At 65.9% G+C, this 56,222-nt stretch carries 53 protein-coding genes and 2 tRNA genes (1 of these 55 only partly in view); 34 read left to right on the top strand and 21 right to left on the bottom strand.

All coding sequences use genetic code 11. The annotated features are described in order from the left end of the window. The 5 genes from BMX92_RS07455 to BMX92_RS07435 all read left to right on the top strand — a co-directional run. Window positions 1–118, top strand: partial view of a mechanosensitive ion channel family protein gene (locus BMX92_RS07455; protein ID WP_093014300.1) — the final stretch only. 1,043 nt of this gene lie to the left of the window's left edge; the window shows 118 of its 1,161 coding nt (coding positions 1,044–1,161); its start codon lies beyond the left edge, outside the window; its stop codon occupies window positions 116–118. Window positions 119–204: 86 nt separating this feature from the next. Beyond that, window positions 205–1,050 carry a sulfurtransferase gene (locus BMX92_RS07450; RefSeq protein ID WP_093014297.1) on the top strand — a complete coding sequence of 282 codons (846 nt, stop codon included), beginning with the start codon at window positions 205–207 and terminating at the stop codon, window positions 1,048–1,050. Beyond that, window positions 1,047–2,267 (top strand): cystathionine beta-lyase, encoded by a 1,221-nt coding sequence (gene metC, locus BMX92_RS07445; RefSeq protein ID WP_093014839.1) that lies wholly within the window; start codon window positions 1,047–1,049, stop codon window positions 2,265–2,267. The genes BMX92_RS07450 and metC overlap by 4 nt, the downstream gene beginning before the upstream one ends. Window positions 2,268–2,271: 4 nt before the next feature. Next, window positions 2,272–3,525, top strand: coding sequence for a mechanosensitive ion channel family protein (locus BMX92_RS07440; RefSeq protein ID WP_093014836.1), 1,254 nt, complete (start codon window positions 2,272–2,274; stop codon window positions 3,523–3,525). Between the two features lie 258 nt (window positions 3,526–3,783). Continuing rightward, window positions 3,784–4,536, top strand: a complete 753-nt coding sequence (locus BMX92_RS07435) for a TorF family putative porin (protein WP_093014294.1) — start codon at window positions 3,784–3,786, stop codon at window positions 4,534–4,536. 129 nt (window positions 4,537–4,665) lie between these two features. On the opposite strand, the gene BMX92_RS07430 is transcribed toward BMX92_RS07435, so the two are convergent. The 7 genes from BMX92_RS07430 to BMX92_RS07400 all read right to left on the bottom strand — a co-directional run bounded on the left by BMX92_RS07430 (window position 4,666) and on the right by BMX92_RS07400 (window position 12,951). After that, on the bottom strand, window positions 4,666–6,249 hold the full coding sequence (locus tag BMX92_RS07430) for a Na+/H+ antiporter (RefSeq protein WP_093014292.1): 1,584 nt from the start codon (window positions 6,247–6,249) through the stop codon (window positions 4,666–4,668). Between the two features lie 63 nt (window positions 6,250–6,312). Continuing rightward, complete coding sequence (locus tag BMX92_RS07425) at window positions 6,313–8,544, bottom strand: hybrid sensor histidine kinase/response regulator (protein WP_093014289.1); 2,232 nt, start codon at window positions 8,542–8,544, stop codon at window positions 6,313–6,315. After that, window positions 8,541–9,683 (bottom strand): FIST N-terminal domain-containing protein, encoded by a 1,143-nt coding sequence (locus tag BMX92_RS07420; RefSeq protein WP_093014286.1) that lies wholly within the window; start codon window positions 9,681–9,683, stop codon window positions 8,541–8,543. The genes BMX92_RS07425 and BMX92_RS07420 overlap by 4 nt, the downstream gene beginning before the upstream one ends. Window positions 9,684–9,764: 81 nt before the next feature. After that, complete coding sequence (locus tag BMX92_RS07415; protein WP_093014283.1) at window positions 9,765–10,169, bottom strand: DUF779 domain-containing protein; 405 nt, start codon at window positions 10,167–10,169, stop codon at window positions 9,765–9,767. Window positions 10,170–10,286: 117 nt separating this feature from the next. Further along, on the bottom strand, window positions 10,287–11,807 hold the full coding sequence (gene adh, locus BMX92_RS07410; protein WP_093014280.1) for an aldehyde dehydrogenase: 1,521 nt from the start codon (window positions 11,805–11,807) through the stop codon (window positions 10,287–10,289). Between the two features lie 65 nt (window positions 11,808–11,872). Beyond that, window positions 11,873–12,331, bottom strand: coding sequence for a pseudoazurin (locus tag BMX92_RS07405; RefSeq protein WP_177184958.1), 459 nt, complete (start codon window positions 12,329–12,331; stop codon window positions 11,873–11,875). Window positions 12,332–12,408: 77 nt separating this feature from the next. Further along, the gene (locus tag BMX92_RS07400) at window positions 12,409–12,951 is read right to left on the bottom strand and encodes a rhodanese-like domain-containing protein (RefSeq protein WP_093014277.1); all 543 of its coding nucleotides are present in this window, start codon (window positions 12,949–12,951) and stop codon (window positions 12,409–12,411) included. Between the two features lie 79 nt (window positions 12,952–13,030). Here BMX92_RS07400 and BMX92_RS07395 point away from each other — a divergent pair, with 79 nt between their 5' ends. Next, window positions 13,031–13,840 carry a quinoprotein dehydrogenase-associated SoxYZ-like carrier gene (locus tag BMX92_RS07395; RefSeq protein WP_371262291.1) on the top strand — a complete coding sequence of 270 codons (810 nt, stop codon included), beginning with the start codon at window positions 13,031–13,033 and terminating at the stop codon, window positions 13,838–13,840. Next, window positions 13,837–14,781, top strand: coding sequence for a quinoprotein relay system zinc metallohydrolase 1 (locus tag BMX92_RS07390; protein ID WP_093014271.1), 945 nt, complete (start codon window positions 13,837–13,839; stop codon window positions 14,779–14,781). Before BMX92_RS07395 ends, BMX92_RS07390 begins: the two co-directional genes overlap by 4 nt. Before the next feature lie 4 nt (window positions 14,782–14,785). On the opposite strand, the gene BMX92_RS07385 is transcribed toward BMX92_RS07390, so the two are convergent. The 5 genes from BMX92_RS07385 to paoA form a co-directional block, all read right to left on the bottom strand. Then, window positions 14,786–15,076, bottom strand: a complete 291-nt coding sequence (locus tag BMX92_RS07385; RefSeq protein WP_093014268.1) for a DUF1330 domain-containing protein — start codon at window positions 15,074–15,076, stop codon at window positions 14,786–14,788. Between the two features lie 24 nt (window positions 15,077–15,100). Next, window positions 15,101–17,413 (bottom strand): TonB-dependent receptor, encoded by a 2,313-nt coding sequence (locus tag BMX92_RS07380; protein ID WP_177184957.1) that lies wholly within the window; start codon window positions 17,411–17,413, stop codon window positions 15,101–15,103. 81 nt (window positions 17,414–17,494) lie between these two features. Beyond that, window positions 17,495–19,699 (bottom strand): aldehyde oxidoreductase molybdenum-binding subunit PaoC, encoded by a 2,205-nt coding sequence (gene paoC / locus BMX92_RS07375; RefSeq protein ID WP_093014265.1) that lies wholly within the window; start codon window positions 19,697–19,699, stop codon window positions 17,495–17,497. Continuing rightward, the gene (locus BMX92_RS07370) at window positions 19,696–20,652 is read right to left on the bottom strand and encodes an FAD binding domain-containing protein (RefSeq protein WP_093014262.1); all 957 of its coding nucleotides are present in this window, start codon (window positions 20,650–20,652) and stop codon (window positions 19,696–19,698) included. The genes paoC and BMX92_RS07370 overlap by 4 nt, the downstream gene beginning before the upstream one ends. Next, window positions 20,649–21,296 carry an aldehyde dehydrogenase iron-sulfur subunit PaoA gene (paoA, locus tag BMX92_RS07365; protein ID WP_093014827.1) on the bottom strand — a complete coding sequence of 216 codons (648 nt, stop codon included), beginning with the start codon at window positions 21,294–21,296 and terminating at the stop codon, window positions 20,649–20,651. The genes BMX92_RS07370 and paoA overlap by 4 nt, the downstream gene beginning before the upstream one ends. A 356-nt stretch (window positions 21,297–21,652) precedes the next feature. Between paoA and BMX92_RS07355 the strand changes: the two genes are divergently transcribed. From BMX92_RS07355 to BMX92_RS07340, 4 genes are all read left to right on the top strand, one after another. Beyond that, window positions 21,653–21,727, top strand: a tRNA-Gly gene (locus BMX92_RS07355). A 52-nt stretch (window positions 21,728–21,779) separates the two neighbouring features. Next, a tRNA-Gly gene (locus tag BMX92_RS07350) sits at window positions 21,780–21,854 on the top strand. Between the two features lie 511 nt (window positions 21,855–22,365). Further along, complete coding sequence (locus BMX92_RS07345; protein ID WP_093014256.1) at window positions 22,366–22,689, top strand: type II toxin-antitoxin system MqsR family toxin; 324 nt, start codon at window positions 22,366–22,368, stop codon at window positions 22,687–22,689. Continuing rightward, window positions 22,682–23,083 (top strand): type II TA system antitoxin MqsA family protein, encoded by a 402-nt coding sequence (locus tag BMX92_RS07340; protein ID WP_093014253.1) that lies wholly within the window; start codon window positions 22,682–22,684, stop codon window positions 23,081–23,083. Before BMX92_RS07345 ends, BMX92_RS07340 begins: the two co-directional genes overlap by 8 nt. 89 nt (window positions 23,084–23,172) lie before the next feature. On the opposite strand, the gene BMX92_RS07335 is transcribed toward BMX92_RS07340, so the two are convergent. Beyond that, entirely contained in the window at window positions 23,173–23,475 is a 303-nt protein-coding gene (locus tag BMX92_RS07335; RefSeq protein ID WP_143066736.1) for a hypothetical protein, read from the bottom strand. Window positions 23,476–23,958: 483 nt separating this feature from the next. Beyond that, on the bottom strand, window positions 23,959–24,969 hold the full coding sequence (locus BMX92_RS07330; protein ID WP_093014247.1) for a Dyp-type peroxidase: 1,011 nt from the start codon (window positions 24,967–24,969) through the stop codon (window positions 23,959–23,961). Between the two features lie 185 nt (window positions 24,970–25,154). Here BMX92_RS07330 and BMX92_RS07325 point away from each other — a divergent pair, with 185 nt between their 5' ends. The 12 genes from BMX92_RS07325 (at window position 25,155) to BMX92_RS27290 (ending at window position 38,771) form a co-directional block, all read left to right on the top strand. After that, the gene (locus BMX92_RS07325) at window positions 25,155–25,334 is read left to right on the top strand and encodes a hypothetical protein (RefSeq protein WP_093014244.1); all 180 of its coding nucleotides are present in this window, start codon (window positions 25,155–25,157) and stop codon (window positions 25,332–25,334) included. Window positions 25,335–25,487: 153 nt separating this feature from the next. Next, a complete protein-coding gene (locus BMX92_RS07320; protein WP_256213307.1) occupies window positions 25,488–26,390 on the top strand; it encodes a hypothetical protein in 903 nt (300 codons plus the stop codon). A 104-nt stretch (window positions 26,391–26,494) separates the two neighbouring features. Next, window positions 26,495–28,660, top strand: coding sequence for a ParB/RepB/Spo0J family partition protein (locus tag BMX92_RS07315; RefSeq protein WP_093014241.1), 2,166 nt, complete (start codon window positions 26,495–26,497; stop codon window positions 28,658–28,660). Between the two features lie 149 nt (window positions 28,661–28,809). Then, the gene (locus BMX92_RS07310; RefSeq protein ID WP_093014238.1) at window positions 28,810–29,004 is read left to right on the top strand and encodes a hypothetical protein; all 195 of its coding nucleotides are present in this window, start codon (window positions 28,810–28,812) and stop codon (window positions 29,002–29,004) included. A gap of 131 nt (window positions 29,005–29,135) precedes the next feature. Continuing rightward, window positions 29,136–29,654 (top strand): hypothetical protein, encoded by a 519-nt coding sequence (locus tag BMX92_RS07305; RefSeq protein WP_256213306.1) that lies wholly within the window; start codon window positions 29,136–29,138, stop codon window positions 29,652–29,654. Then, a complete protein-coding gene (locus BMX92_RS07300) occupies window positions 29,651–30,481 on the top strand; it encodes a DUF7007 domain-containing protein (RefSeq protein WP_093014235.1) in 831 nt (276 codons plus the stop codon). Before BMX92_RS07305 ends, BMX92_RS07300 begins: the two co-directional genes overlap by 4 nt. 223 nt (window positions 30,482–30,704) lie before the next feature. Further along, window positions 30,705–35,072, top strand: a complete 4,368-nt coding sequence (locus BMX92_RS07295) for a strawberry notch-like NTP hydrolase domain-containing protein (protein ID WP_093014232.1) — start codon at window positions 30,705–30,707, stop codon at window positions 35,070–35,072. Beyond that, entirely contained in the window at window positions 35,033–36,133 is a 1,101-nt protein-coding gene (locus BMX92_RS07290; protein WP_256213305.1) for a DUF7146 domain-containing protein, read from the top strand. The genes BMX92_RS07295 and BMX92_RS07290 overlap by 40 nt, the downstream gene beginning before the upstream one ends. Before the next feature lie 355 nt (window positions 36,134–36,488). Beyond that, window positions 36,489–37,430 (top strand): DUF2493 domain-containing protein, encoded by a 942-nt coding sequence (locus BMX92_RS07285; protein WP_093014229.1) that lies wholly within the window; start codon window positions 36,489–36,491, stop codon window positions 37,428–37,430. Between the two features lie 79 nt (window positions 37,431–37,509). Further along, on the top strand, window positions 37,510–37,740 hold the full coding sequence (locus tag BMX92_RS07280; protein ID WP_093014815.1) for an AbrB/MazE/SpoVT family DNA-binding domain-containing protein: 231 nt from the start codon (window positions 37,510–37,512) through the stop codon (window positions 37,738–37,740). After that, window positions 37,730–38,137 (top strand): PIN domain-containing protein, encoded by a 408-nt coding sequence (locus BMX92_RS07275; RefSeq protein ID WP_093014226.1) that lies wholly within the window; start codon window positions 37,730–37,732, stop codon window positions 38,135–38,137. The genes BMX92_RS07280 and BMX92_RS07275 overlap by 11 nt, the downstream gene beginning before the upstream one ends. A 466-nt stretch (window positions 38,138–38,603) precedes the next feature. Beyond that, on the top strand, window positions 38,604–38,771 hold the full coding sequence (locus BMX92_RS27290) for a hypothetical protein (protein WP_177184956.1): 168 nt from the start codon (window positions 38,604–38,606) through the stop codon (window positions 38,769–38,771). Between the two features lie 133 nt (window positions 38,772–38,904). Here the strand turns inward: BMX92_RS27290 and BMX92_RS07270 are convergent, their stop codons facing one another. Then, a complete protein-coding gene (locus tag BMX92_RS07270) occupies window positions 38,905–39,087 on the bottom strand; it encodes a hypothetical protein (RefSeq protein WP_093014223.1) in 183 nt (60 codons plus the stop codon). Between the two features lie 665 nt (window positions 39,088–39,752). Here BMX92_RS07270 and BMX92_RS07265 point away from each other — a divergent pair. From BMX92_RS07265 to BMX92_RS07210, 11 genes are all read left to right on the top strand, one after another. Next, a complete protein-coding gene (locus BMX92_RS07265) occupies window positions 39,753–40,154 on the top strand; it encodes a single-stranded DNA-binding protein (RefSeq protein ID WP_093014220.1) in 402 nt (133 codons plus the stop codon). Between the two features lie 140 nt (window positions 40,155–40,294). Then, window positions 40,295–40,546, top strand: coding sequence for a helix-turn-helix domain-containing protein (locus BMX92_RS07260; protein ID WP_093014217.1), 252 nt, complete (start codon window positions 40,295–40,297; stop codon window positions 40,544–40,546). A 137-nt stretch (window positions 40,547–40,683) separates the two neighbouring features. Further along, window positions 40,684–40,947, top strand: coding sequence for a DUF2285 domain-containing protein (locus BMX92_RS07255; RefSeq protein ID WP_093014812.1), 264 nt, complete (start codon window positions 40,684–40,686; stop codon window positions 40,945–40,947). 156 nt (window positions 40,948–41,103) lie between these two features. Then, the gene (locus BMX92_RS07250; RefSeq protein ID WP_093014214.1) at window positions 41,104–41,883 is read left to right on the top strand and encodes a DUF2285 domain-containing protein; all 780 of its coding nucleotides are present in this window, start codon (window positions 41,104–41,106) and stop codon (window positions 41,881–41,883) included. Window positions 41,884–42,001: 118 nt separating this feature from the next. After that, window positions 42,002–42,268, top strand: coding sequence for a helix-turn-helix transcriptional regulator (locus BMX92_RS07245; RefSeq protein ID WP_093014211.1), 267 nt, complete (start codon window positions 42,002–42,004; stop codon window positions 42,266–42,268). Between the two features lie 5 nt (window positions 42,269–42,273). Next, entirely contained in the window at window positions 42,274–43,167 is an 894-nt protein-coding gene (locus BMX92_RS07240) for a replication initiator protein A (protein WP_093014809.1), read from the top strand. A gap of 271 nt (window positions 43,168–43,438) precedes the next feature. Continuing rightward, window positions 43,439–43,960, top strand: a complete 522-nt coding sequence (locus BMX92_RS07230; protein WP_093014207.1) for a DUF2840 domain-containing protein — start codon at window positions 43,439–43,441, stop codon at window positions 43,958–43,960. Next, entirely contained in the window at window positions 43,957–44,535 is a 579-nt protein-coding gene (locus tag BMX92_RS07225) for a S26 family signal peptidase (protein WP_093014204.1), read from the top strand. The genes BMX92_RS07230 and BMX92_RS07225 overlap by 4 nt, the downstream gene beginning before the upstream one ends. Beyond that, complete coding sequence (locus BMX92_RS07220) at window positions 44,516–44,851, top strand: DUF736 domain-containing protein (protein ID WP_093014202.1); 336 nt, start codon at window positions 44,516–44,518, stop codon at window positions 44,849–44,851. Before BMX92_RS07225 ends, BMX92_RS07220 begins: the two co-directional genes overlap by 20 nt. A gap of 85 nt (window positions 44,852–44,936) precedes the next feature. Further along, a complete protein-coding gene (locus BMX92_RS07215) occupies window positions 44,937–45,611 on the top strand; it encodes a lytic transglycosylase domain-containing protein (protein WP_371262296.1) in 675 nt (224 codons plus the stop codon). 259 nt (window positions 45,612–45,870) lie between these two features. Next, window positions 45,871–47,616, top strand: coding sequence for a relaxase/mobilization nuclease domain-containing protein (locus BMX92_RS07210; protein ID WP_093014197.1), 1,746 nt, complete (start codon window positions 45,871–45,873; stop codon window positions 47,614–47,616). A 53-nt stretch (window positions 47,617–47,669) separates the two neighbouring features. Here the strand turns inward: BMX92_RS07210 and BMX92_RS07205 are convergent, their stop codons facing one another. From BMX92_RS07205 to BMX92_RS07180, 6 genes are read right to left on the bottom strand one after another with little or no spacing between them, the layout of a single operon-like run. After that, window positions 47,670–48,854, bottom strand: coding sequence for an ATP-binding protein (locus BMX92_RS07205; protein ID WP_093014194.1), 1,185 nt, complete (start codon window positions 48,852–48,854; stop codon window positions 47,670–47,672). Between the two features lie 38 nt (window positions 48,855–48,892). After that, complete coding sequence (locus tag BMX92_RS07200) at window positions 48,893–49,339, bottom strand: hypothetical protein (RefSeq protein WP_093014191.1); 447 nt, start codon at window positions 49,337–49,339, stop codon at window positions 48,893–48,895. Continuing rightward, window positions 49,339–51,426 (bottom strand): AAA family ATPase, encoded by a 2,088-nt coding sequence (locus BMX92_RS07195; RefSeq protein ID WP_093014188.1) that lies wholly within the window; start codon window positions 51,424–51,426, stop codon window positions 49,339–49,341. Before BMX92_RS07195 ends, BMX92_RS07200 begins: the two co-directional genes overlap by 1 nt. A 4-nt stretch (window positions 51,427–51,430) precedes the next feature. Next, on the bottom strand, window positions 51,431–51,658 hold the full coding sequence (locus tag BMX92_RS07190) for a hypothetical protein (RefSeq protein WP_093014185.1): 228 nt from the start codon (window positions 51,656–51,658) through the stop codon (window positions 51,431–51,433). Continuing rightward, the gene (locus BMX92_RS07185; RefSeq protein WP_093014181.1) at window positions 51,659–53,830 is read right to left on the bottom strand and encodes a DEAD/DEAH box helicase family protein; all 2,172 of its coding nucleotides are present in this window, start codon (window positions 53,828–53,830) and stop codon (window positions 51,659–51,661) included. Next, window positions 53,827–54,666, bottom strand: coding sequence for a phosphoadenosine phosphosulfate reductase family protein (locus tag BMX92_RS07180; protein ID WP_093014178.1), 840 nt, complete (start codon window positions 54,664–54,666; stop codon window positions 53,827–53,829). Before BMX92_RS07180 ends, BMX92_RS07185 begins: the two co-directional genes overlap by 4 nt. Between the last annotated feature and the right edge of the window lie 1,556 nt (window positions 54,667–56,222).

Below are 56,222 nucleotides of genomic sequence, written 5' to 3'. Positions count from 1 at the left end.
CAATGCCGAGGGGATCGAATTCGCCTATCCTTCGCAGACGACCTTCACCGCAGCGCCGGACGGGCGGCTGGTCATGCCCTATGCCGGTGATCCTGCGCCAGTGGTGGAGCCGCGGTAAATCCCGCCTTTCGATTTGGTGCCGCGAATAGGTCGCGGGGCCAAGTCGCGCTTTAATCGAGGGCGGGCAGGCCCTAAGAGGTCTGCATGAGCATTTTCATTTCCACCGATGCCCTCGCCAGCGCACTGGGCGATACCCGTCTGCGCATAGTGGACGCAACCTTGTTCCTGCCCGGCACGCCGCGGGACGCGCGCGCGGAATTCGAGGCTGGCCTTATTCCCGGTGCGGCCTTCCTCGATCTCGACACCTTGGCCGATCCGAACGATCCCGCGCCGCACAGCCTGCCAACCGACGATGCCATGACCCAGCGGGTGCAGGCGCTGGGCATCGATGCCGACAGCCGCATCATCCTGTATGACAACAGCCCGATCCGCAGCGCCGCGCGCGCATGGTGGATGATGCGCCTCTATGGCGTGGGCGCGTCCGCCGCGATTCTGGACGGGGGACTGCCCAAATGGCTGGCGGAAGGCCGCGCGACGGCAAGCGGCGCGGCGACGCCCGCCCCCGGCACTGCGACCGCCCGGATCGACCGCGCGCAGGTGCGCAGCAAGGCGGACATGCTGGCCAATCTGGCCAGTGGCGAGAGCCAGATGCTGGACGCGCGCGGCGCAGGCCGCTTCACCGGCACCGAAGCGGAGCCGCGCCCCGGCATGGCTTCGGGCCATATCCCCGGATCGCGCAACCTGCCCTATTCGGCTCTGTTCGCCGCCGACAACAGCATGAAGTCGCCGGAGGAACTGCGCGCTTTGTATGAAAGCGCGGGCATCGACCTCAGCCGGCCGGTCATCACCACCTGCGGCAGCGGCGTGACCGCCGCGATCCTGCTGGCGGGCCTTGAGACACTCGGCGCAAACGACGTCAGCATTTATGACGGAAGCTGGGCCGAATGGGGTTTCGACCCGGCGACACCCAAGGCGACGGGCGCAGCATGAGCATTCCCAATGATCGCAAGCCGCTGACCAAGCTGGCGCAGGCCGGGCGCAGGCCGGAATGGACGGGCATGCCCGGCCAACCCGGCGCTATCGTCAGCCCGCCGGTGTGGCGCGCATCGACCATCCTCTATGATGATGTCGCCCATCTGCGGAAGGCGGCGGGCAGCAGCACGCATGAGCGCCTCTTCTATGGCCGCAAGGGCACGCCGACCGCCTGGTCCCTTGCGGATGCGCTCACCGAAATGGAGCCGGGCGCGGAAGGGACGATGCTCTATCCGTCGGGTGTCGCGGCGATCGCCTGCGCGCTGATGGCTGTGCTGAAACCCGGCGACCGGCTGCTGATGGTCGACAGCGCCTATGACCCGACCCGCAATTTCTGCGAGCAGATGCTGCGGCCGCAAGGCATCGAGACGATCTATTATGATCCGACCGATGTCGTCGCGCTCGACGCGCATCTGGCAAGCGGGCCGATCCGCGCGATCTTCCTCGAAAGCCCCGGCAGCCTGACCTTCGAGGTGCAGGATATCCCCGCGATCACCCGCTGGGCCAAGGCGAACGGGATCGTCACCCTGCTCGACAATACATGGGCGACGCCGCTCTATTTCCCGGCGATGGCGCATGGCGTGGATATATCTCTGCTGGCCTGCACCAAATATATCGTCGGCCATTCGGACGTGATGATGGGCAGCGCGACAGCCAATGCGGAATGGTTCGGCAAGCTGCGGCAGACCGCCTATCTGTTCGGGCAGATGGTCAGCCCCGACGATGCGTGGCTGGCGGCGCGGGGCCTGCGCACGCTGGGCGTGCGGCTGAAACAGCATCAGGACAGCGCGGTTGCCATAGCGCACTGGCTGAAGGCACAGCCGGACGTCGCCCGCGTGCTGCACCCCGCGCTGCCGGACTGCCCCGGCCATGCGCTGTGGCAGCGGGATTTCAGCGGCTCCACCGGCCTGTTCAGCTTCATCCTGAAGGGAGGCGATGAGAAAGCGCGGGCCGCCCTGATCGATGGCCTCGCCCATTTCGGCATCGGCTATAGCTGGGGCGGCTTTGAAAGCCTGGCCCTGCCGGTCGATCCGGCCCGCTATCGCAGCGCCACGAGCTGGGCGGCGGAAAGGCCGGCGGTGCGCCTGCATATCGGGCTGGAAGACCCGGCCGATCTGATCGCGGACCTCGACGCGGGGCTTGCTCGCTTCCGCGCGATCCGCGACGCGGGCTGAGGCGGTGACGCCGGGCCTGACCGATCTGATCGCCCGGCTGCCCGGCGACCCGGACCTGATCCAGCCGCTGGTGGCGCTGGTGCTGGCCATCTTCCTCTATGCCACGGCCTGGGGCCTTGCCCGGCTGGTCGCACCGCGCCTGCGCCGTCGCCTGCCGCCGCTGGGCGATGCGCTGGCGGGCCATGTCCGGGCCAGCACCCGCCATGGGCTGGCCGCCGGATTGCTGCTGTTGGGCCTCATCTTCTTTCCGGAAGGGTCGCTGGGGCATCTGGTGATGGGCATCGTGCTGGGCAGCGCCGTTGCCCTGTTCGCGATCCACCTGCTGCGCGGGCTGGCCATACCGCGCTGGGCGGTGGTGCCGCTGGCGCTGATCCTGTTCATCCTGATCGTGTCGGGCAGCGGCGGCGGCATCGCGCCGGTGGGCGAGATGCTGGACCGGGTCGGCGTGACGCTGGGCAAGCGGCGCATCACCCTGCTGGGCCTGTTGTCGATCGCCGCCACCTGCGTCGCCCTGTTCGCCGCCGTCCGCCTTGCCAATCAGGTGATCGGCCGGTCGATCCAGAAGGCCAGCGGATTCGACCCGACGCAGAAATTGCTGGCGCAGAAGCTGGCTGCGATCACCGTGGTCGTCGCCGCCTTCTTCATCGGCGTCGACCTGCTGTCGATCGACCTGACCGCCTTTGCCGTCTTTTCCGGCGCACTGGGTCTGGCCATCGGTTTCGGCCTGCAAAAGACCTTCGGCAATCTGATCGCCGGCATCATCCTGCTGATGGACCGGTCGATCAAGCCGGGCGACGTGATCGTGGTGGGCGACAGTTTCGGCTGGGTGAACAAGATCGGCGTGCGCGCCGTCAGCGTGCTGACCCGCGACGGCAAGGAACATCTGATTCCCAACGAGAATCTGATGACGCAGGAGGTGGAGAACTGGTCCTATTCCGACCGCAACGTCCGCGTCCGCATCCCCGTCGGCATCGCCTTCGACAGCGACCTGCCGCTTGCGCAGAAGCTGATGTTGCAGGCCGCGCAGGAAAGCCCGCGCGTGCTGGCCAATCCCAAACCCAATGTCTGGCTGACCGCCTTTGGCGAAAGCCGCGTCGAACATGATATATTGGTGTGGATCAGCGATCCCGAAGGCGGCGTGGGCAATGTGAAGTCGGACGTGCTGGGCCGCGTGTGGCAATTGTTCCGCGACCATGGCGTCACCATTCCCTATCCGCAGCGCGTCATCCACCGCGCGCCGGAAACAGACCAGCCATAATCAGGATTCCCCGTAAATCCCTAACGTCCGGTCGACTTTAGTCGAGGACGACTGATGCGGCGCGCCTGATTTTGTTGCAGTCCAGCAACATTACGGCAGCAAAAGATACCAAATGGCAATAAAATCTTGTGCAGCGCAATGCAGAAGGGCATTTCCAAACGCGTTGAGGCAGCCGACCCATCCCGAGCGGGGGAGCATAGAGGAAGGCGCCTGAACGCAGGCGGGACGATCGCAGAACCATCATCAAGGGGAATCCCCATGCGTAAGTCCATCATCGGCCTCTCGGCCCCAATCCTCTTCGGCGCTCTTGCAGCCTTCACCGCGCCCGCCATGGCGCAGGACGAACCGGCGCCCGAGCTGACCGTTACCGGCAATGCCGCGGTCGTCTCCGATTATCGCTTCCGTGGCATCTCGCAGACGAACAAGAAGATCGCGTTGCAGGGCGGCATCACCGTCAGCCACAGCTCGGGCTTCTACGTCTCGACCTGGGGCAGCTCGATCGACGAATATGTCGCCAATGGATCGGATCAGGAACTCGACCTGATCGGCGGCTACACCACCACCGTCGGCGCAGCCACGATCGACGTCGGCGTCCTCTATTATTACTATCCGGGCAATGCGGGCGCGAACACCGACTTCGTCGAGCCCTATGCATCGGTCAAGGGCACGTTCGGCCCCGCCACCGCCAAGCTGACCGTCAACTATGCCCCCAAGGCGAAGGCGCTGACCGTGGGCAATGGCAAGGAAGACAATCTGTACGTCGCGGGCGACCTGTCGGCCTCGATCCCCAACACCCCGCTGGGCGTGTCGGCGCATCTGGGCCACAGCTTCGGCCCCAGCTATCTGACGATCGGCAAGGAATATACCGACTGGAATCTCGGCGCGACCTACACCTGGGGTCATCTGACCTTCGGCATATCCTATGTCGACACCGACAAGTCGCTCTACACGAGCGCCGGTCACAATGTCAGCAAGGCCGGCGTCGTGGGTTCGATCACCGCCGCTTTCTGATTTGAATAACCCTTCTGGGGGTGGAGAAGGCCGCATGCTCCTGCCGGAGCATGCGGCCTTTGCGCTTTGGGTACGCGCCTCTGGCGCAGTTCTTGAAATGCGCTCTTCCGCGCATTTCCAAACAGACTCTCAGGCCTTGGCCGACAGGGCGCTGAGTTCCTCCAGGTCGAGGTCGCGCTCCAGTTCCTGCAACGTCTCCTCGTCAATGTCGCCATTACGGTGGAGGCGCAGCAGTTCGACCCGGCCCGCCGCCACGGCCTTGAGAATCAGGTCGAAATGGGCATGGAGCGTTTCGGCATGTTCCTCCTCCTGCCCGGCATAGGCGCTCGATATGCTGGCATGGCGGGTATAGCGATCCAGCAGGCGCGGATGCTGGAGGGCGCCTTCCCCATCATAGGCATGCACCTCCACCACGCGGAGTTGGGCCTGCGCCATGGCGGCCTCCGCCTCGCTCATCGTCATGCGGGGCCGGTCGGATTCCGGTTCCTCCAGCCGCACCAGCCGGATCACCGCGCCCAGCGTCGTCCCCTGAATCAGCACCGTGCCGATGATCACGGCAAAGGCCGTCACCAGAATGAAGTCGCGGCCGGGAAAGCCCTCGGGCACGCTGAGCGCCACCGCCAGCGTCACCACGCCGCGCATCCCGGCCCAGCCCAGCACCGTGGCCGCGCGGGCACCGATCGGCGTATAGCGGCGCACGCCCATGGCGCGGATCAGGCGGATGACGCCGTCCGACCCGAACACCCACAGGAAGCGCGCCGCCGTCAGCGCGATCAGGATCGCCAGCACCGGCCCGGTCATTTCCGCCAGCACCACATCGAAACCGCCGACCCGGTCGATCACGCCGCGCAGCGACGATCCGATCAGCAGGAAGACGAACGCCTCCATCAGGAAGATCATCACCGCCCAGAAGGCCGTGCCGTTCATCCGGACCTCGGCCGAAAAGACGACATGCTGATACCAGCCGCAGATAAGGCCGGTGGTGACGGTCGCGATCACGCCCGACAGATGCCCGCTTTCCGCCAGCAGATAGGAAGCCCAGGGCGCCAGCAGGGACGAGGCGATCATCAGATATTTGTCGTTCAGCCGGGGCGCCAGCAGCACCCAGGCAGCACCCACCGCCGCGCCGACCAGCGCGCCGCCGATCGCCAGCAGGGCGAAGCTTTCCAGCGCATCGACCATGCTGAACGCGCCGGTCACGCCCGCCGCCACGGCGAAACGGAAGAGGACAAGGCCGCTGGCGTCGTTGAACAGGCTTTCGCCCTCCAGCAGGATCGACAGCCGCCGGGGCAGGCGCACATTCTGGAGCACGGCGCGGGCCGACACGGCATCTGGCGGCGCGACGATCGCGCCCAGCGCGGCGCAGGCCGCCCAGGGGAGCGAGGGCACCAGCATATGCGCCACCACCGCGATCACCGCCGTCGTGAAGACCACCGCGCCGACGGCCAGCGCGATGATGCCCAGCATATGCCGATGCAGATGGCGCAGCGCGATGAACCAAGCGCCATCCATCAGCAGCGGCGGCAGGAAGATGACCAGCACCAGTTCTGGATCGAGCGAGATCACCGGCAGGCCGGGCAGGAAGGCGAACAGACCACCCCCGGCCAGCAGCGCGACGGCGGGCGGCAGGCCCAGTTTGTGCGCAGCAAAATGCAGCAGGATGATCGCCAGCAACATGGCGATCACCAGTTCGAACAATTGCATCGATTCCATGTCTGTGCCGCCCCCTTTTGCCGTGTGACCCTAGCGCTGCTACGGGGCATGGCCAAGGCGATGTTATTTCAGCATGGTCCGCAACAGGGCGCGGAGCTGCGCGGGCTTGACCGGCTTGTTGAGCAGCGGCGTGCCCTGCGCATCCAGCCGCGCCTTCAACTCCTTGCCGCGATCGGCCGAAATCATCACCGCCGGCACCGTCGCGTCGAAATGCGCGCGCAACTGCGCCAGTGTCGCCTCGCCTGTCTCGCCGTCGTTCAAATGATAGTCGATCAGGATGATGTCGGGCGCAGCGCCCTGAGCGAAGAGGCCGGTCGCCTCGGCAAAGCCGCCTGCCGTCAGCATGGTGCAGCCCCATCCGCCCAGCAGGGTGCGCATGCCGGTCTGGATTGCGCGCTCATTGTCGATCACCAGCACATTGAGGCCGCGCATGCTCCGGTCGCGACCGGGCATGTCCGGTCCGCTGCCGGCTTCGGCGACCGGCTCACCCGTCGGCAGTGCGATCGAAAAGGTCGATCCCTTGCCCGGCGCCGATTCCAGCGTGACCCGGTGGCCCAGCATGTCGCTCGCCCGCTTGACGATCGCAAGGCCCAGCCCCTTGCCGCTGGTCCGGGTGTCGAGCCGCCGAAACTCCTCGAAGACGAGCGCCTGCTTGTCGGGCGCGATGCCGGGGCCGCTGTCGATCACGCTGACCTTGATGCCATCCGCCCCGGCCCGGCATTCGACCGACACGGCCCCCTGCTGCGTATAGCGCAGCGCGTTGGACAGGAAATTTTGCAGGATACGGCGGACCAGCCGGATATCGGACCGCACCCAGAGCGGTTCGCTGGCGATATGCAGCGCCAGCCCGCCCGCGCGGGCCACGGGCGCAAATTCGACCCGCAACGTCGCGAGCAGGCTGTCGAGCCGGAAGTCGCCCAGTTCCGGCTGGATCGCCCCGGCATCCAGGCGGCTGATCTCCAGCAGCGCTTCCAGCAGATCCTCGACCGAATCGAGCGCGGTGGAAGTCTGGTTCACCAGCGCGCGGGTCGGCAGCGCCAGACGGCGATCCCCCAGCGCCGCGACGAACAGGCGCGCGGCGTTGAGAGGTTGCAACAGGTCATGGCTGGCCGCCGCCAGAAAGCTGGTCTTGGACAGGTTCGCCTTTTCCGCCGCCGTCTTGGCGTCGCGCAACTGCCCTTCGATTTCGCGCCGTTCCGCCACTTCCGCGCGCAGTTCGGCGGTGCGGTCGGCAACGCGGCGCTCAAGATTTTCGGCCGTTTCCTGCAAGGATTCCTGCGCGCGCAGCATGTCGGTGACGTCGGTAAAGCCGATCACCTGCCCGCCCCGTTCCAGCGCGGTGCTGCGCAATTCATAGCTGCGGTCGTCGGCATGGACCAGCGCATGGACGGAATCGCTACGCTGCCCATGGCCACGCCAGTCGAGGCAACCCTGATCCGCCATCCCCAGCCGATCGCGGCACAGCGTCACCAGCGCAGCATGGGTGCCGCTTTCCTGCGCCCAGTCATCGGGCAGGCCAAGCAGATGCTGCAAAGCCTCGTTCCAGGCGGCGACGCGGCCATGGGCGTCGAACAGGCAGACGCCTTCGGACAGATTGTCGAGCGTCGCCTGGAGCACCAGATTGCGCTCGCCCAGTTCCAGCGCGCGGTCGCGGGCATCCTCCGCCTTCACCTCGGTAATGTCGGTATAGATGCCGACGATGCCGCCTTCGCTGGTGCGCAGTTCGTTGATCTGAATCCAGCGTCCGTCGGCCAGCGCCTGCACATGGCCGCCATCAGCCACGCTGTGGCGCGCGAGCCGATCGGACACCCAGCGATCGGGCGCCACCACCGATTCCAATGGCTGGCGATGAGCGGCCGCCAGCCGGGCGACCGCTTCGAACGACAGGCCTTCGCAGACCTGATCGGCGATTTCCGGCCAGAAACCGAGATAGGCGTCGTTGAACAGGACCAGCCGATCCTCCGCATCGAACAGCACGAAGCCTTCGTTGATCGAATCGATCGCATCGCGCAGCCGCCCCTGCGCCGCCTCCGCCTTGCCATGCGCCTCCGCCAGATCGGCATTGGCCTTGGCGAGGCGGCCCAGCGCGTCCTCCAGTTCGATGGTCCGGTCGCGCACCATCGCTTCCAGCGTGATCGCGGTTTCGAACATCGAGAAAGCATTGCCGGCCATGTCGCTCGACCGTTCGACCCGGTCGATCAGGGCGGCGTTGATCTTGCGCAGCTTGCGCACCTCCTCGCGCAGGCTGTCCAGTTCGTAGTCGCTTTCGACCGGAGAGAGCGCGAGGTCCGTCATCGCCCGATCGCCAGCCCGCTGAAGGTCTGGTTGACGTGCAGGGCATGATATTGCTCGCCATAGGTGTTGAAGCCGATCACCCGGTGGCGGCCATAGAGTTCGGACACGGCACGGCCGATCTGGCGCTGTTCGGCGTCGATGCGGTTGAGCACGCAATCGAAGGCGATGATCCGGTCGACCTGCCCCACATGGCTTGCGATATCGGTGAACATCGCCTCCATGCCCGCGATGCGGTCGATCGGTTCGCCCACGGTCAGCACGATGCCTTCGTCGATCGCGCAATAGAAGGTCAGGCTGCCGTCCGCATTGGCGCTCTGGATCGAACGCACATGATAGTCGCCGCCTGCGCGGACCATCGGCGGATGCGCGGCGTAGAAGGCGAGGCCCAGTTCCTCCCCGGCATGGCCCGCCAGCCGCAGATATTCCTGCGCCGCCGGTTCGGCATTGATCTCCGTCACGATCCGGTCCTGCGGAATGGCGCCGGTCACGACCATCTTGGCCGCGCCGGGGCGATAATGCTGCGCCTTGAACACATGGATCGGGCGCGCGGTCGACAGGATCGCGATGACGGCCGCGCGGCGGTGAAAGCGCCCGCCCTGAAAGATCGCGGTTTCGCGGAAGGCCAGGCCATCGCCCGACGATCCGCCGATCAGCGATATGTCGCCCAGCGCATCCTGCATCGTCATGGTCAGCAATTCTTCCCGGTGCGACAGGCCATCGACCAGGAACAGGGCGACATGATTGACCTGGGCGCCCAGATGCCGGCTGTCCCGATCGGCGATCGCCGCCAGCGCGCGAATATCCTCCCGCGCGGCGACGGGATCGAAAGCGTCGATATCGTCGAAAATATGGGAGACGAGGTGGAAGCCATCCGCCGGAAAGCCGATGACGCTCAGGCTGTCTTCGTCATAGCCCGCCTCGGTCAGTTCCCCCGAGCTGGTGCAGCCGATGGCGACGATATTTTCGCTATGACGATTGACCGCGCGGGCCAGCGCATCACGATCGAACCGGTGCGAGCAGAAGAGCAGCATGCCGGCCAGCGGGGCATCCCCCAATTGGCGCGCGACATCGGCCATCGCCACCGCCGGGTCCGGCGAGTGGCTCGACGCAAAGCCGATCTCCGACGCTAGCATGGTCATGTCCCTCTCCCGCAGCCTTCCCCGATTTTTCAGGATTATGCACCGCCTTGCGGCTGGTTGTCATCCTTGGAAATGGTGCCGCTATCCCGTTGCGGCATCCCCACGCACTGGCTCGCCGGCCGCCTCCAGCAGGGCATTTTCGTCATCGGTGAAGATGCGCGAGCGGGCGATGAAGCGCACGCCTTCCGGGCTTTCCAGCGACATGCCCGCACCGCGCCCCGGCACGACGTCGATCGTCACCTGGGTATGACGCCAATATTCGAACTGCGCCGCGCCGATCCATACCGGGATATCGCCCGCGACATGGCCCAGCAGCACGTCCTGTGCGCCGACCCTGAATTCGCCGCGCGGAAAGCACATGGGCGCTGAGCCGTCGCAACAGCCGCCCGACTGGTGGAACATCAGCGGCCCATGGCTTTGCGCCAGCCGATGCATCAGCGCTTGCGCAGCGGGCGTCGCCAATATCCGTGGTGGAAGTTCAGCCATGTGCATCCTCTTCCCTTTCCCCAAAAAACGATGCGGCGGGCATCGGGGAAAATGATGCCCGCCGCCGTCGAAGGCAGTTGGAGAGGGAAGCGCCTTCGACGAGAAATGCCCTTGCCGTCAGAAGAAGCCCAACGCCTTCGGGCTGTAGCTGACCAGCAGATTCTTGGTCTGCTGATAATGGTCCAGCATCATCTTGTGATTTTCGCGGCCGATACCCGACTGCTTGTAGCCGCCGAACGCCGCATGGGCGGGATAAGCGTGATAGCAGTTGGTCCATACGCGCCCGGCCTGAATGCCACGGCCCATGCGATAGGCGCGGGTTCCGTCGCGGGTCCATACGCCGGCGCCGAGGCCATAGAGCGTGTCATTGGCGATGGCGAGCGCTTCGGCTTCGTCCTTGAAGGTGGTGACGGCCAATACGGGGCCGAAAATCTCTTCCTGGAAGATGCGCATCTTGTTGTGGCCCTTCAGTACGGTGGGGGTCACATAATAGCCGTCGGCCAGTTCGCCATCGAGCGACGCGCGTTCGCCGCCGGTCAGCAATTCGGCGCCCTCGTTAAGGCCGATCTCGATGTAGGAGAGGATCTTTTCCAGCTGGTCGTTCGAGGCCTGCGCACCGATCATGGTTGACGGGTCGAGCGGGCTGCCCTGCTTGATCGCCTTCACCCGCGCGATGGCGCGTTCGATGAACTTTTCGTAGATGGATTCCTGGATCAGCGCGCGGCTGGGGCAGGTGCAGACTTCGCCCTGATTGAGCGCGAACATCGCAAAGCCTTCCAGGCATTTGTCGAAATACTCATCGTCCGCATCCATCACATCTTCGAAGAAGATGTTCGGCGACTTGCCGCCCAGCTCCAGCGTGACCGGGATCAGATTTTCCGAAGCGTACTGCATGATAAGGCGGCCGGTGGTGGTTTCACCGGTGAAGGCGATCTTGCTGATCCGCTTGTTGGACGCGAGCGGCTTGCCCGCCTCCACGCCGAAGCCGTTGACGACGTTCAGCACGCCGGGCGGCAGCAGGTCGCCGATGACTTCGAGCAGCACCAGGATCGACATCGGCGTCTGCTCGGCGGGCTTCAGCACGATGCAGTTGCCCGCCGCCAGCGCCGGCGCCAGCTTCCACACCGCCATCAGGATCGGGAAGTTCCACGGGATGATCTGACCGACCACGCCCAGCGGTTCGTGGAAATGATAGGCGATCGTGTCATGATCGATCTCGCTGATCGATCCTTCCTGCGCGCGGACGCAACCCGCGAAATAGCGGAAATGGTCGATGGCGAGGGGGACGTCGGCATGGGTCGTCTCGCGGATCGGCTTGCCATTGTCGATCGTCTCGGCCATCGCGATGAGGTCCAGATTGGCCTCCATCCGGTCGGCGATCTTCAGCAGGATGTTCGACCGCTCGGTCGAGGAGGTCTTGCCCCAGCTATCCTTCGCCTTGTGTGCGGCGTCCAGCGCCAGTTCGATATCGGCGGCGGTGCCGCGTGCGATCCGGCCGACCACCTGACCGGTGACGGGCGAGATATTGTCGAAATAATCGCCCTGCACCGGCGCGACCCATTGGCCGCCGATATAATTGTCATATTGGTCGCGGATCAGCGTCTTCCCCGCGAAACGCTCCATCACCTGCTGCAACATGCTTCTACTCCCGAATGATATGCGTCTGAATGATTTGGGCCTTGTGAATGAAAGGGGCTGGGCGCTCACTTCACCTTGGCGAGGGCGGCGGTCATGCGCTTGGCGGCGAAGGGCGGCAGCTTCACCGCCCTGGCGGCGGCGATGTCGGCCGGCGTCACCTTGCCCACCTGCACCAGCGCGACCATGCCCATCGAATAATGGGGCATGCACTTGATGCCGTAGAGGCCGGGCTTGCTGACGGTCAGCACCGCTTCCTTGTTCATCGCGCCCTTCATCGGCGTGGCGCCGGCGGGCAGCATATTGGCCATGGTTTCGGCATTGTGGCTGGCGTCCGACGGCTGGAAACGGATCGTGTCGCCCGGTGCGGCCTTCACATAGCCGGGCTCGAACACCATGGCGCCATCTGCACCCTGATTCTTCATGTGGACGATGATGTCCTTGGCGCAAGCGGGCAGCGAAACGGCGAGGGCCGCAGCGGTCAGCAAGCAGGCCGGAATGCGCAGGTCAGTCAAATCACTCTCCATGGAATCGAACGGCTTTCTCGGCCGGATTAAGGGGAGAGTGCGGCCACAGGGGCTGCGCGCACAATTGACCTTTGGTCCTATGGGGCGACCCCGCCATCGGGCTGCGCGCGGGAAAGCGGCCGTTTCAGGTCGGTCCAGCCGTCCACACCCTCGGCCAGCCACCAGACATTGCGATAGCCCGCCGCGCGCAGCCGACGGGCCGCATTCCAGCCCATCCAGCAATCCGCCTTGCAGAAGAGAATCAGCATGCGGTCGCGCCGTACCCGCATCAACTTGGCGATGCCCCGGGCGAACCCGTCGCCGATGCCCGGCGCCAGATCGCCCCGTCCGGCCTCCGGGAACCAGTGGGCGCCGGGGATCGAGTCATGCGGGGTGGCGAGCCGCCAGCGACCGTCCGCTTCCCTATGTCCACCCTCGGCCGGGAGCACGTCGATGAACAGGGCGTCATGCCCCGGCCGCAACTGGGCCGCCGCCTGTGGCGCGATCCGCCCGACACCCGGCGGCGGCTGATGCACCGGCGCGCGATAATGGGCGATGCGATAGCCGTCCGCATCGAACAGGGCATCCTGCGCCAGCGCGGGTGAGGTGGCTAGCAAGGCTATAATCAAGGCGGCACGCATGTCTCTCTCCCGATACGACCAAGGACCAATGGTAAGCGACGGCCAAGGAGAATAGACCCCGGCTCAAGGGAGAAGGACAGTGCAAAGGCAGACAAGCCTTTGGGTCGCGATCGCCCTGGCATGGGTCGCGACCGGTGCCAGGGCGACAGCGCCTGATCGGGTAGTGGCAGACCCGTTGGAATCGCCCATGTGGCAGGTGCATGCGCGCACGCTGTTCGGCGACGATCCGGTCCGTTTCGATCCGCGCGTGAAGGTGGACTTTCCCATGATCGCGGAGAATCAGCGATCCTTCCCGGTCGCGATCGATGCCCGCGCCATCCCCGGCGTCACCCGCATCATGCTGCTGGCAGACCTCAACCCCATACCGATCGCGATCGACTATCGCCCGACCCATGCCGCCGCCTATGTCGCGACCCGGATCAAGCTGGACCAGCGGACGCCGGTGCGCGGCGCGGTGCAACTGGCGAACGGCGCGTGGCTGGTGTCGGGCGGCTGGGTGGATGCGGCGGGCGGCGGCTGTTCCGCGCCGCCGGTCAGCCGGGTCAAGGGCGACTGGGCCGACCATCTGGGCGAGATACGGGGCGAGGCCTGGCCGATGGCGGACGGGGTCAGCCGGCTGCGCCTGAATTTCCGGCATCCGATGGACACCGGCTTCGTCGACAATATCGCCACCTATCATCTGGAGGCCCTGGCGGTGAAGGATGCGGGCGGCCGGACGCTGGGCGAGATGGGGATATGGGCAGCGGTCGCCGAAGACCCGGCCATTACGCTGATGGTCGACGGCAAGCCGGGCGACGCGCTGACGATTGCGGCCCGCGACACCAATGGCCGCGACTATAAGGCGGCGCTCTCCGTCGCGCGCCAGTCGCCCATGCCGGGCGGCCGATGATCCTGTCGCGGCGAACCCTGATCGGCGGGATGGCGACGCTGATCGCTGCGCCAGTGCGCGCGGCCGACTATGCCATCACACCGCAAGCGATCGGCGATGGCCTGTGGCTGGTGCGCGGGGCCGACGAGCCGATCGAGGCAGGCAATGGCGGCGCCATCGCCAATATCGCGATCATCGCCACGCCGGCCGGGACCGTGTTGTGGGATTGCGGTCCGTCGGTCCGTTATGCCCGCGCGCTGCGGCAACAGGCCGAGCAACTGACCGGCAAGCCGGTGGTGCGGGTCTATGTCAGCCATCTGCATCCCGACCATGGCATGGGGCTGGCGGCGTTCGATCCGGCCATCGTCGCCGCGCTGCCCGGCACGATCGAGGCGCTGCGGGCGGAGGGACAGGGCTATGCCGATGGCATGTACCGGCTGCTGGGCGACTGGATGCGCGGCACCGACCTGATGCTGCCGGGACGGAGCATATCGCAGGCGGAAGAGGATTTTGGCGGGCGCAGGCTGACATTGCTGGCCCTGTCTGGCCATAGCAGCGCGGACCTTGCCCTGCTCGATCCGCAGACCGGCCTGCTGCTGGGGGGCGATCTGGTCTTTCACGATCGGGCGCCCAGTACGCCGACCGCCGATCTGGCGCAGTGGCGCGCCAGCCTGGACCGGCTCAAGGCGCTGCCGCACAAGGGCGTGGTGCCGGGTCATGGCCCCTTCGATCCGGGCGGCACGGCGGCGATCGCCCAGACGCGGGACTGGATCGACTGGCTGGAAGCCACGCTGACGCAGGCGGTGCGCGACGGGCTGGACATGGTCGAGGCGGGCGAGGTCGCCATCCCCGACCGTTTCGCGACCATGGCCGCCGCCCGCTATGAAGTGCAGCGCAGCGTTTCCCATCTCTATCCGGCGCTGGAAGCCGCGCTGCTGCCGCGCGTGGACATACCGGACTAAGGCTTCAGTCTACGCCCTGAATGATGAAGGTCTGATAGTCGCCGCTCTTCAGCCGATAGCCCAGCGCTTCCTGATAGGCGGGACTGTCATACCAGGCTTCGGCTTCCTCGAAGGTCGGGAAGGCGACGATGACCGCGCTTTCCGTCGCCGGGCCGTCGGTCGCCCGCGTCTTGCCATAAAAGGCCAGCGGGGTGATCGCGTGGCCGGCCATGGATTTCCCGGCAAGCTCGCCATAGGTCGCGAACGTCTCCGGGTCGGAAATGCTGTTGCGGACGGCGACGAAATAGGCGGTCATAGTCTCTCTCCTCTGGTCTGCCCGTCAGAATAGCGCCTTCACGCCCACTTGCCAGCGGCGCGGCGCACCCGGCCCATAGGCGCGCGGATTGGAGGCGCCGGGGGCTTCTTCCAGCTCGATCTCGTCCACTTCGCTGAAGGTGCCGAAGGTCGCGTAGCGGCGATTGAAGGCGTTGCTGAGCGTGCCGAACAGGCTGACGCCTTTGATCAGGTCGACGCTGGCGCGCAGGTTGACGACAGCATAGCCGCCCAGCCTGGCTTGGTCATTGCCTTCGTCGCCGACCAGATATTGGCCAGACCGGCCAATGACGTCGCCGCCCACCGACCAGCCCTTTCCGGCATAATCGAGGCTAAGGGTGGCGCTGTGCCGGGGGATGCCGGGCAGATGGTCGCCCCGTTCCACCGCGATCAGTCCGTCTTCATCCGCCGCCGGATTGGCGGGGCTGGAGAGGGTCAGCGGCGCGCGATAGGTCGCATCGGTGAAGGCATAGCTGAGGCCCGCACTCAAACCGCCCCGGCTGGCGCGCAGCGTTGCTTCCACGCCCTGCCGCCGGGTCATCCCGATATTGCGGAAATAGGCGCGACCGCGAATCTCCGACGCGACATATTGGATGTCGTTGCGATTGTCGGTGCGATAGGCGGACAGCAGCCAGTCGATGGCGAAACCGCCGGCCTGTGCATGGCCCTTCGCCCCTGCTTCCCAGCTTTTGGCCACCACCTGCTTCAAGGGCGGATCGGCGACGAAGAAGTTGGTGAGGCTGCATGGCGCATTTTCGTCCGCGCAGGACAATTCGGCCGGGGTCGGCACGCGGTTGCTTTCCGCATAGCCCGCGCGCAGGCTGAGGCCGTCCGACAGGGCATAGTCGAATTCGATGCCGGGGTTCAGCCGCTCGAACCGGTGGCGTCCGTTGAGCGCCGTGCCGATCTGGTCCTGCATGACGATGCGGGCATTGTTGTAGCGCAGCGCGATTTCGGCAGACAGGCGCGAGGTGATGGGCAGGCGGTCCTGCGCGAAGACGCCCCAATAATCGGTATGGGCGATCAGGCCTACCGGCGCGATAGCGTTATCGTCCTGCACGATGATCGATCCCAGACCGTCGACGCTGCGGTCGTCGGTCAGCGCACCCAGTTCGGTCGAGGTGCCGAAGCGGGTGCGGCTGGTATCGTAGCTGAAGCCAAGCGCGAAGACATTCTCGCCCGCGCCCAGCGTGCGCTTGTCGATCAGCTGCACCAGCGCGCCCATCGCCCGCGTGGCCGTGCGCCCGCGATTGAGGACGCCATAGCCCTCCCCGCCCAGCGTGTCGGCAATGGGGTTGCCATTGGCGTCGGTCAGGACGGCCTGTTCCTCGGCATCGCTGCCGACGGTTTCGAGGCAGACATAGCCTCCCTCCTCTTCCTCCTCGCAGCCCTCGATATCGGCAGCGTCGCCATTGACGGTGCGCAGGGTCAGTTTCTGGGCATAAAGCGTGCCTTCCAGCCGGGTGGTGCCCGACAGGGCGACCCAGGGGTGCAGGCTGACCCGGCCATAGCGGCTGCGGCTGTTATCCGGCCAGGTGAAGACGGCGCGCCGATCCGCCACCAGCAATTCCACCGGCGACACGCCGTTGCCGGTGAGGTCGGTGTTCGCGCCCACGACCTTCAGATGCAGGCCGCCGGTCGCGGTATCGAAGCCGACATCGGCATAGCCATTATAGAGGGTGGAGGGCGAATGCGCACGCCACCCATCGTCGCGCGTATATTGGAACGCGCCGAAGGCGCTCCAGTCGCCCCATGATGTGCCGCCGGCGATGCTGGCCTCCGTCATGCCGAAGCGGCCATGCGACAGGCTGGCCTCCAGCCCCGGATCGCTTGCGCCGGTCTTCGTTTCCAGCGTCAGCGCGCCGCCCAGGGCGTTGAGACCGTAGACGGCGCTCTTGTCGAGCAGGTTGACACTGCGGATCGCCGCTTCGGGCAGCAGGTCGAATTGCACCGTGTCGCCAAAGGGCTGGTTGAAGCGCGCGCCATCCAGATAGACGGCGATGCCCTGCGCCTGCCCCTGAAGCGGCGAGGCGGTGAAGCCGCGATAGACGAGATTGGGTTGCCAGGGGTTGTTCTGCGCATCCTGAAGCGTGACGCCGGCGAAATTGCGGGTCAGCGCACCGAGAAAATCGGGGCTGCCGGTGCGGCTGATGTCGGCGGCGGTCAGGGTGAGCGCATCGTCGATGTCGACAGCGCCGCCCGGCGCGGTGACGATGATCGGCTGGCGCGCCGTCTCCGCCTCCTCCGGGGTCTGCGCCCGGACCGTTCCGCCGACCAGCGCGATCGCGCTCCCCGCCAGCAACGCCGCCAAAATCCTCACACAGCCTCTCCCTGTCTTCTTTAGCGGGAAGGCTAGGGACAGGGGGCGCGGCGCTCCATTATACCTTGGGTCGGCTTCTCCTTACGCCGCCTGCGCTTTCAGCAGCTTGTCGATGGTCAGCGGATAGTCGCGCAGACGGATGCCGGTGGCGTTGTAGATGGCGTTGGCCACCGCCGCGCCTGCGCCGCAAATGCCCAGTTCCCCGACGCCCTTGGCCTTCATCGGCGAGCTTTTGTCGTCCAGTTCCTCGATGAACAGCACGTCCTGCGGCGGAATGTCGGCATGCACGGGCACCAGATATTCGGCCATGTCGTGATTGACGAAAAAGCCGAAGCGCGTGTCGACGTCCAATGCCTCCATCAGCGCCGCGCCCACGCCCATGGTCATCGCGCCGATCACCTGGCTGCGCGCGGACTTGGGATTGAGGATGCGCCCGGCGGCAAAGGCCCCGCCCATGCGGCGGATGCGGATTTCGGCCGTGTCGATATCGACACCCACTTCACAGAAATGCGCGCCGAAGGTCGCCTGCGCATAGCGTTTGTCGAGATCGCCGAAATCGATGCTGTCTTCCGCCCACAGCCCTTCCCGCCCGGCCAGCGAAGCCAGCGTCTGCGACTGGTTGCCCAGCTTGACGAGGCCATCGTCGAACTGCGCCTGATCGGCGGGATAGCCGGCCTTTTCCGCCAGCATCGCGCGCAGCGCCATGGCGGCGGCATAGACGCCGGCGGTCGAGCTGTTCGCCCCCCATTGCCCACCCGACCCGGCCGATGCCGGGAAGCGGCTGTCGCCCAGACGCACCGTCACCTGATCGAGCGTGACGCCCAGCATTTCCGCCGCCGTCTGGCCGATGATCGTATAGCTGCCGGTGCCGATGTCGGTCATGTCGGTTTCGACGATCACCCGGCCCGCGCCGTCCACGCCGATCCGCGCGCCCGACTTCATCGCCACATTGTTGCGGAAGGCCGCAGCCACGCCCATGCCGACCAGCCAGCGCCCATCGCGCACCTGCCCCGGCTTGGGGTTACGCTTGGCCCAGCCGAAACGGTCCGCCCCGGCGCGCAGGCATTCCACCAGCTTGCGGCTGGAAAAGGGACGCTGCGGGCCGGCTTCGGGATCATATTGCACATCGTTGCGGATGCGCAGTTCGACCGGATCGACGCCGCAGGCCTCGGCCAGTTCGTCCATCGCGACCTCCAGCGCCAGCAGGCCGACCGCTTCGCCCGGCGCGCGCATGGCGTTACCTTCGGGCAGGTTGAGCGTCACCAGCCGGTGCGCCGTCATCCGGTTCGGCCCGCGATAGAGCAGCCGCGTCTGCATCGCCGCCGTTTCCGGTCCGCCGCCGGGCAGGTCGCCCGACCAGACTTCATGGCCGATCGCGTCGATCAGGCCATGTTTGTCCGCGCCGATGCGGATGCGCTGGATGGTGGCGGGACGATGGGTGGTGTTGTTGGGAATCTGATGCCGGGCGATCGCGACCTTGACCGGGCGGCCGACCCGCTTTGCCCCCAGCGCAGCGAGGACCGCGTCCGCGCGCACGAACAGCTTCGACCCGAAACCGCCGCCGATATAGGGCGACACCAGCCGGACATTCGCCCTGGGGATGCCCAGCGTCTTCGCCACTTCGCCGACGCCCCAGTCGATCATCTGGTTCGATGTCCACAGGGTAAGCCGGTCGCCGTTCCAGGCGGCGGTGGTGGCGTGCGGCTCCATCATCGCATGGCTATGGTCGGGCGTGGTGTAGCGCTGGTCGACTGTCACGGCCGCCGCCGCAAAGCCACTGTCGAAATCGCCCACCTTCGAATCGGCCGGCGATCCGAAACTGTCGGGCGGCATCACGCCCCGGATGCTTTCGGCCGCCAGATCATATTTGCCGGCATCCGCGACATAATCGATCCGCACCAGCTTGGCCGCATCGCGCGCATTTTCGAATGTGTCGGCGATGACGAGCGCCACCGCCTGCTCATAATGGTCGATCTGCGGCCCGCCCAGCAGGGGCGCGGTGTTCATGCTGCCCTTGCCCAGCTTGCCGGCATTGGCATGGGTGACGACGCCCAGCACGCCCGGCGCGCCTTCCGCCGCGCGCAGGTCCATCGCCGCGATCCGTCCCTTGGCGATCGCCGATCCGACGATCCAGCCATAGGCCGCATTGGGCGCGGCATCGTGGCGCTCATAGGCATAGGGGGCGGTGCCCGTCACCTTGGCGGCGCCATCGATCCGGTCATGGGGGATGCCGATCACCCGGCCCCGGTCGATCGGGTTGATGCCTGCTGGCTGGTCGAACTTCATGCCCGTGCCTCCTGCTGCCGATAGAGGGACGCGAGCGTCCGTTCGACCAGCAGCTTCTTGAAATCATTATGATGGGTCGTGCGGGCGCCGGTCAGCGCCGCCTCCGCCACGGCTTTCGGACCCTGTTTTGCCGCCGCATCCGCCGCCGCCACGCGCCAGGGCTTGGCCCCAATGCCGCCAAAGGCGAAGCGCGCCGTGCCATCCTTCCCGAACACCGCCGCTACCGACACCAGCGCAAAGGCATAGGAGGCGCGGTCGCGTACCTTGCGATAGACATGGGCGCCGCCGATCGGCTTGGGCAAGGTGACGGCGGTGATCATCTCGCCCGGTTTCAGCAGCGTTTCCCGCTGCGGCGTATCGCCGGGCAGAAGATGGAAGTCGGCGATCGGGATGGACCGTGTCGCGCCATTCGCATCGATCGTGTCGACTGCGCTGTCCAGCAGGCGCATCGCTACCGCCATGTCGCTGGGATGCTGGGCGATGCAGGCGTCGCTGACGCCCAATATGGCAAGGCTGCGGCTCATGCCCTGCATCGCGCCGCAGCCGCTGCCGGGCTGGCGCTTGTTGCAGGGCATGCGCGTGTCGTAGAAATAGGGGCAGCGGGTCCGTTGCAGCAGATTGCCGCCGGTCGTCGCCTTGTTGCGCAACTGCCCGGATGCGCCGGCCACCAGTGCGCGACTGAGCACCGCATAGTCGCGGCGCACCCGCTTGTCGGCGGCAAGGTCCGTATTGCGCACCAGCGCGCCGATCCGCAACCCGCCCTCCGGCGTCTCCTCGATCCGGTCGAGGCCAAGATGGTTGACGTCGATCAGATGGGTCGGCGTTTCGATCTGCAATTTCATCAGGTCGAGCAAGTTGGTGCCGCCCGCGATGAAGCGCGCGCCCTGTACGGAAGCCGCCGCCTTCGCCGCCGCCTGTACGCTGGTGGCGCGTTCATAAGTAAAGGACTTCATGCCTTTTCTCCCTTCGCCCCAGATTGACCATAAACGTCGCGCATGGCGGCAATGATGTTGGGATAGGCGGCGCAGCGACAGATATTGCCGCTCATCCGCTCGCGCAGTTCCGCGTCGCTGAGCGCTACGTCGTCCAGATCCTGCGTGACATGGCTGGGGATGCCGGCCGCGATCTCCTCCAGCACCGAAACCGCCGAACAGATTTGCCCTGGCGTGCAATAGCCGCACTGATAGCCGTCATGGACGATGAAGGCCTTCTGCATCGGATGCAGCGCCTCGGGCGTGCCCAGCCCCTCGATCGTCGTCACCGTCTCGCCATCATGCATCACCGCCAGCGTCAGGCAGCTATTGATCCGACGTCCTTCCACAATGACGGTGCAGGCGCCGCACTGGCCATGGTCGCAACCCTTCTTGGTGCCGGTCAGGTGCAGATGTTCGCGCAGCGCGTCGAGCAGGCTGGTGCGGGGATCGAGTTGGAGATGAACCTCGCGGCCGTTGACGGTCAGTTCCACCGGCATCATGGCTTTGGCTCCGCTATTTGGGGAGGGCGCTGTGGCGGAGGCGGCCGACAGGGTCGGCGCGGCGGTGGCGATGACGGCGCTGCCCTGCAACAGGCTGCGGCGCGTCAGTGAATCGGACGACATGTCTGGTCTTCCCTGCGATTGAGCGGCCTGCTTATTCTTGGCCCGCTGGCTGCTGTTCATTACGAAGGGCGGCGCCAAATGATCCCGCCGCGACGGTTAAGGACGCAGATTAGCAGATGGACGGCGCGCGCCAAGCGGCACTTTTTCGCGAGGGGGGGCTTGCGATTCGCCGGGCGGCGGGACAGCGCCCACCTGAAGCCCATTTTCCGTGCTCTGCTAAACCGCAGAAAAGTCAGGATTTTGGCGATCCGGAAAGAGGATTTCATTTTTCTGCCATTCTGCCCCTTGCCGATTTGGGAAAGCCTTGCTAGTTGGCCGCCACCCGCCGAGAGAGGCATACTCTTCCGGCCGCCCGAGCGGGCGTAGCTCAGTGGTAGAGCACAACCTTGCCAAGGTTGGGGTCGAGGGTTCGAATCCCTTCGCCCGCTCCAGTTTTTTGCCGATTGGCCACATTCGCCGAGAATGTATCTTTCGGCCGCCCGAGCGGGCGTAGCTCAGTGGTAGAGCACAACCTTGCCAAGGTTGGGGTCGAGGGTTCGAATCCCTTCGCCCGCTCCAGTTTTCTATAATAAAATCAGCAGATTAGCGGCCTTCGGGCCGCTTTTTTGTTGGAGACAATGCTCTCGGCAAACCCCGTTGTCTCCATAATGTCTCCAGAAAATCGCCAAGAATGGGCCGCTTCTGGCGTTGGCTGGCGAAGATTGCGCCTGTCCGTTGTGCCGCAGCGTGGCCTTTTCACCCTGTCCAGGCGGCTGGACGGCTGGAGACAATGGCTCCACCGACTGGAGACAATCGGGCCGAACCTGGAGACAACGCGCTCACGGACGATCCTGCGTTCCGACCCAGGAAGCCTTGTGGCGCTTATCGCCGCCTCCCTGACCCGCGCGAGTCTGTCGATTGTGCGCCGCTTCTCGAAGCCCAAAACTCACCAAGCCCTTTTCTCGCCGACAGACGCCAGGCCGTCCGGGTGGTGCGAACGCTCGCCTCGGGTTACTGACGATCGCCGACTCCCTGCTGCGCGCACCGGCCGGTCGGCCTTGATGAATTAACCTTCAAGGTGTATATAGGGATGGCGATCAAGCGTAAGCCGCATCACGATCTGGCTGCGGTCCAGGCAAGGTTCGCACAGGTGGAGGCCCTGGAGATCACGCGCAGCGCCGTCGAAGGCGCCCGTGCTCTAGGCTATTCGCTGGAGGACATCGTTGAGGCGGTGCAGGCGCTCGAACCCGGCGACTTCATCAAGTCGGAGACAGCGCACAACCCGCCCAACTCGAAGGTATGGCACGACACCTACAACATGCCGTGGGACCGGCGGTGGCTGTATCTGAAATTCGCGGGCGAGACGTTGATCGACGTCACGCTCACATCATTCAAAGAGGTCGGCAATGACTGAGACGCGCATCCACCCCGAGACCGGCAAGACCCTGCGACGGGGCGTGCGCCCGCAGACGGTGAAGTTCGGCTCGATGACGCGCACGGTCGAAGTGCCGGGCTGGTATCCCGACGACGACAGCGACGCGATCCATTCCGGGGCCGATCTCGCCGATTCCGATCGCATGTTCCGGGAGCTGAAGGCCGCCTATGCCGCCCATGTCCGCAAGGTCCGCAAGCGCTTGAAGCTGACGCAGGAGGAAGCCGGGCGGCTGATCGGCGGGGGCCGGCGCGCGTTCCAAAAATATGAGAGCGGGGCCATGCCGCCCAGCGACGCGGCCGTTGGCCTGATCGAAATGCTGCATCGTCATCCCGAAGAGGTCGAGTTCCTAAAGTCGATCCGATCGGCAGCGTAGTGCGCCGCCATTGTGAGGCCCAAGCCGATTGGGTCGTGTCGGCTTGCGGCGCGCACAAGCCCTGCCATCCGGCGGGGCGTCTTGACCTGTCAGTTAGCAACACGCCGCGGGGCGGGTGCGCAGCCATAGCGGCGCAGCGATGATCGAATCTCCGCCGTGCCAAGCGCCTCGAAGCGCGCCACGCGGTCGCGAAGCGCCGCCTGTTGTCTGCTGGTCAGCCGATGGCTGCTCACCGCATCGATCAGCTCGTACACGGCATCGTCGGCGACCGTGAAGATCGCCAGCATCAGCACATTGTCTGGCTCCCGTTGTGGCTCCATATGCTCAAGTGCGACCAACGCCGTCTCCAAACCCAGAAACGCCTTCACTAATTCGGGGTCTGTTTTACTCATGACGCCGACTCCGTATTGCGCCGGAATCTACTCTTTGGTCGCTGACAATGCACGAACAGATGGTGCCGAATCCGGCGGCATTGCCGTGCGGACAAACTCCATTCGGCGCGCTCCCATCGACCGCCGTTACGGCCCTATCCTGAAACGGATCGGCGCGGTCCCGCTTGACGCGCCCGAGCCGAGCGCCTGAAACATCGCGATGGGCAAGTATGACCCCTTGGCAGCGTTCCTGAGACGATGGCGAGTTCGCAACGATGCGGAAGGCGTCGAGCTGGGCTTCGCGCATATCGAGGACATCATCGGCGGGCTGCTCCCGCGCGCTTCGAGGGGTGCCGAATGGTGGTGCGCGAACGGCGAGGCCGATAGCCGCGCACCGCACCGCCGCGCCTGGCTGGACGCTGGCTTCGACGCCATCGCCGAGCCCAGGACCGAGCGGGTATATTTTCGCAGGCGAACGCCTTGTCGCCCGGCGCTCAGCGCCAGTCAGTCATTGTCCGTTGAACCGGAACCGTCCGCCGAGGAAGCAGCGAGCGGGCTTCCGTCCGCCAGCGCCTGAAGCGTGCGGCGCGACGGCGCGAAGAAAGTCGTGCCGGTATGCGGCGTCGAAAAGTCGAGCAGCCGGTCATAGGAGCCGACCGGATCGCCGACATACATCCGCTCCAGCATCTTCTCGATCACCCACAGCCGCCGCGAATAGCCGATGAAATAGGTGCCATACTCGCCGTGGCCGGCACGGCCGAACGGCATGTTGTCGCGCAGGATGTCGCGCTCGGTGCCATCGGTATCGACGATCGTCGCGAGCGACTTGTGCGACTTGCGCGGCGCGTCGTCGTCGTCCAGCTCGATATTATCGATCTTGGTGCGGCCGATGATCGCCTCCTGCTCGGGCGTGGGCACGCTCCCCCAGCCATCGAGATTGTGCAGATATTTCTGCACCACGACATAGCTTCCGCCCGCGAAGGGTGCGTCTTCCTCGCCAACCAGCGCCGAGTCCGCGATATCCTTGCCGTCCGGGTTTGCGGTGCCGTCGACGAACCCCAGCAGATCGCGCGCATCGAAATAGCGAAAGCCCGTCACCTCGTCGGCCGTCGTCACCGATGATCCGAACGACTGGAGCAGGATGCGCTCGAACTCGAAACAGATGTCGGGCCGCTCGGCGCGGATGTGGAACAGCAGATCGCCCGGCGTCGCAGGGGCGTGGTGCGGATTGCCGGCGATCGGCGTGAAGGGCTTCAGTTCATGCGGCCTGGCGCCGGGCGCGAGCCGATCCCACAGGTCGCTGCCGATTCCGGCGATGCAGGAGAGCCGCGCGGACAGGTCGCGGAAGCCCACCGTCTTCACCAGATCGTCGAGCCCGCCGAGCACTGAGCGGGCCTTGTTGAGCGCGTCGGCGCCGTCCGCAACGCAAAGCACAAGGAATATGGCAGCGTGGGACAGCGGCGCTTCGATGCTCTGCGCATCGATCGGAACTCTTTCCCAGCTATTGCCTGCCACACGGCATCTCCTTCATCTTGATCCTCGATCCTTGCGCATGAGCCGCTGCGTCTCGCGGCCTCAAGAGGCCGGGACGGGTCGCGGTCGACTCACGTTTAGCCAGCGCCCGCCATGATCGCTATCGAAAGCGGCTTCATCGACAAGCTGCCGCTCGCTGACATCGGTTTGGCGTGGCCGGGACGGCGATGCCGGAAGACCATGCGCTTCCTGCCGGGGCGATCTTCCTCTCGAAGCCTGCCGGCAATGGCGACTTGCTGCAAGGCGCGGCGCTGTCGTGTCAGCGGGTCGAGCCTCAGCAGCGGCGAGTGCGCTTGGCTGTTCTGCTGGTTCTTTGTCAGGTGTTTGTGGGGAAAGCCTTCCCCTGACCGGGAGCCCTTGCGGTCTCCCGCTACCCCTTCGTGCGGGCGGCTGCCGCCCCCGCAGCGCCCCCGCTGAGAGCGAGAGTTTCGCCCGGCCCGCCGTGACGGGCTCACGAGGCAGAGGAAGTGGCCCCTGCCGGCCCGTCGCGGAGAAACGCGATGGCGCACACCACCACCGCCGCCCCGGCCGCCGGCTACGATCCGGCGGGCCTTATCACCCTCGGCCAGAACCCATCCCGCGATCGGCTTCGATTGCGCGTGCTCAGCCTCGGCGCGGGCGTTCAATCGACCACGCTGGCGCTGATGGCCGCCCACGGCGAGGTCGGGCCGATGCCCGACTGCGCCATATTCGCCGACACCGGCTGGGAGCCGCGCGCCGTGCGCGAGCATCTCGCCTGGCTCATGTCGCCGAACGTGCTGCCCTTTCCGGTGCATATCGTCTCGGCCGGCGACATACGGGCCGACCTGCTGCGGGCCGGCGGCGGCGAACGCTGGGCCTCGATCCCGGCCTTCACTCGCACCGTGAAGCGTCACCGCATCGAGATCGGCATGATCCGGCGCCAATGCACCAAGGATTACAAGATCGTCCCCATTCGCCGGAAGGTGCGCGAGCTGGTCGGCCTGACTCGCCGCCGCTCGCCCGACCATCCTGTCGTCGAGCAATGGATCGGCATCTCGCTCGACGAGCTGATGCGGATGAAGCCCTCGTTCGAAGCGTGGCAGGTCAATCGCTGGCCGCTGATCGAGCAGCGCATGTCGCGGCACGACTGCCTGCGCTGGCTCGAACGGCACGACTATCCGATCCCGCCCAAGAGCGCCTGCGTCGGCTGTCCCTTCCATTCCGACCTGCGCTGGCGCGAAATCCGCGACCGTGATCCCGAAGCCTGGGCCGAGGCGGTGGAGGTCGACCATGCGATCCGCACCGGGCTGCGCGGCATCCGGGTTGAAGTCTATCTGCACCGTTCGGCCGTGCCGCTCGACCGGGCGGACCTCAGCACGCCGGCCGATCGTGGCCAGCTCGATCTCTGGGGCAACGAATGTGAGGGCATGTGCGGTGTGTAACGGCCGCCATGCACATGGAGAGAGTGAGAGGGGGGCCTTCGGTTTCGTGACGGGCTTGACAGCCGAGAGAGTGTCTCGCGGCGGCCCGTCATGGAGTAACCGACATGGCAAAAGCTGCCCCCACCCCCAAGATCACCCTCAGCCCGTCGCGGGACATTCCCTTCGACAAGCTGTTCCTGTCCCAGTCCAATGTCCGCCGCGTGAAGAACGGCGTGACGATCGAAGACCTCGCCGACGACATCGAGCGGCGCGGCCTGCTGCACGGCCTTAACGTCCGGCCCGAGATTGACGTGGATGGCAACGAGACCGGCCGGTTCGAGATTCCTGCCGGCGGTCGCCGCTATAGCGCGCTGGCGATCCTCGTGAAGCGCAAGCGCATGGACAAGACCAGTCCGGTGCCCTGTGTCGTCAAGTCGGCCACCGATCCGGTCCTGGCCGAAGAAGACTCGCTTGCCGAGAACACCCATCGCGAGCCGCTCCACCCGCTCGACGAGTTCCGGGGCATGAAGGCGCTTCACGACAAAGGCGAGCGCGAGCAGGCCATCGCCGCGCATTTCCGCGTGACGCCAGCCGTCGTGAGCCAGCGCCTCAAGCTCGCTTCGGTCTCGCCCAAGCTGCATGAGGTCTATGCGGCCGGCGACATGACGCTCGATCAGCTCATGGCCTTCACGGTCAGCGACGATCATGGTCGCCAGGAGCAACTCTGGAAGCAGCTCGATCACAGCAGCAACAGGTCGCCCACCTTCATCCGCGACAAGCTCACGGAGGACATGGTGCCGGTTTCCGACAGGCGCGTGCTGTTCATCGGCTTGCCCGCCTATCTCACGGCCGGCGGCACGGTCCCGACGCGCGACCTGTTCGAGCCCGATGACGGCGGCTGGCTGTCCGATCCCGCCTTGCTCGACCGCCTGGTCGCCGACAAGCTCGACGCCGAGGCGGAGACGATCAGGGCCGAAGGCTGGAAGTGGGTCGAGGCGCTGATCGACCTGCCCTATGGCTATGACGAGGACTGCCGCGAGATCGACGCTACCCGCGAGCCGCCGACCGAAGCGGACGAAGCCCGGATCGCCGAGCTTCGCACCGAGGCCGACGCGCTGGAGGATGAGTGGGCGGGCAAGGGCGTTGTGCCGCCCGAGGTCGAGGCGCGCGTCACCGCCATCGACGTCGAACTGGCCACGCTGTCCCAGGGTCGCTTCACCTACGATGCCGGGGAGCAGGCTCGCGCCGGCGTGTTCGTCGGTCTCGAAGAGGACGGCACGCTCTATATCGACCGCGGCTATGTGCGGCCGGAGGATGAGCCCGAGGACGAAATCGCCGAAGCTTCCGACGACGAGGCCGACGCGCTGTCCGAGGGGTCCAACGATGAATCGGCGGGCATCGCCGTGCAGACGGACCTGCGGAACCCTGATGGCGCGGCCGTTTCCGCGCCGGTCGCCGCCGACAGCGATGATGACGACGATGAGGTCATCAAGCCGCTGCCGGATCGGCTCGTCGCCGAGCTGACCGCTTCCCGGACGGCCGCCCTGCAGGACGCCTTCGCGCAGAACCCCTCGGTGGCCTTCGCCGCCGTGCTGCACGCGATGGTGCTGACCACCTTCTATCAGGTGCGGACGGAGACCTGCCTGGAGCTGTCGGTCGCCCGTGTCTATTTCCCGTTCCAGGCGCCGGGCCTGCGGGAAAGCGCGGCGGCGAAGGCGATGGAGGAGCGCCATGCCGGTTGGAAGGCGCGTCTGCCCAGGTCCGACAAGGATGCCTGGGACGCGATCCAGCAGCTCGACGGCGCCGATCAGGCGGCGTTGTTCGCCCATTGCGCGGCCTATACGGTGAACGCGCTGTGGGAGCCGGTGGCCAAGCATGGCGGCGGCCGCGTCTCGGCGCATGGCGTCGCGCGCCGGATCGAGCACGCCAATGTCCTGGCCCGCGCGATCGGGTTCGACATGGCGGCGACGGGCTGGCGGCCGACGGTCGACAATTATCTCGGCCGCGTCACCAAGCCCCGCATCCTCGAAGCCGTCGCCGAAGGCACGGAGCCGCAGAAGGCCGGCCTGATCGACCACCTCAAGAAGGGCGACATGGCGCGCGAAGCCGAGCGGCTGCTGGCCGATGCCGGCTGGCTCCCCGAACCGCTGCGGATGCCGGAGGCCGAACCCATCCTGTCGATCGCCGATGCGCCGGCGGACGGCGAGGATGGCAAAGCGCTCCCGGCGTACCTCGGGGACGATGGCGAAGACGACGCCGAGGATTCGGCATACGCCATCGCGGCGGAATAGTCGCACTCTGGGGTGGAGCGGTTACGGCCGCTCCGTCCCTTCTTTTTCACGATGCCGACCAACGGCCCGGCCGAGCGCCGGGCCTTTTCGCATGGCCGCCGGGCCACTTCCGGCCGCGCGGCTTTCACCCTCGACATAGGAGAATCCCCATGAAGATCGACGACATCGCGCTGGCGGACGCCGACGCCCTTGCGCCCGTCCTGCTCGCCGCCATCCTGCGTCTCGGACAGCTCGGCCGCTCGGGCGCCGTCGCGCTGGCGCGGCAGGTCGAAGACGGCGACGCCGATTTCGACGAGGCCGCCGAATGGATCGCCGACATAGCGGCCGGGACGCTTACCGACTGAGCCGCGCGCCGCTGGTCCCATGACGGGGCCGGCGGCCAGAGGCCGAGGAGGGCCGGAGACCGGGTGAGCCGGTCGGATCGAGAGAGAGCGCCGGACGGCTCGCGCCTTTCCCGCTCTCCCGGAGGTATATCATGTCCAATACGTCCCCCAATGCACCCCTTGCCGCCGTTTCGGCCGTCCTCGATGGCTATGCCGTCGCGGCTTCGGTTCCGCTCGGCGCCTCGCTGCGCTTTTTCGACGGCTCGCCGCGGCCGCCCGAACGGTTCCGCCGCAAATTATCATCCTGGAAAAATCGCAACGATACCGGCCGCCTGGTTCAGAAGACGGCTGCGTGCACGCTGGGCGGCGCTCCGTTTCCGGCGAACTTCACGCTCCATCTCGGCGATTTTGGCGCGAACGGCGTCATCGTCATGATCGTGAACAGGGGATTTCAGGTCTCGACCGACCTTCGGTTCGAGGTTCTGGAACTGCCCGCGCCCGGCATGGTGCGCGTTCTCACCCGCCACGGCGATCGTGAGGAGCTGCGCCATCTCGCGCCGGATATGGCGGCGGCGGAGCAATGGATGTCGCGCAACCGTTATTCCAATATGATCGCCGAGATTGTCGGCGACGAGGGCAACGGCGTCGCTCCGGTCGGGAGGGCGGCATGACCGCCGCCGCTCCCATCGAGGCCGTCTTCGGCCGCACCGCCGATGACGATCTGGCGGCGCTGGTCGGGGACAATGCCTATCTCGCCCGTCCGGTCGGGGACGGTCTCCGCCTCGCGAGCACTTGGCGGCTCGACCGCCCGATCTCCGCGTGGCGGCGGGCCGACTTCTCGGGCTTTGGCGACGCCATCGCCGACGAGGCGGAGTTCCGCGCTCTCGTCGCGGAGCAGGTCGAGCATCGGCGCGAAACGATCGCGCTCGATCGGCAGCACCGAGCGTCCGACCGCTGGAGCCCGTGGGGCGCGTCGCAAGGCGGCTCGGTCTATGCCGAAGGGGTGGTCTTCCATACCACCGCCAGCCACGGCGGCTTCAAGCTCGATGACGCCTGCAACGCGGCCATGCCCGCCGCGCTGCGCGTCGAGGGCGGCTGGTATGAAGAGGACTGCGATTGGGCGATGGTCGCGTTCGGCTTTCCCGAACTGTTCACCGCCTACGAGCGGCGCATCGCCGAGAAGACCCTGCGCGACACCTATCCCGAACGCTGGGAAGCCGTCCACGGGCGGCCCCTCGCGCCGGGCGAATCCTTCTCGAACGATCGCCGCCTGTTCGAGCTGGCCCACGCCCAGGACTGGATCGTCGTCTCCGCAAGCCGATCGCTAAGCTCGCCGGGTTTCGTGCAATGCGTCGCGGCGCTCGGCGGCAAGCGTGACCGGCAGCCGTTGCGTTGTTTCCTTGTCCCCGACGAGGAATATCGCCCCGGTCCGCACGGTTTCGTCATCGACGAAGACCGGCACGAAACCTGGGAGCTGCCGACCGCTCCCGACGCCTGACCTCGCACATGGCCCGTCCCCGCTTCGGCCGGGGACGGGCTCTTTTTTTGCCCGGCTGCTGGAGACGAGATTCTCCGCCGCGCGGCGATCGGCACGTCCAGATGCGTTCGGGCCGCGCGCCCTCAAGAGAGTGAGAGGCGGGCCGGAAGCGGGCGGGTCGGCCGGATCGAGAGAGAGCGTCCGGCGGCCCGTTCCCTCCCGGCTCTCCTCAAGGACATTCGCCATGACTCTTGCTGCACCCGCTACTCGTTCGGCGGCGCCGTTTCCCGTCGCGCCCGGTTGCGCCGCGACCGCACGGTCCATCCTCGCCGCCGCCGCGCTCATCCTGCCCGACCTCGAACGGGGCCGCGCCATCGACGCGCGTGGCCTGCGCATCGCTATGGAGACCGCGTTCGGCGGTTCCGACGCCGATGGCGCGTGGGACTGGAAGACCGCCTATGACGCCTGCGAAGCGGCGCAGGTTCTGTTCCTGCGCAAATATGGCAGCGTCATCCTCCGCAAATCGGCGTCGCCGGCGGCCGCGCTGGCGATGATCCAGAAGGTGGCGGCGCTGCTGCCCACCCATACGCGCCGGTCGGAGACCAGCCAGGCGTTCCAGCAATTCTCGACCCCGGCCGGGCTTGGCTTCGTCGCGACCGTCGCGGCCGCGATCCAGCCCGGCGACCTGGTGCTGGAACCCTCTGCCGGCACCGGGCTGCTCGCGGTCCAGTCCGAGACACGCGGCGCCCGCCTCATTCTCAACGAGCTGGCCGAGATCCGCGCCGAGATGCTCGCCGGCCTGTTCAGCGATTGCCCGGTCACGCGCCACGACGCCGCGCATATCCATGACTATCTGCGCGCGGACATCGTGCCGAGCGTGGTGGTGATGAACCCGCCGTTCTCGGCCGTCGCCCATGTCGACCGGGCGATGAAGGACGCCGCGCTGCGCCATATCGGCTCGGCGCTGGCCCGGCTCGCCGAGGGCGGCCGCCTGGTCGCGATCACCGGGGCGAGCTGCGCGCCCGACAATCCCGCCTGGGCCGACGCCTTCGCCCAGCTTCAGGAACGGGGCCGCGTCTTGTTCTCGGCAGCGATCGACGGCCGGGTCTATGCCAAGCATGGCACGACCATCGATACGCGCCTGACCGTCATCGAGCGAGTGCCCGCCGACGATCCTCGCAGCTTCCCGGCTTGTCCCGGCGTCGCGGCCGACACTGCCACCCTGCTCGGCTGGGTGCAGGGCCATGTGCCGCCGCGCGGGTCCGGCCCCGACGCGCCGCCGCCCGCCGTGTCCGTTGCGGTGCCCGTCGCCATGCGGGCGATGACCGCCACGCCCGCGCCTCGTCGTCGCGCCGCTCCCGCACCGGCGCGTGCGCCCGTCGAGCTGCCCGAGGCGGCGGAGCTGGCCTATGAGCCGATCGACTGGACGCCCGCCGAAGCGGGCCGCCTGACCGATGCGATCTACGAGCCCTATGCGCTCCAGTCGCTACGCATCGATGGCGCGAAGCCGCACCCGACGCCGCTGGTCCAGTCGGCGGCGATGGCCTCGGTCTCGCCGCCCAGGCCGAGCTATCGGCCGATGCTGCCGGCCAGCCTCGTCGCCGACAGCATCCTGTCGGACGCCCAGCTCGAATCCGTCATCCTCGCCGGCGAGGCGCATGGCGGCCATCTCGCCGGTGCGTGGACCGTCGATAATACCTGGGATGTCGTCACCGCCGCGCCGGACAACGCCGAACAGGCCGTGCGCTTCCGCCGCGGCTGGTTCCTCGGCGACGGCACCGGCGCGGGCAAGGGCCGCCAGGTCGCGGGCATCATCCTCGACAACTGGCTGAAGGGCCGCCGCCGCGCCGTGTGGGTCAGCCGTTCCGAAACCCTGCATCAGGACGCGATGCGCGATTGGGAGGCGCTCGGCCAGGAGCGCCTGCTGGTCTCGCCGCTCTCCCGCTTCCGGCAGGGCACCGCGATCACGCTGGACGAGGGCGTGCTGTTCACCACCTACGCCACGCTGCGTTCGCAGGAGCGCGGCGAGAAGGCAAGCCGCGTGCAGCAGATCGTCGATTGGCTCGGCGCTGACTTCGACGGCGTGATCGTGTTCGACGAGGCGCACGCGATGGCGAATGCGGCCGGCGGCACCAGCGAGCGGGGCGAGCAGGCGCCCTCGCAGCAGGGCCGCGCGGGGCTTCGGCTCCAGCACGCGCTGCCCGATGCCCGCGTCGTCTATGTCTCCGCGACCGGCGCGACCACCGTGCAAAACCTCGCCTACGCCCAGCGGCTCGGCCTGTGGGGCGGCGAGGATTTCCCGTTCGCCACGCGCAGCGAGTTCATCGCGGCGATCGAGGATGGCGGGGTTGCGGCGATGGAGGTGCTGGCGCGCGACCTCAAGGCCCTCGGCCTCTATTCCGCCCGCTCGCTGTCCTTCGACGGCGTGGAATATGAGATGCTCGAACATGCGCTGACGCGCGCGCAGATCGACATCTACGACGCCTACGCGGGCGCTTTCCAGATCATTCACAACAATCTGGATGCGGCGATGAAGGCCGCGAACATCACCGGCGCGACCGGCACGCTCAACGCCCAGGCCAAGTCGGCGGCGCGCAGCGCCTTCGAGTCGGCCAAGCAGCGCTTCTTCAATCACCTCATCACGGCGATGCAGACACCCTCGATGATCGCCAGCATCGAGCGCGATCTTGAAGCCGGCCACAGCGCCGTCGTCCAGATCGTCTCGACCGGCGAGGCGTTGCAGGAACGCCGGCTGGCCGACATCCCGACCGAGGAATGGGACGACGTTCGCGTGGACGTGACGCCCCGTGAATATGTTCTCTCGTATCTCGAACACAGCTTCCCGGTGCAACTCTACGAGCCGTTCACGGATAGCGAGGGCCATCTGTCCTCGCGGCCCGTCACCGACGCGGACGGCAATCCCGTCGAATCCCGCGAAGCCGCCGAGCGCCGCGACCGCCTGATCGAGCGCCTGGCCTCGCTCGCGCCCGTCCCGGCCGCGCTCGACCAGATCATCCATCATTTCGGGACCGATGTGGTCGCCGAGGTGACGGGGCGCTCGCGCCGGATCGTCAAGCGGCGCGGATCGGACGGCATCGACCGCTATGTCGTCGAGAGCCGGCCGGGCTCGGCCAATGTCGGCGAGACCGACGCCTTCCAGAGCGACGCCAAGCGCATCCTCATCTTCAGCGACGCGGGCGGCACCGGCCGCAGCTACCACGCCGACCTCGGCGCGCGGAACCAGCGGCTGCGCGTCCACTACCTGCTGGAGGCGGGCTGGAAGGCGGACAACGCCATCCAGGGCTTCGGCCGCACCAACCGGACCAATCAGAAGCAGCCGCCGCTGTTCCGGCCGGTGACGACCGACGTGAAGGCGCAGAAGCGATTCATCTCGACCATCGCCCGCCGCCTCGACACGCTGGGGGCGATCACGCGCGGCCAGCGCCAGACCGGCGGCCAGGGACTGTTCCGGCCGGAGGACAATCTGGAATCGCAATATGCGCGCGACGCGCTGCGCCAGCTCTATCGGCTGCTCTTTGCGGGCAAGGTCGAGGGATGCTCGCTGCTCGCCTTCGAGGAGGCGACGGGTCTCAGCCTGCGCGACGACACCGGCCTCAAGGACGAGCTGCCGCCGATCACCACCTTCCTCAACCGGATGCTGGCGCTCACGATCGACTTGCAGAACATTCTGTTCACGGCGTTCGAGGACTTGCTGACCGCCCGCATCGAGGGGGCCGTCGCTTCAGGAACCTACGAGCTGGGGCTGGAGACGCTCCAGGCCGAAAGCTTCACGATCGCCGAGCGAAGCACCATCTATACACATCCCGGCACCACGGCGGAGACGAGGTTGCTGACGATCGAACGCAAGGACCGCAATCGGCCGATCACGCTGGACGACGCGCTCGACCGGCTTTCGGACCCGCGCGCGGTCCTGCTGGTCAACGCCCAATCCGGCCGCGCAGCGGTGCAGATACCGACGAAGGGCATGTTGCTCGACGACGGCAGCGTCGAACGCCGCGTGCGGCTCGTCCGACCGATGGAATCGACGCCCATGCCGCTGGAGGCGATGGCGCAGACGCAATGGCGCGAAGCGAGCCGGGCGGACTTCGCCCGCGCGTGGGAGGTGGAGCTGGCCGAGGTGCCGGAGTTCGCCACCAGCACCATGCACATCGTCACCGGCTTGCTGCTGCCGATCTGGAAGCGGTTGCCGAACGAGTCCACCCGCGTCTATCGGCTCCAGACCGACGACGGCGAGCGGATCATCGGTCGCCGGGTCTCGCCGGCATGGGTCGCCACGGCAACTGCCAACGAAAATGGCCCGAGCCTCGATCCGCAGGCAGCCTTCGCTGCGCTGATGGACGGGCGCACCGTGCTCGACCTGGCTGAAGGTCTCCAGCTCCGCCGCGTGCGCGTCATGAACGCCTATCGGATCGAGCTGACCGGCTTCACCGACGCCATGCGCGAGCGGCTGACCGCTTACGGCCTGTTCCACGAGATCATCTCGTGGACGCTGCGCATGTTCGTCCCCGTCGATGCCAGTGGCGTCGCCGTGTTGGAACGGATCATGAAGCGATGGCCGCTCCAGCGCATCGCCGACCGGGCGGCCGCGTGATGGGCCGGCTGTCGGATCAGGCAGGCGAACTGGCGAACCGTCTCGGCGATCGGGCCGAGGCGGTTTGCCGTCATTACCTGTCGAAGGGGCATCGCGAAGGCCGCTATTGGCTGGTCGGCGATGCCCACAACACGCCGGGCCGCAGCCTCTATGTGCGGCTTTCGGGCTCGGAGGACGGCCGGGGCGCGGCCGGAAAATGGACCGATGCCGCGACCGGCGAGCATGGCGACCTGCTCGATATCATCGCACTCGTCTGCGGCCATTCGCAGCTCCGCGACACGCTGGACGAAGCCCGGAGCTTCCTCAGCCTGCCGCATCCCGAGCCTTGCACCGATGGTCCACGCCATGCGCGTGAGCCGAAAGCGCCCACCGGCTCGCCGCAAGCCGCCAGACGTCTGTTCGCCGCGTCCGGGCCTGTCCGGGGATCGGTCGCTCAAGCCTATCTGCGGGGACGCGCGATCACGGCCTTGCTGGCGGACGACCCGCTCCGCTGCCACCCGCGCTGCTACTACACCCCGTCGCGGAAGGACTTGGCCGGCACCCGTCGCGCATGCCCTGCCATGATCGCCGCCGTCACCGATCTCGATGGCGCGATCACCGGCGTTCACCGCACCTGGCTGGACCCCGCCACATCGACCAAGGCGCCTGTCGTCACGCCTCGGCGCGCGATGGGTTTCCTTCTCGGGCACGGCGTCCGCTTCGGCAGATCGGATGCGGTGATGGCGGCGGGCGAAGGCATCGAGACGATCCTGTCTTTGCGTCAGGTCATGCCCGCCATGCCCATGATCGCCGCTCTGTCCTCGCCCCACCTCGGAGCCGTGCTGTTCCCGCCCGCGCTCCGGCGCCTCTATGTCGGCCGCGACGACGATCCGGCCGGCGACGCGGCGTTGGCGAGGTTGACCGAGCGGGCTTCCGGGGCCGGGATCGAGGTCGTGCCGCTCTCGCCCATGCTCGGCGATTTCAACGAGGATCTGCGCCTGCTGGGGCCTGAGCGGATGCAGGCTGCGTTGGCCTTGCAGCTCGTCCCCGAAGACGTGAGCCGGTTCCTGGCCATTGCCTGAGTGACGCCGGAAAGGCGGCGGGGACTTCGGCTCGGGGTTCGGGAAGGTCCGGCCTGCCGGTTGCGGCGACGCTTGCGATCATCGGAGAGGCCCGTGCCCTTCGCGGCCTTCTTGAGAGGCGTTCTGGACGACAGCCGCCCCGGCCCGGCAACGGCGTTCGGCGGCTAATTTCCGCCGCGGCCGCGAGCGGCCGCTTTGCATCGCGAAACAAATTAGCCGCCGCCCTGCCGTCCAGCGCTGCGCTCGGCCGCCCCCCGCGAGGGGCGGGGTTGGCGGTGCAAGCCCGGTTCGCCCGCCGTCTTTCGACGCCTGCGAAGGCCGCGAAGGGCGCGGTCAACCGATGAGAGGCGTCGCCATGACAACCGACAATCCGCTTCCCGAACATGAACCCGAGCACGAGGAATCCCCCACCGCCTACCTGCTTCAGGAGATGGCTCTATACGGATACCGGCCCTTCGAGGACGAGCCCGACCAGCGCCCGCTCCCCGACTCCCGCTCGGCCGAGGGCGCCGTCGCCGACATCTTCGACGCGATGGTCTCGTGTCTGATCGACACGCGGCTCGAACCCGACCTTGAAGACCTGCTCTGGAACATCACCAACGTCTTCCAGCGCACCGGCGAACGGATCGAGCGCGAGCTGGACGACAACGAGTTCGCCCAGAAGCGCAGCCAGCGCGAACAGGACGGCTCCGAGGTGAAGTCGGTCGAGCTGGAGCGGCTGCTGCGCGAAGGTGCGACCATGATCGAACGCCGTGACGCGATGGAGTTCTTCCGCGACGCCTGTGCCGATCACTACCGCATCCATGTCCGCAAAGCCTGGACGCCGCGCTCCGGCTCGAAGGTCAACCGCAAGGCGCTTACCTCGGCGGTGATCTCCAGCCGCGACTTCATTAATGCGCGCAAATGGGCCGACAAGCAGGTGCTCGTGCCCCCCGGCACCCGCATCGCGGTCTCCTCGGGTCCGGCGTTCAACGACGTCAATTTCATCTATGCGACGCTGGACCGGATCAAGGCGAAGTTCCCCGACATGGTGCTGCTGCACGGCGCGACCGGCACTGGCGGCGAGCATATCTCCGTTCTGTGGGCCGACAATCGCGGCGTCCCGAGCGTCCCCTTCGAGCCCGACTGGGACAAGCACAAGCGGGCCGCGCCGTTCAAGCGCAATGACGAGGTTCTCGAAACGATGCCGAAGGGACTCGTCGTCTTCCCCGGCACCGGCATCCAGGACAACATCCGGGACAAGGCCAAGGTGATGGGCATCAAGGTCTGGGACTTCCGGCAGCGAGGCGGCGCGTAAGCGCCGCCTTCGTGGCGATCCTTGCCTTCGAGGCCCTGATGATATACATTTCGCCATCTGTATATCATTGGAGATGTTCATGCAGGTCGCCAAATGGGGCAATAGCCTTGCCATCCGACTGCCCGCGATCGTGGTTGACGCCCTCAAGCTGAAGGAAGGCGACGAGATCGAAATCCGGCTCGACGACAGCCGCGAACTGGCGGTTTCACGCAAACCTGGCCGCGCCGAGTTCCTGAAGCGGTTGCAGGCGTTTCGCGGTCGACTCCCTGCGGACTGGAAGTTCGACAGGGACGAGGCCAATGCCCGGTAGTTTCCTCGACTCCAACGTGATCCTCTATATGGCCGGCGCCGATCGGGCGAAGGCCGAGCGCGCCGAGGCTCTTCTCGCCGACGGCGGCCTGATCAGCGTTCAGGTTCTGAACGAGATTACCAGTGTCGCCCGGCGGAAGATGGGGCTGGACTGGCCCGAAACGCACGCGCTGCTGAGCGCCGTGCGCGGATTGGTCGATGTCGTTCCCGTCACGATCGACATCCATGAAGCGGGCATCGCCATCGCCGAACGCTATCAGCTCTCTGTCTATGACGGAATGATCGTCGCCGCCGCGCGCGCGGCCGGTTGTGCTACGCTTTGGTCGGAAGATATGCAGCACGGCCTCCTCGTTGATGGGGCGCTGCGCATCCTCAATCCATTTCTCCGCGAGGGTTGAGACCAGTGAACCCGCGCGGCGCGCGGCGGCAATCGCTTGCCTGCCAAGCGATGTGCGCTCCGCAGGAAACAGCACAGCGCAACGGCGTGCCTCTACTTCCGCGCCGCGATCCCCAGGCCGTCGTCACGATGGCGATGGTCAACGCACTACGCGATGCGCTTGCATGACCTTCGTCTGATCCGAACCAGCGCTCTTTGTCTTCAGCACGACCTGCCGTCACTCGGCCTATAGAGGACTGCGCGATTTCAGGAACAGCCAGTTCCCGTCTGCGCGAGCACCACCCCGCTCTTTGAGACGCTATCCTTGGTCTGACGGATGGCCTGTCGCCATCAACCCGTAAAGGGTCCGCTACGCGAGCGTGCGGCCTTCAGGCTGCGCCTGTGCGGTGATTGCGGCCATCCGCCCGACGCTTCGGGCGCCTGTCGAGCGGGGATGGTCCTCGCTCCTAAAGACAGGAGCCGGATCAATGTCCTTGGAAATCGCCCAGTCCCACGCTTGGAACCTCGCCCGGACGCTGATGACGTGCATCGTCGTCGTGAAGATCGGCGACCGCCTGTTCGGCGTGCTCGAAGCGCGTGAGTTCGACGGTGACACCGCCAGCATCGTTCACGAATACGATCCCTTCGGGGCGTGATCGGTGAGGCGATCCCGTCCTGAGCCGAGCGGTCGGCCTGGCCGCTCGCCGCATCCTTGGAAAGGGATGAATCTGCCGTGCGGGGCGAGCAACATGCGTGTCCGGTTTGATGCGCCGCAGATGCGCGCGCAGGTCAATAGTCGAGCTGGTGATCCGCTCCGAGCTTGCCGCGCGTCTTTCTGAAGTAGGTCGCCACCGGATCGGGCTGGGCCAGCATCGCCAGCGCCAGCAGGCCAAGCTCGGTCGGCCTGGTCGCGCCGCTTTCGCGCTTTTCCGCGCTCTTTTCACCTTTCGACGTTGCTGCACGGGCGACCATGATCGACTCCTCTGCGTGGAAGATAGTCTCATCTGTCACACAAGGCGAGTAGGCCGGCAGGGCTTCGCTGACCTCGCGCGCCTCGGTTCAGAACGGAAGCGGTCCCGATCGCCGTCGCCTATGCCCGTTCGAACGCGCCGTCCACCTCCACCTATCGACGATCCCGCAGCCGTAGCGGCCGCCGCTGTCCCGCCGTCCCGGTGTGGGTGCGGGCGGCCAATCTTCCCCTTCCCGGCGACTGACCGGCGTGCCTGGCCTTCGGTGGCGATGCGGAAGCGGTGTTCCCGGACGCGGCCGTCTCCACCCGTCGAACGCCGCCACGGCGCATGGGGGGACGAGTGGAGGATGAAGCTCGGACAGAGCCGCCCAGGCACAGCTATCGGGCAGTCCGGCCTTCCACCAGCAAGCAAGGCCGTGTCCCGCATCGCTCCGTTCCGCTTCGCCGAGTGACAGCCCCTCCGACTGACGATCCCCTAAGCCCGTTCGGTTTGCGCCAACAACCCCCGCGGCTTCCGATCCGTGTTGGCGCTGAAGCGCCTGCCCGCACCACTTCGGGCCTTGGGGGTCAGGTCTCCGCTGCGCGTCGATGCCAGCGCCTCCCGACGGTCTTGGCCGGGTCTCGTCGGAGGGACGGTCCCTCGGACGTGAAGCAACGGAGACTTGAAATGCAGAACATCGTCATTCTCGCCGGCAACATCGGCCAGGACCCGGAAAGCCGCAGCACCCAGGGCGGCACCCATATCACCCACTTCACCCTCGCCACCTCGCGCCCCCGCTATTCGGAGGGCAAGGTCGTTCGGGACGACAACGGCTATCGTGTCCAGGACACCGAATGGCACCGCGTCACCGCATTCAACGGCCTCGGCAAGACCATTCAGGAGCATTGCGAGAAGGGCATGAAGGTGCTGGTGCGCGGCCGCATCCACTACACCAAGTGGACCGACCAGCAGGGCGTCGACCGCTACGGCTGCGAGATCATCGCCGAGACGGTGGACTTCCTCAGCCGGGGCAAGTCCGCGCAGACGGGCGGCTACACCAACGACCTCGACGACGACATTCCGTTCTGAACCGAGGCGCCGAAGGCCCGGCGGCGCAAGCCGCCGGGCCTTCTTTCGTTGGAGTGTCCACTTAAGTTGCGTCTATGCCAAGACGACTATAATAGTCGTTTTAATAGCGTATAGCGCTCGGCTCGTGGACGTGATCGTGCATGATCACATCCCGCCAGGTGCGGGCCGCTCGTGCGCTTCTCGGTTGGACACAGGAGTTGCTTGCAGAGAAGGCCATTGTTGCGTTGACGGCGCTCAAGCGCCTGGAATCGACGCAATATAAGCCCGTGAACGACAATACCCGGCATCAGGTGGTCAGGGCGCTGGAGGCGGCCGGGATCGTCTTTCTCGATTCGGATCGCGGCCAGGGCGTGCTGCTGGTGAGCAATTCGGGCGGCGAAAAGCGAAGATAAACGGCTTCATCGCATCGTTGATCGTGCGCGACTCATCGCATCGCCATAGCAAAGACGGTGCGATTACTTCGATCCATTATGGTATATGTTTCGTGAATCCGGGGGTGTGGGGTGATGGCTGCGAACGGGCTCAGGCGATGGCGATAGCCGCTTTCGAGGACCGCGCGCCCGATGCCTCCCACGTCACTGCCTATGACGAACGGCACCATCGCACCTACTGGCGCCTGCTCGACGCCGCCGCCGAGAAAGCCGACTGGTGCGAGGCCGTGCGGATCATTTTCGGTATCGACCCGGCCATCGAGCCCGATCGCGCGCGCCTGGTCTATGACTCGCATCTCGCCCGCGCACGCTGGATGTCCGAGACCGGATACCGTCACTATCTGCGTCCGTCCGGCTCCTGACGGTTAGCCGGCTAACCCGGCTACCGCGCAGAAAATCCCGTCAAAACGCTGACTTGAATCCGCTATGCGCCGGCACGCTCGGCAGGGCTTCCGCGTCGTCCGGGCATCGCGAACATCTTCCGGCGCTCCGCAGAGAGCCATGCTTAGGAGGATAGGATGCCGCCTGGGGAGGACTGGCGCGCGCCCCCGGACGAAGCCGGGGACGACGCGCTCGCCTATTCGGATATCGCCATCGGCTATCTCGGCCGTAACGAGGGCTATCGCGCCGCCTACCGCCGCGCGCTCGACCGCGTGAAGCGCGGCAAGATCACGGCCGACGACGCGACCGCCGGCCTGGTGCGGCGCTGGGGAATCAGCTTCCACGCGGACCCGGCATCCGCGTTCGATCCGAAGCTCGCGGTGGCGCGGCTCGACCTTTCGCCCGCCTGCGTCATGCTGGGGCCGCCGCCCTCCGGCATCAGCAACATGTTGCGTCTCGACATCAAGATGCTGGGCGCGATCCGCGCACGGATCAGGATCGGGCGACTTCTCCATCTCATTCTCGCCGACAAGGAGGGCGACGAGCACCTCTGGGTGGCCGGCCCCCTCGACCGTCCACTGGTCATGATGCTGCCGGACGGGAGCTATCCCTTCGCCGGGCTCGCGTCAGCCGAGCGCGTCTGCCGGCGCGCGCTCGGCATGGCGTCCGGCCCGCCCGCACTGCGCCCCACGCCCGGCCGCCGCCAGCATCTTCTCACGCTCCTGCGCGCGCTCGATGGGCACCGTGCCGGGGCCAGTCCGAGGGAAGTGGCCGCCGTGCTGATCGACCGCGATGTGCGCCAATATAGCGCCGGCGAGTGGTCCGACTGCCGCGAACGCAAGCGCATAAACCGATGGCTCACCGAAGCGATCGAGCTGCGCGACGGCGGCTATATCCGGCTGCTGCGCGGCGGCTGACGAGGACATTTTCTCCCCCGCAGCTTTGTCCCTTCTCCGCATGGGGGCGGTTTCGCCACCATCGCCTCCTGTCCGCCGCGCCCCTTTTCCGGGGCCGGCCACCGTCAGGAGGAACATCATGGCCGATCCCGTCATCGCCACAACGCCACGCTACCTCAAGACGCCCGATGCGGCGATCCATCTCGGCCTGTCGGCGCGGACGCTGGAGAAGCACCGCTGCTACGGCACCGGCCCGGTGTTCCGCAGGCTGGGCGGCTGCATCGTCTATGCGATCGCCGACCTCGACGCCTGGGCTGCGCTCGGCAGCCGCCGCTCGACCTCCGATCCCGGCAGCGGCGTGGTCCATCCCGCCAAGCGCCTGCCGACCGATTGCGTGCGCCGCTGACCGCGATGCGCGCCGTTCGCTCCCTTTCCGGCCGGTCCAGCGCCGAGCGCACGCAGCTTGAGCTGTTCCGCTCGATCCCCGGCAATCTCGCGCCCCGCGATGCGCAGGATCTGATGGCGTGGCCGTTCTTTAGTCTCGCCAAGGCCCGGCGCACCACGCCGATCGCGTTTCACATGGGCGCGGCGTGGATTTCGGTCGAAGCCGTGCCGGAGCACGGCATGGCGACCATTTGGGACGCCGACGTGCTGATCTGGGCCGCGAGCCAGCTCATTGAAGCGCGCGACGCCGGGCGGCCGACCTCGCGCCTCATGGTGACGACGCCGCACGAGATATTGACCTTCACCCGGCGCGGCACCGGCAAGGCGAGCTACGACCGGCTGAAGGCCGCGCTCGATCGCCTGCAATCGACCACGGTGGCGACGTCGATCCGGCAGGAGCACCAGCGGCGGCGCCATCGCTTCTCCTGGATCAACGAATGGCGCGAACTGGCCGACGGCAACGGCCGCGCGCTCGGCATCGAGCTGATCCTGCCCGACTGGTTCTATGCCGGCGTGCTTGACCGCGCATTGGTGCTGACCATCGACCCCGCCTATTTCGACCTCACCGGCGGGCTCGAACGCTGGCTCTACCGGATCGTCCGCAAGCATGGCGGCCGGCAGCGCGGCGGCTGGAGCTTCGACGTCCCGCATCTTCATTTGAAGTCCGGCGTGCTGTCGCCGCTCCGTCGCTTCGCGTTCGAGCTGCGCGGCATCGTCGCACGCCAGCCGCTGCCCGGCTACGTCCTGTCGCTCGATCACACGCTCGGCCGCGACCGGCTGACGTTCGTGCCCGTGCCGCTCGATCCGTTCGACGCCGCCATGCGCCGCGTCGGTCTCAAGCCTGTGGATAACCGGCCATGAGACTCGGACGATCGGGAACGCCCGGAGTCGGACTTCCGGGAACGCGAGACACGGACTATCGGGAACGCCTAGCTCCCGCAAAGCCGCAGAAATCCTCGCGGATTCGACCCCCTTCTAACAATGCTAATAGAAAAGAATCCTTCGGATTCTTGCTAACGCGCGGCGCGACTGTGGACAGCGCAGCGCTGTTCGCAGCGACGGCGACCGGCCGGCGCACGATCCACCGGCGTCCCGCCATGCCCGGTGCGACCCCAATCCCAGGAGCTTCCCGATGATCGACGAACGGCCCCCGGCCGTGCGCACCAGCGGCGCGTTCAGCGCGCTCGCCCGCGACGGCCTCACCCATGTCGAACTGACCTGGATCGAGAAGAAGCTGGAGCATTGGATACGCTTCGGCCGCATCGCGGACGACCGCATCCTGACGCGGCGAACGCGCGTTGTCGGCTTCCGTCCGGGCGCCGTCTTCGCATTCGTCCGCTGGGCTTCCAACGACTACGGCACGATCGTCTCGCGCATCGACGTGGTGCGCGCGGTCGCGGCCAACGAACCCTACACGACGCTGCCCTTCGTGCGTCCCGGCGGCGACATCCTGCTCAGGATCGAAGGCTGGCCGAAAGTCGCCCAGGTGCTCGCCGCGATCGACGCCGTGGAGGCGGCCGGCGTCGATCCCTGCGACGCGGCCGCCGATCACTGGCGGCATGTCCACAACCGCATCGCCGCCGGTCATCCGCCGCGCCTCTATACGCCCGAGCGCCACAGCGCCTGGCTCAAGCGCCGGGAGATCGAAGGGTGACGCGCCGCCGCTATGGCATGGCGACCGCCATCGCCGCATCCGCTTTCGGCGCGGCGTTCATCGCCGTCGCGGTCGCTGAGCCGCTCCCGCGCCTCATCTGGAACGCCAGCGCGAGCGCGCCGATCGGGCTTTATCGCATCCATCCCGACGCCGATCCGCGCGCCGGTGCGCTGGTCGCCGTCACGCCGCCTGCGCCGCTGGCGCGGTGGATGGCCGGGCGCGGCTATTTGCCCGAGGGCGTGCCGCTCCTGAAGCATGTGGCGGCGAAGACCGGACAGCGCGTTTGCCGGATCGGCGCCGTCGTGAGCGTCGATGGGCGGCCTGCCGTCGTCGCCCTCGCGCAGGATCGCCGGGGCCGTCCGCTGCCCGTCTGGCAAGGCTGCCGCACACTCGGCGCCGGCGAACTGCTGCTGCTCAACCCCGCCCATCCCGACAGTTTGGACGGCCGCTACTTCGGCCCCCTTCCGTCGTCCGCCGTCATCGGACGCGCAACGCCGCTGCATCTGCGCGCGCCGTCCGCACCGCTTCCACCCGCCAACCCCAAGGAGACTGGCCATGACCACCACACACTTTGAATCCACCGGCGACGGCTATGCGGGCCGCATCCGGCTGTTCGGCATCGACGAGGCGATCGTGCTCGTCGCGCTCGAACCGAGCGACGCCGAGAATGCGCCCGACTACCGCATCCACCTCGATGACGAGGACGGTCCCGAAGTCGGGGGCGCCTGGAAGCGTGTCGGCGACCGGGCGGGCGATTACATCGCGCTGGAGATCGACAGTCCGCTCTTTTCGGCGGCGCCGTTCCGTCCGGTGCTGTTCCGCGCCGATCCCGAAGGCCGGGCTTTCCGGCTATCGTGGAAGCGGCAGCGACCGCGCGAAGACCGGAGCTGATCGGGTGTCCCGGCGTCCCCGATCTTCGCGCCGCCGGGCTGCCACGCTGGCGCTGCTCGCGATCATCGCGAGCGCGCCCGCGTTGCTGGCGTCCGCGTCCGTCCGCGCGCAATCCGCCGCACCCGCCACCGCCACCGCCGCCGGTCGGCATGTCGCCGACGCCGCCCAGCGGTTCGGCATCCCGGAAGCGTGGATATGGGCCGTGATGCGGGTCGAGAGCAACGGCGATGTCCGCGCGGTCTCGACGGCCGGCGCGATGGGCCTGATGCAGATCATGCCCGCGACCTGGGCCACTTTGCGCGCACGCTATCGGCTCGGTTCCGATCCGTTCGATCCGTGCGACAACATCATGGCGGGCGCGGCCTATCTGCGCGAGATGTTCGACCGCTACGGCAATGCGAGCGCCATGCTGGCCGCCTATAATGCGGGGCCGGGTCGCTACGACGAGCATCTCTCTCGCGGCCGCCCGCTGCCCGCCGAGACGCGCGCCTATCTCGCCAAACTCGCGGCGATCACCGGCGATTCCGGCGACACCCAGCTTGCCGTCGCGCCGCCCGTCGACCACTTCGCCTGGCGCCGTGCCGCGCTGTTTACGGTGCGCTCGGGCACGGCTTCGAGCGCGCAGCCAACGGCCGACGACGAGGCTTCCAGCCCGCAATCCGAACGCCCGTCAACCGATCGCCCGGATGGCGCGGCGCCCGCGACCAAGCCTCCGCTGCCCGGCTTGTTCGTCGCGGTTTCCGGCCGGTCTCCACCATGAGCGGGCCTCGCGCGCCCTGGCGTTCTCCCTCGCAGCCTTTCGCAGTATCGGAAGGGGGCAGGCTTGGGATTTTGCAGGGGGAAGGTCGAGGGCAAGATAAAGGGCGGCAATGTGCGCAGCCATTTTGCCCCGGTCGTAGCCTTGTTTCCCAAGGCTTTTGGTCATTGCTGCGCAATGTGTGCGGGAACCCCGCACTGTGGGACGCTGGCCGAACGCCAGCCGCCTCCAAGGATTTCCCCACATTGCGGAGCGCCGCGCCATGAGCGGCGACGAGGATTTCCGCATCCGGCCTGGCCGCATCCGTTCGAAGGGCCGCCAGCGGGCGCTGCCGATCATCGTCCAGGCGCTCGCCGCCGCGCAGCGCGCCGGCGGCCATGTCTCGCGCCGGGGCCGGATCATCGCGCCGGGCCGTTCGACCTTCGGGCGGGGCCGGGTCGCCAGCCTGCGCGCGACTCATCGGCTCGGCCACCGATCGCGCCAGGTGATCGTCAAGGCGCGCGTGGTCCGCCACGGCGGCCGCGCCTCGCTCGCGGCCCACCTCAATTATCTGCAACGCGATGGCGTCACCCGCGACGGCGAAAGGGGCGTCCTGTTCGGCGCCGACGCCGAGGGCCTGGACCGCAACGCCTTCGCCGCGACGTGCGAGGACGACCGGCACCATTTCCGCTTCATCGTCTCGCCCGAGGACGCGCCCGAGATGGGCGACCTCAAGACCTTCACCCGCGAGCTGATGGCGCGAATGGAAACGGATCTCGGCACCCGCCTCGACTGGCGGGCCGTCGAGCATTGGAACACCGACAATCCCCACGTCCACATCATCGTGCGCGGCGTCGGCGAGGACGGGCAGAACCTCGTCATCTCGCGCGACTATATCGGCGAGGGGATGCGGGCCGTGGCGCGCGAGATCGTCACCCGCGAGCTGGGACTGCGCAGCGACCTCGAAATCCGCCAATCGCTGGAGCGGCAGGTCGAAGCCGAACGCTGGACCGAGATCGACCGCGATCTGTCGCGCACCATGCAGCGCGACGGCCTGATCGACATGGCGCCCGAGCCCGGCGTCCGGCCGGACGGCGACCATGTGCTGCGGATGGGGCGGCTGCGCAAGCTGGAGGGGCTCGGCCTCGCCAGCGAGATCGCGCCCGGACAGTGGACGCTGGCCGGCGACGCACAGGCGGCGCTGCGCGAGATGGGCGAAGGCGGCGACATCATCAAGCGGATGCACCAGGCGATGACCGACCGCGGCATCGACCGGGGGGCCGCGAGCTATGTCCTCGACGCCGATCTGGCTCAGCCGGTGATCGGCCGGCTGGTCGATCGCGGCCTGCATGACGAACTGACCGGCGGCGCCTATGCGATCGTCGACGGCATCGACGGCCGCACCCATCACGTCCGCTTTCCCGACATCGAGGCGACCGGCGACTGCAAGCCGGGCACGATCGTCGAGCTGCGCCGCTTCGAGGATCGCAAGGGCCGGCAGCGGGTCGCGCTCGCGGTGCGCTCCGACATGGACTTGTCCGCGCAGGTCCGCGCGCCGGGCGCGACATGGCTCGACCGCCGCAACCTCGCGAGCGATGGCCACGACCTTGGCGGCGGTTTCGGGACCGAGGTGCGCGGCGCGATGGAGGCGCGCGCCGACCATCTCGCCGACGAGGGCCTGGCACGGCGTCAGGGCCAGCGCATCATCTTCGCGCGCAATCTGCTCGATACGCTCAGGCGGCGCGAGCTGGATGCGACGGCCAGGGAACTCTCCGCCGAGATCGGCTTGCCGCACGCGCCGTCGAAGGCCGGCGAATATGTCGCCGGCACCGTGCGCCAGCGCCTCACGCTCGCGTCGGGCCGCTTCGCCATGATCGAAGGCTTTGGCCCGGATGGGGGTCTGAGCTTCCAGCTCGTGCCCTGGTCTCCTTCGCTCGACCGCCAGATCGGCCAGCACATCTCCGGCGTGATGCGAAGCAATGGCGGCGTGGACTGGTCGTTCGGGCGGGGAAGAGGGCTAGGACTTTAGTCGAAGGGACGACACCGCCTCCTGCCAAGGCAGCCGCCGGCTCATGTTTACCTTTATAGGAGACTTTTAATGTCCGGAATGATCCGCTTCATGAATTGGTCGAACAGCGGCACCGTGAAGCAGACGTCGCCGAGAGACGGCGCATAGATCATCGCTTTCTTGATCAGATTGGCGCGCATCGGGGCAATCTTGTCAGCCTTGGTGCCGAGAACGTCGGCGATATCTGCGCTGCGACGATGGCCAGGTCCCAACTCCGCTAGAGCGCGCATATATTTCTTCTCTGCCGGACGGCACCGATCATAGCGTACGCGGAAGAAGCTGGCATCGAGCGCGGCCGTGGAAATGTCGTGCGCCTCGATAACATCGCTCCATGTAATGGTTTCACCACTCGCGACGTTCCAGGCGTCATGCGCCCATTGCTGCAGATAATAGGGATAGCGTTGCGTGATCCGGAGCAACTCCGCGATCGCGTCGGGTTCGAATTCTACACCCTCGGCTTTCGCCGGATTGACGACGGCGGCCGCCGCATCTTCCTCTTTCAGAGCGCCGATCTCGGAGAACAGGAAAAGTCGCTCGGAGTAGGATTTGGAGTTGCCCGCTAAAGCGAGGACCTGCGGTAGCCCGGCGCCGATGAACACGATCGGCAGGCGGCGCTGGTTGATCTTGTGCACGGCCATGATGAGCGCGCTGAATTCATCTGACTTTAGGACCTGTAGCTCATCGACGAAGATGGCCACCGGGCGGCTAGCAGCAGCGGCGGCTTCGCCAAGCTCGATGAACAGCGCCGGCAGGTCCGCTTCGATCTGTCCCGAATCCGCGATGCCGACGGTTGGGTCATAGGTTATCGAAACTTCGCCCATGGTGATGCCGAATCCACCGACGAAGGCCTTGAGCACTCCGATCCCGCGCTTGACCTTCTCCTTGGCCGCTTCGACCAAGCTGAGTTGCAAAAATGCTTCGCGTAGTTTTGGCGCGAGAAGTTCGGGCAGCGACTGTTCTTCGCATGCCTCCATGTCCACAACGATGAACCCCTGGTCGCTGGCCATTTTTTGCATTTCGACGAGCAATACGGTTTTCCCAACGCCGCGCAGACCGACGAGCACGGGTTGCTGGATCGAGCGGCCGGCCTGGATACGCAGTAGGGCAGTATAAGTGAGGTCGAGGACATCGGTTCTGCCCGCGAGTTCCGGCGGCGGCGTTCCGGCGCCGGGCGCGAATGGATTACGAACTTCATCCAATATCCTGCACTCCCCCTCAAGCCTGTCACCGCCCGCCGTCAGGCTTTCAGCAAGCTCTCCAGCCGCTCGCTTAAATAATCGAGCGCGGTGTCGCCTTCGCGCGCTTCAAGAATGGCGAGCAACTCGGGCAGGCCGGCAACCGCGTAGCCGGTAGCAATCCGCAGCATCTCGCCGGGACGGTTGACGATGCTTGCATCGTCCGTGTCGGCGATCGCCAAGAGCATCAGGGCCGTTGGCCGCCAGGGATCGGAACTCAGCACGACACCTTCGGCTGCCTTGTAGGACTTGCCAGTCGGCCCGCTGGGCTTCAAATCCTTGCGCACAGCGAGACAGATTGCGGCGAACCACATATCGATATTGCGTGCGAACGGCTGATGGACGGGGCGAGCACTCTTGCCTTCCCGGCGCTGGACATAAGTGTCGAAGTGCGTGCGATAATCCTCGGGCACCATGATATCGAGCCCGGCGAAAGGGTTCGTCGCCATCAGGCTGCCTCGCTCAGATCGGTCGACGGGTCGGAGGACACCTTGCGCTCGCAGATTTCACAAGAGCTGCGATGGTCGCAATCGCACAGCATTACCTTGGCCTCAGTCGTCCCCGGGTCGTTCTTCAAGATGCGGGGGTAATGGGCCGGGTTGGTCATCGTCACGATCACGCCGGCCTTAGCGTCAAGGATTGCTTCGCAGCCCTGGATCTCGTCATGTGTGAGCAAGAGAATGAGCTGCGAACTGGCACGAGAGGCCACCCGCACGACTTCGGTTTTCACGAAGCCGCTCATCATGCCGAGCGGTGTATCGATGACGTTTGGCGCTTCGACACCGCTGATCTCCGTCAATGCCAGAATGAACGCGATGGTCAGCGCCCGCCGTGATGCGCCATTCAGGTCCTGCGACGGATCGAGCGCGTGATCGTTGCGACCGAACACCGCAATTTTGAAATCGGGCGTAATGGTCGCGTATTTGATGAGGGCGGTGGACGGGTCGGCGCCGATCATCTCGACAAAATACTCGTTCATCCGGCGAGAGACGGCCTCAACCTCCCGCGTCTTCATGATCTCCAAAGTTTGCTCGACGATTTTGCGGATGTCCTGGGCAGCCAGCAACTCTGCTCCGAAACGCTTGCCCTTGTTTTCTCGCGCGAGGAGCGTGGACACTTTCTTCTCAAGTTCGGCACGCTGGTCCCGGCGATTGCGCAAGGAGACATCGAGGCGCGTGGCGCTGTCTCGCTTTTCGCCAAGCTGCTTGAGGTAGGTGTCGCGCATTTCGCGCGCACGTTGGACGTCGTCGTTCTTGACCTTGTCGAGCCGCGCATCGAGGTCAGCAACCGTCTGGCCAAGCTTCTCAAACAGGCTCTGTTCCCGCGACCGGGCGACAAAGGCGGCCGCATATTTGTCGGCCCACGTCGGCTCGCGTGCTTCGAAGAGCCCCCGGCCTTCAAAATACAGGTCTGATATCTTCGATTTAAGCGCGTCGGTCTCTCTACTGCGCTCAATCAAATCCTCGATCGCCGCCCGACGCCGGGCACCATCCGGATGATGCACATCAAGCGATTCGCCGCAGATGCAGTCGCTATGGGTCAGCCGATCTTCGAGCACAGGAATCGTAGCGCTCGGGATTTCGCCCTTGGTCCGCAGATCGTCGAGGATCGCTCCGGCCTTTTGGAGCTTCCCCTTCATCATTTCGCTGGCGAACTCTTTGTTGGCGATAAGATCAGCCTGCGCGAGATCGGCTGCCTTCATGCGCGCTTCGCACGCATTCTGCTGCTCCTGGACGTCCTTCAGCTCCTTGGCGATTTCCTCGCGATTGCCGCGTTTCAGCGCTTCCTGCAGTTCCCGATCAGCGCGAGCGAACAGGTCCGACAGGTTCGCGATCTCATCGGTGGTCGTCGCGAGCTTGGCTTCAAGGTCGGGCATGGAGGCGTCGATTGCCTCGAGCGCGACGCGGGTTTCGTGCAATTCCTGGCTGCCGGCTGCCGCATCGGCTTTGGACCGGATATCCTTCTCTGCCTTGCGGACATGCTCGACAGCCACCTCCAGGAGAGGCAAGCCCATCATCTGCTCGATCGCCTTCCGGACCCGCTTTTGCTGCTCGGCAGTCCTGCCCTGGATGAAGCTGAGCGCACTATCGCCATCGGTGAAAAACACTTCCCGCAACTCTGAGGGCATGTGGTTGGAGAGATGCGCCGCGACATTCGGTATTTCGACCGACCCGCGCGACGTCACTTCATAAAGCTGCGCCGTCGACTTGGCACGGACCGGGGCGCCTGCCCGATCGACGAGTGAGCGGATCAGGCGGAACCGCTGATATCCCTTCTTGCCCTGTACCTCATAGATCACCTCGCCGATCGTTTCCGCAACTGTTCCACTCGGTACGTCCATGTTGAACGTGGTGTAGCCTGAAGGAAGCGCCTCGTCGCCGAAGAGCGCCCATTGCAACGCGGTCAGCAGGGTTGTCTTCCCGCTCTCATTCGCTGCGCGAACGACGGTGATGTTCTTCTGCGGGTCGACCGAGAAGTCGAATTCGAGACCGTCGAGGAGGCGAAACCCATCGAAGCGCGCCTTTACCAGCCGCATCGGTTCAACCCTTCCCACCGCTGGAATGGGTATAAAGGTAAGTCCCGACCCGGCTCACGATATCTGCCACGCGAACGGCAATATTTGTACGTGCGAACCTGTTCTGCCGCTCTTCCGTCATGATGTCCGCGACGGCTTCGGCTAGCTCCTCATGATAGCCATCGCAGCGCGCCTCCGCGACAGCTGCCTGCTCAAGCAGAATGCCGATGACCTTTTCATCCTTGTACGGCACTCAATCCCGCCCCTTCAGCATCGCCCGCAATTCCTCAACCTGTGCAAAAGGACCTCCGTTTTGCGCGGCGTTCCTGCTCAGGCGCGCAAACTCCCACACTCGGTCGAGTTCAGCACTCACTATCTTTTTCGCCTCCGAATCCAAAGCGCTTCCGTCATAGGCCTCGGGCGGCAGGGCGACTAGATCATGGATAATGGCATGCGTCTTACCAATTTCCTTGCAGATGCGAAGCAGTCGACCGCGACGTTGCACCCACTGCCGGCGGACAGTCGTGCTCGCGAGCAAATAGGCACGCTGAATTTCCGGCACATTCACGCCTTCGTCCAGCACGCGTTTGGCTGTGAGTATCTGAAGGTCGCCGGATTTGAATCGATCCAGAATGCGGCGCGACATCTCCGGATTGGATGATTCTTCCGATGTCAGCTGATGAAATAGAATGTGACGGGCATTCAACAAGCTATTGACCGCGTCCAACTGCACCGGATCCTTGTCAGTCGTGTAAACGAGCGTGTGACGAAGATCCCGGACGTCTTCCGTGTCGATGAGTTCACCAAGTCTGATGAGCTTCGACTGAGCCGTCTCTAACACGCGACGGCGCTTCAACAGGAGGTTGTTGAGATGATCGTCCTTGACGCCAGCATCGAACTTCCAGGCCAGTCGCGAAATCTGATCGCTCAGGTCGCGCCATTCGGCCATTTCGAGATCTGCCAGAGGTACAAAATGCACGAAATAGTCGTAGGGCGTCAAACATCGCCCGATGGCATCTTCAAGCCGGAAGCTGAAACAGACCGGCCCAAAAAAGCCGATAAGAGCCGCGCTTCCGTCGTCGTCATATTGCCGCATCGGGGTTGCAGACAGGCCAAGGCGATACTGAAAAGTCTCGGGGGGGTTCCGAATGAAGGCGGGCGCTCCCAGATTGTGACATTCATCGGCGATCAGGAGCTTCGTGCATTCGAACCGCTCAACCTGGACGATGAACTCGGGCGTGCAGAGCGTATCGTTTGACACCACGATCACTTCGGTCGGTGAGAGGCCCATGCGCAATCGTCGACGCGCGTTCGCCATCGCGCGCTCACGACCCGCGGCACCATTTTCATGGGAAAGATTGACGGGGTTGAGGCCGAACAGCGCGATCTCCCGGCACCATTGCTCGATCAGCACATTATAGGGTGCTGTGACGACGATCAGCTGCGGCCCCTCGGAGGCATAGAGACGCTGTGCTGCGACCATCGCGGTCAGCGTCTTCCCCGAGCCGGTGCACATTTCCAGAATGCCACGACGCTCGGCAGCTTCCCAGGCGTCGACGGCGTCCCCTTGATGTGCATAGTCGCCGGCGCGGTATTGCAACCAGTCGGGAATCGTGAACGCCGGCGTTTCAGTCTGCGGCCCAGGCACAGGTTCTCCCGGAAGTCCGTGCCCGCGTCGCCATAAACTCAGGAACTCGGCCTCGGATGGCATGCGATCCGTCTTATAATCCTGGAGCAGCTTCTCTTGGAACGCACGCGGGAGGTCGACCACAATACAATCGCTGTCGCCGCCGCCCCATAGCAGCGCGAACTCTTCCTTCAAACGGACGCAAGTTCGCGCCGCGTCGCTGCCCATCCAATTGCGCGCGAGGCTGAGCTGCTCACGATTTCGGCCAAGCCCCGCGCCGGTCATGTTCGCCGAACCATGGAGAACTGCTTCGTCCCGGCCATCGGTGAAGATCCATGCTTTCGGATGGAACAGCGCATTGCGCATCAGCGCGATCTTCATCTGCAGGCGTCCCGCCGATATGAGCCATGCCAAGCATTCGAGCGAGTGTCGCGCGAGCGCGTCGGCGTCCGGCAGGGCCGCCTCCAGCCGCAGCGCGGCGAGTTCCTCCGAACCAAGCGTCCCCAACCGCAATGCATCCTGATCCTGTGCAGTGAGAAACGGGCTCACGATCAGGCGAAGAGGCTGCGTCGAGCTTCGGAGGTACGCTGCCAGCCCCGGCGCAATTTCAGCGAGCGACTGGCTCGCGAAATAGCCGATCATGACGTCGGCACTCATGCACGCCTGCAACGCAGGGGAGATGACGAGTTCGGCAACGTCGTCCTTCGGAAGGATATAGAAGGGTTCGACCGGGGAAAGAATGTCGACGAGGCTTGCAGCCGGCATGCCGTGCGCGGCCGCTTGGTCGGTCGTACTCACTTGTGACAGACGACGCAGCCAGCATCCGACTCATCGACACCATAGATGTCGTCGATCGTCGCCACCGGTTTGCCAGAAAGAGGATTGACTGGGCGACGTTTGTGCAGCCGTTCACGCCGGCGCGCATAATCAGCCTTGATCTGTTCAACCCTGGCTGGCGCGATCAGGTCGGTCAGGCTCTCACCTTGGGACCATGTGAAGGGTGAGCCGTCCTTGAGGGCGGTCTTTTCATAGGCCACCGCCTCGTCGAAGCGATCACGGTGATTTTCCGCCAGACGAACCCACTCGATCTTCTGCTGAAAGAAGCAAAATGTGCAGCCCGAGCGAGAACGCCAGCTATAGTAATCCGGTTCGCCGACATCGGCCTGCCGCAGCATCTCGATGACGCCCGCCTTGTCGTAGCCTGCATCGCGGAGGGGCAAATAGACCTGCATATTGGGATGAGTGGCCTGATAGCCCTCCCGCGTCGGTTCATCCGCGCGGATCGCGACGTAGGAATGCACGATCACACCATCATCCAGATCGCGGCGCAGCCAATGCTCGAGCGGGCGAAGTTTCAGCTGGCGTGTGCACCAGCGGGTTCGGGGGCTCGGCAGAAAGTTGCCATATTCCGAAAGCCAGAAATCAAAGTCGCGATCAGGGTTCAGCCTTAGTATCGAACGGCCGAGAAAGCCTTCGAGTCGATCCAGAAAGGCGTAGACTTCGGGCAGTTCCTTGCCGGTATCGGTGAAGAAATATTCGAGGGGCAGCTCGGCATGGTGTTGGCGCATATAGACCGCGAGTGCCGCGCTATCCCGCCCTCCGGACACACCCAGAATATGGCGCTCGCGGGTCATGCGGCCTCCTGTTCCGCCGCTAGGCTCGCGACAGCGCGCGCAAGCGCTGCCAATCGCAAATGGCCGTTGCCGGCATCCAAGTTAAGTGTCGCGAGAACCTCGTCTGCGAGGCTCGTCGCCTGCTTCTTCTCATCGTCGGTCAGGATGAAACTGCGCAGCAATGGCGGGATGTTGGGATCGATGCCGACCACGAGGGCCAGTGCCTCGGTCGACGAACGGCGATCGCGAACGACGGCCAGTGCTTCGAGTTCTCTGAACCGGCGTCCATAGGCCGCCATTTCGACGAGCGCCTGGTCGCGATCGCGGTCGGACCAGCCATGCGCGGGCTTGTGGAGCAGCAGGCTGATCAACCCTTCAATGTCTCCCTTACCACTTTCGAACAGGGCAGCGCGGCGCGCGAAGGCCTCGAAATTATAGTCGTTGGTGAGATTGCTGATGACGTCGGTCCGCTCGGCGAGACCGGCGAAACTGGCGCGATCGACCCCAAGCGCTCGGGCCATCGCGTCGCGCATCTGTTCCAGGACCGCAGGATAGGCGCCGCGGCATTCCTCGAGCGCGGTCATGATAAGCTCCGGCGTCAGGCGCTCGCCAAAGGCCTCCGGCAGCGCCTCGAACAACAGGCTTTCGGGATCGCTTGCCTTGAGGACCGTCGCGCGCACGATATGCGCATCCTCGCTGATCGCCATGGTCCGCTGCGCATATTGCGGCAGCTCTTCAAAGGCTTGGAAGAGGGATCGCGCGACCGGAAGCGATTGCCCATCCTGATCGAGCCCGAACAATGTTGCCAACCGGCTCAGGAAGGCGGTTTCACGCACCGAGCGATCGATATGACGCATGCGGATCTCGGCGGGCTTCTGGAGCAGCTTGTCGACGACGACGTCATCGAGGCCGGTCTGGAACACACCATCGACATAGACCGCGACGCGCTCGCGATTGGCGAGCAGGTACGCGAGCGCCACGACCGGCATCACGCCCGCCTTCATGCCATAAGGCGGCTGCGCCCAGATGGCATAGATGTCGTCGAGCGAGGTGTCGGCCCGATCCTCCAGGACGGTCCAGACAGGCCGGAGCGCTACACCAGGCAGGGTGTGCGGTGGTGCATGGAAGTCGAAATTGCCCTCGGTATCGGCGCGATGAAGACCGACTTCCTTGAGCAGGGTCAGATAAAGGCCCATCTCGGCCGGGAAGCCTTCGATACCGAGATTCGGTTCGTCCGTGTTTGCGACCATGGCGTGGCAGAGTTCGCGCAGCGCCGCCATGGCGCTCGAGGAGGGGCGATCGCGTTGAAGCAACTCGCTCTTGAGGATCGGGGTCTCGGGAAAGCCGGCATCGGCGAGCATCGTGGCGATGCTCGTGAGGGGTGCTCGGTGCGCCTTGCCCGGCTGGGGCGCGAACCACCAGCGCGCATTGGCAAGCGCCGTCTCGAGCGTGCGGTGTAGACTGTCGATGCAGCCCGATTGGCGCGCCGCGATCTCGCGGCGCGCAATGCGGTCCCCTTCGAGCTGGGGATGATCGCGCAATACGCGTTCGACGGCGAACAACTCGGTGGCGCTATC

Origin of the sequence: Sphingobium sp. YR768, from assembly GCF_900111125.1 — a bacterium.
GTDB lineage: Bacteria > Pseudomonadota > Alphaproteobacteria > Sphingomonadales > Sphingomonadaceae > Sphingobium.
The sequence above is the reverse complement of the archived record's forward strand: the minus strand, read 5'-3'. Positions and strand labels throughout refer to the sequence as shown.

What these genes read in the sequence shown, in the direction of transcription:
- BMX92_RS07290 (WP_256213305.1), top strand. Translation starts at nt 35,033, where the DNA reads ATGGCCGCTCCAGCGCATCGCCGACCGGGCGGCCGCGTGATGGGCCGG.
- BMX92_RS07180 (WP_093014178.1), bottom strand. Translation starts at nt 54,666, where the DNA reads ATGACCCGCGAGCGCCATATTCTGGGTGTGTCCGGAGGGCGGGATAGC.
- BMX92_RS07405 (WP_177184958.1), bottom strand. Translation starts at nt 12,331, where the DNA reads ATGGAGAGTGATTTGACTGACCTGCGCATTCCGGCCTGCTTGCTGACC.
- BMX92_RS07270 (WP_093014223.1), bottom strand. Translation starts at nt 39,087, where the DNA reads ATGGTCGCCCGTGCAGCAACGTCGAAAGGTGAAAAGAGCGCGGAAAAG.
- BMX92_RS07450 (WP_093014297.1), top strand. Translation starts at nt 205, where the DNA reads ATGAGCATTTTCATTTCCACCGATGCCCTCGCCAGCGCACTGGGCGAT.
- paoC (WP_093014265.1), bottom strand. Translation starts at nt 19,699, where the DNA reads ATGAAGTTCGACCAGCCAGCAGGCATCAACCCGATCGACCGGGGCCGG.
- BMX92_RS07340 (WP_093014253.1), top strand. Translation starts at nt 22,682, where the DNA reads ATGACTGAGACGCGCATCCACCCCGAGACCGGCAAGACCCTGCGACGG.
- BMX92_RS07370 (WP_093014262.1), bottom strand. Translation starts at nt 20,652, where the DNA reads ATGAAGTCCTTTACTTATGAACGCGCCACCAGCGTACAGGCGGCGGCG.
- BMX92_RS07250 (WP_093014214.1), top strand. Translation starts at nt 41,104, where the DNA reads ATGCCGCCTGGGGAGGACTGGCGCGCGCCCCCGGACGAAGCCGGGGAC.
- BMX92_RS07390 (WP_093014271.1), top strand. Translation starts at nt 13,837, where the DNA reads ATGATCCTGTCGCGGCGAACCCTGATCGGCGGGATGGCGACGCTGATC.
- BMX92_RS07430 (WP_093014292.1), bottom strand. Translation starts at nt 6,249, where the DNA reads ATGGAATCGATGCAATTGTTCGAACTGGTGATCGCCATGTTGCTGGCG.
- BMX92_RS07325 (WP_093014244.1), top strand. Translation starts at nt 25,155, where the DNA reads ATGCCGGAAGACCATGCGCTTCCTGCCGGGGCGATCTTCCTCTCGAAG.
- BMX92_RS07385 (WP_093014268.1), bottom strand. Translation starts at nt 15,076, where the DNA reads ATGACCGCCTATTTCGTCGCCGTCCGCAACAGCATTTCCGACCCGGAG.
- BMX92_RS07420 (WP_093014286.1), bottom strand. Translation starts at nt 9,683, where the DNA reads ATGACCATGCTAGCGTCGGAGATCGGCTTTGCGTCGAGCCACTCGCCG.
- BMX92_RS07300 (WP_093014235.1), top strand. Translation starts at nt 29,651, where the DNA reads ATGACCGCCGCCGCTCCCATCGAGGCCGTCTTCGGCCGCACCGCCGAT.
- BMX92_RS07345 (WP_093014256.1), top strand. Translation starts at nt 22,366, where the DNA reads ATGGCGATCAAGCGTAAGCCGCATCACGATCTGGCTGCGGTCCAGGCA.
- BMX92_RS07425 (WP_093014289.1), bottom strand. Translation starts at nt 8,544, where the DNA reads ATGACGGACCTCGCGCTCTCTCCGGTCGAAAGCGACTACGAACTGGAC.
- BMX92_RS07275 (WP_093014226.1), top strand. Translation starts at nt 37,730, where the DNA reads ATGCCCGGTAGTTTCCTCGACTCCAACGTGATCCTCTATATGGCCGGC.
- adh (WP_093014280.1), bottom strand. Translation starts at nt 11,807, where the DNA reads ATGTTGCAGCAGGTGATGGAGCGTTTCGCGGGGAAGACGCTGATCCGC.
- BMX92_RS07260 (WP_093014217.1), top strand. Translation starts at nt 40,295, where the DNA reads ATGATCACATCCCGCCAGGTGCGGGCCGCTCGTGCGCTTCTCGGTTGG.
- BMX92_RS07415 (WP_093014283.1), bottom strand. Translation starts at nt 10,169, where the DNA reads ATGGCTGAACTTCCACCACGGATATTGGCGACGCCCGCTGCGCAAGCG.
- BMX92_RS07335 (WP_143066736.1), bottom strand. Translation starts at nt 23,475, where the DNA reads ATGAGTAAAACAGACCCCGAATTAGTGAAGGCGTTTCTGGGTTTGGAG.
- BMX92_RS07265 (WP_093014220.1), top strand. Translation starts at nt 39,753, where the DNA reads ATGCAGAACATCGTCATTCTCGCCGGCAACATCGGCCAGGACCCGGAA.
- BMX92_RS07245 (WP_093014211.1), top strand. Translation starts at nt 42,002, where the DNA reads ATGGCCGATCCCGTCATCGCCACAACGCCACGCTACCTCAAGACGCCC.
- BMX92_RS07240 (WP_093014809.1), top strand. Translation starts at nt 42,274, where the DNA reads ATGCGCGCCGTTCGCTCCCTTTCCGGCCGGTCCAGCGCCGAGCGCACG.
- BMX92_RS07295 (WP_093014232.1), top strand. Translation starts at nt 30,705, where the DNA reads ATGACTCTTGCTGCACCCGCTACTCGTTCGGCGGCGCCGTTTCCCGTC.
- BMX92_RS07315 (WP_093014241.1), top strand. Translation starts at nt 26,495, where the DNA reads ATGGCAAAAGCTGCCCCCACCCCCAAGATCACCCTCAGCCCGTCGCGG.
- BMX92_RS07305 (WP_256213306.1), top strand. Translation starts at nt 29,136, where the DNA reads ATGTCCAATACGTCCCCCAATGCACCCCTTGCCGCCGTTTCGGCCGTC.
- BMX92_RS07435 (WP_093014294.1), top strand. Translation starts at nt 3,784, where the DNA reads ATGCGTAAGTCCATCATCGGCCTCTCGGCCCCAATCCTCTTCGGCGCT.
- BMX92_RS27290 (WP_177184956.1), top strand. Translation starts at nt 38,604, where the DNA reads ATGTCCTTGGAAATCGCCCAGTCCCACGCTTGGAACCTCGCCCGGACG.
- BMX92_RS07400 (WP_093014277.1), bottom strand. Translation starts at nt 12,951, where the DNA reads ATGCGTGCCGCCTTGATTATAGCCTTGCTAGCCACCTCACCCGCGCTG.
- BMX92_RS07310 (WP_093014238.1), top strand. Translation starts at nt 28,810, where the DNA reads ATGAAGATCGACGACATCGCGCTGGCGGACGCCGACGCCCTTGCGCCC.
- BMX92_RS07210 (WP_093014197.1), top strand. Translation starts at nt 45,871, where the DNA reads ATGAGCGGCGACGAGGATTTCCGCATCCGGCCTGGCCGCATCCGTTCG.
- BMX92_RS07280 (WP_093014815.1), top strand. Translation starts at nt 37,510, where the DNA reads ATGCAGGTCGCCAAATGGGGCAATAGCCTTGCCATCCGACTGCCCGCG.
- BMX92_RS07230 (WP_093014207.1), top strand. Translation starts at nt 43,439, where the DNA reads ATGATCGACGAACGGCCCCCGGCCGTGCGCACCAGCGGCGCGTTCAGC.
- paoA (WP_093014827.1), bottom strand. Translation starts at nt 21,296, where the DNA reads ATGTCGTCCGATTCACTGACGCGCCGCAGCCTGTTGCAGGGCAGCGCC.
- metC (WP_093014839.1), top strand. Translation starts at nt 1,047, where the DNA reads ATGAGCATTCCCAATGATCGCAAGCCGCTGACCAAGCTGGCGCAGGCC.
- BMX92_RS07285 (WP_093014229.1), top strand. Translation starts at nt 36,489, where the DNA reads ATGACAACCGACAATCCGCTTCCCGAACATGAACCCGAGCACGAGGAA.
- BMX92_RS07220 (WP_093014202.1), top strand. Translation starts at nt 44,516, where the DNA reads ATGACCACCACACACTTTGAATCCACCGGCGACGGCTATGCGGGCCGC.
- BMX92_RS07255 (WP_093014812.1), top strand. Translation starts at nt 40,684, where the DNA reads ATGGCGATAGCCGCTTTCGAGGACCGCGCGCCCGATGCCTCCCACGTC.
- BMX92_RS07200 (WP_093014191.1), bottom strand. Translation starts at nt 49,339, where the DNA reads ATGGCGACGAACCCTTTCGCCGGGCTCGATATCATGGTGCCCGAGGAT.
- BMX92_RS07195 (WP_093014188.1), bottom strand. Translation starts at nt 51,426, where the DNA reads ATGCGGCTGGTAAAGGCGCGCTTCGATGGGTTTCGCCTCCTCGACGGT.
- BMX92_RS07320 (WP_256213307.1), top strand. Translation starts at nt 25,488, where the DNA reads ATGGCGCACACCACCACCGCCGCCCCGGCCGCCGGCTACGATCCGGCG.